The sequence below is a fragment of the Paenarthrobacter sp. AT5 genome, from assembly GCF_032764245.1.
GTDB lineage: Bacteria > Actinomycetota > Actinomycetes > Actinomycetales > Micrococcaceae > Arthrobacter > Arthrobacter ureafaciens.
Window position 1 is genome coordinate 2465608 of the sequence record NZ_CP136441.1, and the last position, 57671, is coordinate 2523278.

Annotated in this window: 45 protein-coding genes (2 of these 45 only partly in view); 18 read left to right on the top strand and 27 right to left on the bottom strand. The window is 64.5% G+C overall.

What is annotated here, in order from left to right:
* The 5 genes from RI444_RS11380 to RI444_RS11400 all read left to right on the top strand — a co-directional run.
* Positions 1-187 carry the end of a hypothetical protein gene (locus RI444_RS11380; RefSeq protein ID WP_316963763.1) on the top strand. 308 nt of this gene lie to the left of the window's left edge, so the window shows 187 of its 495 coding nt (coding positions 309-495); the start codon falls outside the window, past its left edge; the stop codon is at positions 185-187.
* Positions 188-344: 157 nt separating this feature from the next.
* Entirely contained in the window at positions 345-716 is a 372-nt protein-coding gene (locus RI444_RS11385) for a hypothetical protein (RefSeq protein ID WP_056387433.1), read from the top strand.
* Positions 709-1215: a hypothetical protein gene (locus RI444_RS11390; protein WP_257371031.1), complete on the top strand. Its 507-nt coding sequence runs from the start codon at positions 709-711 to the stop codon at positions 1213-1215. Before RI444_RS11385 ends, RI444_RS11390 begins: the two co-directional genes overlap by 8 nt.
* 54 nt (positions 1216-1269) lie before the next feature.
* On the top strand, positions 1270-1611 hold the full coding sequence (locus RI444_RS11395) for a hypothetical protein (protein ID WP_197521582.1): 342 nt from the start codon (positions 1270-1272) through the stop codon (positions 1609-1611).
* On the top strand, positions 1608-1865 hold the full coding sequence (locus RI444_RS11400) for a hypothetical protein (protein ID WP_056387422.1): 258 nt from the start codon (positions 1608-1610) through the stop codon (positions 1863-1865). Before RI444_RS11395 ends, RI444_RS11400 begins: the two co-directional genes overlap by 4 nt.
* 70 nt (positions 1866-1935) lie before the next feature.
* On the opposite strand, the gene RI444_RS11405 is transcribed toward RI444_RS11400, so the two are convergent.
* Entirely contained in the window at positions 1936-2715 is a 780-nt protein-coding gene (locus RI444_RS11405) for a hypothetical protein (protein WP_056387420.1), read from the bottom strand.
* A 34-nt stretch (positions 2716-2749) separates the two neighbouring features.
* Positions 2750-3805: an ATP-dependent DNA ligase gene (locus tag RI444_RS11410; RefSeq protein WP_316963764.1), complete on the bottom strand. Its 1056-nt coding sequence runs from the start codon at positions 3803-3805 to the stop codon at positions 2750-2752.
* 111 nt (positions 3806-3916) lie between these two features.
* On the opposite strand from RI444_RS11410, the gene RI444_RS11415 reads away from it, so the two are divergent.
* Positions 3917-4291 carry a hypothetical protein gene (locus RI444_RS11415; RefSeq protein ID WP_316963765.1) on the top strand — a complete coding sequence of 125 codons (375 nt, stop codon included), beginning with the start codon at positions 3917-3919 and terminating at the stop codon, positions 4289-4291.
* A gap of 10 nt (positions 4292-4301) precedes the next feature.
* Here the strand turns inward: RI444_RS11415 and RI444_RS11420 are convergent, their stop codons facing one another.
* The 7 genes from RI444_RS11420 to RI444_RS11450 all read right to left on the bottom strand — a co-directional run bounded on the left by RI444_RS11420 (position 4302) and on the right by RI444_RS11450 (position 20158).
* On the bottom strand, positions 4302-5276 hold the full coding sequence (locus tag RI444_RS11420; RefSeq protein WP_316963766.1) for a hypothetical protein: 975 nt from the start codon (positions 5274-5276) through the stop codon (positions 4302-4304).
* 225 nt (positions 5277-5501) lie between these two features.
* Positions 5502-5873 (bottom strand): HU family DNA-binding protein, encoded by a 372-nt coding sequence (locus tag RI444_RS11425; protein WP_056388141.1) that lies wholly within the window; start codon positions 5871-5873, stop codon positions 5502-5504.
* A gap of 109 nt (positions 5874-5982) precedes the next feature.
* Positions 5983-6348 (bottom strand): hypothetical protein, encoded by a 366-nt coding sequence (locus tag RI444_RS11430; protein WP_166185560.1) that lies wholly within the window; start codon positions 6346-6348, stop codon positions 5983-5985.
* Between the two features lie 30 nt (positions 6349-6378).
* Positions 6379-8133: a hypothetical protein gene (locus RI444_RS11435; RefSeq protein ID WP_316963767.1), complete on the bottom strand. Its 1755-nt coding sequence runs from the start codon at positions 8131-8133 to the stop codon at positions 6379-6381.
* Position 8134: 1 nt separating this feature from the next.
* Positions 8135-13696 (bottom strand): hypothetical protein, encoded by a 5562-nt coding sequence (locus RI444_RS11440; protein WP_316963768.1) that lies wholly within the window; start codon positions 13694-13696, stop codon positions 8135-8137.
* A 166-nt stretch (positions 13697-13862) separates the two neighbouring features.
* Entirely contained in the window at positions 13863-17957 is a 4095-nt protein-coding gene (locus RI444_RS11445; RefSeq protein WP_316963769.1) for a type IV secretory system conjugative DNA transfer family protein, read from the bottom strand.
* A gap of 125 nt (positions 17958-18082) precedes the next feature.
* A complete protein-coding gene (locus RI444_RS11450) occupies positions 18083-20158 on the bottom strand; it encodes a hypothetical protein (RefSeq protein WP_316963770.1) in 2076 nt (691 codons plus the stop codon).
* A gap of 279 nt (positions 20159-20437) precedes the next feature.
* Here RI444_RS11450 and RI444_RS11455 point away from each other — a divergent pair, with 279 nt between their 5' ends.
* Complete coding sequence (locus RI444_RS11455; RefSeq protein ID WP_316963771.1) at positions 20438-21331, top strand: hypothetical protein; 894 nt, start codon at positions 20438-20440, stop codon at positions 21329-21331.
* Positions 21328-23133: a sacsin N-terminal ATP-binding-like domain-containing protein gene (locus RI444_RS11460; protein WP_316963772.1), complete on the top strand. Its 1806-nt coding sequence runs from the start codon at positions 21328-21330 to the stop codon at positions 23131-23133. The genes RI444_RS11455 and RI444_RS11460 overlap by 4 nt, the downstream gene beginning before the upstream one ends.
* A 157-nt stretch (positions 23134-23290) precedes the next feature.
* On the opposite strand, the gene RI444_RS11465 is transcribed toward RI444_RS11460, so the two are convergent.
* From RI444_RS11465 to RI444_RS11530, 14 genes are all read right to left on the bottom strand, one after another.
* Complete coding sequence (locus RI444_RS11465; protein ID WP_316963773.1) at positions 23291-25057, bottom strand: AAA family ATPase; 1767 nt, start codon at positions 25055-25057, stop codon at positions 23291-23293.
* Positions 25058-25210: 153 nt separating this feature from the next.
* Complete coding sequence (locus RI444_RS11470; RefSeq protein WP_316963774.1) at positions 25211-25483, bottom strand: hypothetical protein; 273 nt, start codon at positions 25481-25483, stop codon at positions 25211-25213.
* A 25-nt stretch (positions 25484-25508) separates the two neighbouring features.
* Positions 25509-26318 carry a hypothetical protein gene (locus RI444_RS11475; RefSeq protein WP_316963775.1) on the bottom strand — a complete coding sequence of 270 codons (810 nt, stop codon included), beginning with the start codon at positions 26316-26318 and terminating at the stop codon, positions 25509-25511.
* An 87-nt stretch (positions 26319-26405) separates the two neighbouring features.
* Positions 26406-26945 carry a hypothetical protein gene (locus RI444_RS11480; protein WP_071416492.1) on the bottom strand — a complete coding sequence of 180 codons (540 nt, stop codon included), beginning with the start codon at positions 26943-26945 and terminating at the stop codon, positions 26406-26408.
* 160 nt (positions 26946-27105) lie between these two features.
* A complete protein-coding gene (mobL, locus tag RI444_RS11485) occupies positions 27106-29382 on the bottom strand; it encodes a relaxase MobL (protein ID WP_316963776.1) in 2277 nt (758 codons plus the stop codon).
* 94 nt (positions 29383-29476) lie between these two features.
* Positions 29477-30493, bottom strand: coding sequence for a hypothetical protein (locus tag RI444_RS11490; RefSeq protein ID WP_316963777.1), 1017 nt, complete (start codon positions 30491-30493; stop codon positions 29477-29479).
* Complete coding sequence (locus tag RI444_RS11495; RefSeq protein WP_256248830.1) at positions 30493-31029, bottom strand: hypothetical protein; 537 nt, start codon at positions 31027-31029, stop codon at positions 30493-30495. The genes RI444_RS11490 and RI444_RS11495 overlap by 1 nt, the downstream gene beginning before the upstream one ends.
* 51 nt (positions 31030-31080) lie before the next feature.
* Positions 31081-31815 carry a hypothetical protein gene (locus tag RI444_RS11500; protein WP_316963778.1) on the bottom strand — a complete coding sequence of 245 codons (735 nt, stop codon included), beginning with the start codon at positions 31813-31815 and terminating at the stop codon, positions 31081-31083.
* Positions 31812-32618: a hypothetical protein gene (locus RI444_RS11505; RefSeq protein WP_316963779.1), complete on the bottom strand. Its 807-nt coding sequence runs from the start codon at positions 32616-32618 to the stop codon at positions 31812-31814. The genes RI444_RS11500 and RI444_RS11505 overlap by 4 nt, the downstream gene beginning before the upstream one ends.
* 73 nt (positions 32619-32691) lie before the next feature.
* Complete coding sequence (locus RI444_RS11510; protein WP_316963780.1) at positions 32692-33417, bottom strand: hypothetical protein; 726 nt, start codon at positions 33415-33417, stop codon at positions 32692-32694.
* The gene (locus RI444_RS11515; protein ID WP_316963781.1) at positions 33417-34361 is read right to left on the bottom strand and encodes a hypothetical protein; all 945 of its coding nucleotides are present in this window, start codon (positions 34359-34361) and stop codon (positions 33417-33419) included. The genes RI444_RS11510 and RI444_RS11515 overlap by 1 nt, the downstream gene beginning before the upstream one ends.
* A gap of 164 nt (positions 34362-34525) precedes the next feature.
* Positions 34526-36817, bottom strand: coding sequence for a phage tail tip lysozyme (locus RI444_RS11520; RefSeq protein ID WP_316963782.1), 2292 nt, complete (start codon positions 36815-36817; stop codon positions 34526-34528).
* Between the two features lie 58 nt (positions 36818-36875).
* Positions 36876-38177, bottom strand: coding sequence for a hypothetical protein (locus tag RI444_RS11525; RefSeq protein ID WP_316963783.1), 1302 nt, complete (start codon positions 38175-38177; stop codon positions 36876-36878).
* Between the two features lie 172 nt (positions 38178-38349).
* Positions 38350-38733, bottom strand: a complete 384-nt coding sequence (locus tag RI444_RS11530) for a hypothetical protein (protein ID WP_071416501.1) — start codon at positions 38731-38733, stop codon at positions 38350-38352.
* Between the two features lie 440 nt (positions 38734-39173).
* On the opposite strand from RI444_RS11530, the gene RI444_RS11535 reads away from it, so the two are divergent.
* On the top strand, positions 39174-39665 hold the full coding sequence (locus tag RI444_RS11535; RefSeq protein WP_142938930.1) for a helix-turn-helix domain-containing protein: 492 nt from the start codon (positions 39174-39176) through the stop codon (positions 39663-39665).
* On the opposite strand, the gene RI444_RS11540 is transcribed toward RI444_RS11535, so the two are convergent.
* The gene (locus RI444_RS11540; protein ID WP_316963784.1) at positions 39646-40818 is read right to left on the bottom strand and encodes a hypothetical protein; all 1173 of its coding nucleotides are present in this window, start codon (positions 40816-40818) and stop codon (positions 39646-39648) included. The genes RI444_RS11535 and RI444_RS11540 overlap by 20 nt on opposite strands.
* A gap of 261 nt (positions 40819-41079) precedes the next feature.
* Here RI444_RS11540 and RI444_RS11545 point away from each other — a divergent pair, with 261 nt between their 5' ends.
* Both RI444_RS11545 and tcmP read left to right on the top strand, forming a co-directional pair.
* Positions 41080-41916, top strand: coding sequence for a hypothetical protein (locus RI444_RS11545; RefSeq protein WP_316963785.1), 837 nt, complete (start codon positions 41080-41082; stop codon positions 41914-41916).
* A gap of 222 nt (positions 41917-42138) precedes the next feature.
* Positions 42139-43290, top strand: a complete 1152-nt coding sequence (gene tcmP, locus RI444_RS11550) for a three-Cys-motif partner protein TcmP (RefSeq protein ID WP_316963786.1) — start codon at positions 42139-42141, stop codon at positions 43288-43290.
* Here the strand turns inward: tcmP and RI444_RS11555 are convergent.
* From RI444_RS11555 to RI444_RS11565, 3 genes are all read right to left on the bottom strand, one after another.
* Complete coding sequence (locus RI444_RS11555; RefSeq protein WP_316963787.1) at positions 43287-44039, bottom strand: phage Gp37/Gp68 family protein; 753 nt, start codon at positions 44037-44039, stop codon at positions 43287-43289. The two genes, tcmP and RI444_RS11555, sit on opposite strands and share 4 nt — an antisense overlap.
* Before the next feature lie 276 nt (positions 44040-44315).
* Complete coding sequence (locus RI444_RS11560) at positions 44316-44840, bottom strand: hypothetical protein (RefSeq protein WP_316963788.1); 525 nt, start codon at positions 44838-44840, stop codon at positions 44316-44318.
* Between the two features lie 226 nt (positions 44841-45066).
* A complete protein-coding gene (locus tag RI444_RS11565; protein ID WP_316963789.1) occupies positions 45067-45630 on the bottom strand; it encodes a hypothetical protein in 564 nt (187 codons plus the stop codon).
* Positions 45631-45793: 163 nt separating this feature from the next.
* On the opposite strand from RI444_RS11565, the gene RI444_RS11570 reads away from it, so the two are divergent.
* The 7 genes from RI444_RS11570 to brxL all read left to right on the top strand — a co-directional run.
* Positions 45794-45994: a helix-turn-helix domain-containing protein gene (locus RI444_RS11570; RefSeq protein ID WP_316963790.1), complete on the top strand. Its 201-nt coding sequence runs from the start codon at positions 45794-45796 to the stop codon at positions 45992-45994.
* A gap of 79 nt (positions 45995-46073) precedes the next feature.
* Entirely contained in the window at positions 46074-46703 is a 630-nt protein-coding gene (locus tag RI444_RS11575) for a DUF1819 family protein (protein WP_316963791.1), read from the top strand.
* Positions 46700-47299, top strand: coding sequence for a DUF1788 domain-containing protein (locus RI444_RS11580; RefSeq protein WP_316963792.1), 600 nt, complete (start codon positions 46700-46702; stop codon positions 47297-47299). Before RI444_RS11575 ends, RI444_RS11580 begins: the two co-directional genes overlap by 4 nt.
* 4 nt (positions 47300-47303) lie before the next feature.
* Positions 47304-50789, top strand: a complete 3486-nt coding sequence (brxC, locus tag RI444_RS11585) for a BREX system P-loop protein BrxC (RefSeq protein WP_316963793.1) — start codon at positions 47304-47306, stop codon at positions 50787-50789.
* On the top strand, positions 50789-54286 hold the full coding sequence (gene pglX / locus RI444_RS11590; protein ID WP_316963794.1) for a BREX-1 system adenine-specific DNA-methyltransferase PglX: 3498 nt from the start codon (positions 50789-50791) through the stop codon (positions 54284-54286). The genes brxC and pglX overlap by 1 nt, the downstream gene beginning before the upstream one ends.
* Complete coding sequence (gene pglZ, locus RI444_RS11595; protein WP_316963795.1) at positions 54279-56774, top strand: BREX-1 system phosphatase PglZ type A; 2496 nt, start codon at positions 54279-54281, stop codon at positions 56772-56774. The genes pglX and pglZ overlap by 8 nt, the downstream gene beginning before the upstream one ends.
* 13 nt (positions 56775-56787) lie before the next feature.
* A protein-coding gene (brxL, locus tag RI444_RS11600; protein ID WP_316963796.1) for a BREX system Lon protease-like protein BrxL crosses the window boundary here: on the top strand, positions 56788-57671 show its start. It continues 1261 nt past the right edge of the window; 884 of the gene's 2145 nt are visible here — the first part of the coding sequence; it begins with the start codon at positions 56788-56790; its stop codon lies off the right edge, out of view.

Consider the following 57671-nt stretch of genomic DNA (forward strand, 5'->3'; position numbering starts at 1 on the left):
TCTGTTCATGCGCGGACATGGCGACCGCCGGCCGGACGACATCGTCAAGCCCGAGATCTACGAGGCCTTCATCCGCGGGCGGTGGGACGTCCGGCTCGCGCTGGATGACCGGCCCAGGGTGATCCGCGCCTGGCAGGCACTCGGCGTGCCGGTGTTCGACGTCCAGCCCGGCTCGGGCGAGTTCTGATGCATGGCCCGCGCCCTCGACCCGCAGTGGGCCGCAGGGCGCGGGCCTGCTTCTCTTCAACTGCCCCGCTACGCCATTCCCCAGCGACTCAGTGTCCATCAGGAATGGTGGAATATGAGGCACTGGCATCCCATTCGACCACGAATAGACTGGAACCATGACTGACGACAAGACCCCCCAGGCCCCGCGCGAGGGCTCCCTGCCGAAGTTCTCCGTGAACGTCGCCCCGACCCAGAAGATTACCGCCGCCGACCTGGGCACCCTGCTAGAGCGCTTCCGCGCCGGGGATGCCGAGCCCCTGATCTTCGGTGACGGGAACGTCCCCGAGGCCGCCGTGATCCCGTTCGCCGACTTCGTCGACCTGCTCCGGCGGGTCCACGCCGACGAGACTGCCTTCCAGGCGGAGCTCTCCCGCCGCATCCGTGCCTCCGACGCCTCCGAGGAGCCCGGCCTGACCCTCGATGAGCTCGGCGATGAGCTGGGCGAACCCGCCCGGTCAATGATCCGCAAGGTGCTCGACGATGACTGAGGGGCTGCGGATCAAGGTCCATCTCAGCCCCGGGGCCCGCCAGGACATCGAACGGCTCAACCAGCGCGCCCTGAAGAATGCGCACAGCCGGGACGAGGCGCTCCTTGAGGCCACCATCGTCATGCTCCACCGGCTCAACGGCCGCCGCCACCCGACTAAGCCGCTGGACTACGACTCCCGCTTTGCCGACCTCTCCGACTGCGACACAACCTACGTCGGTGCGGACCCCCATGAGAAGCCGCCGCTGCGCATCGTCTCACGCGACGTCAGGCCCGAGCCGCCCGGCGGCATCACCCGGCGCGAGATCGTCGCCATCGGCGCACGCCGCGACAGTGAGGTCTACCGGACAGCCGGCCAGCGCCTCGGGCGGCCCGTCGGGGTCACCCTCGACCAGCTCGCCGCCCAGCGCCGCGCATCCGCGGCGAAGAACCATGCCCCGCAGGCGGGCAGGGGGCTCGACACACCCGCACCAGTCGGTGCAGACCTCGAGTTCGACTGACCATTGGGCCTCGTTTCTGTTCGTCATTCAGCCTTTCTCATAGAATGGACATGAATGATGATTCGATGGAGACGGGATGAAGTGATGCACGACTACGACACGGACCACCAGACCTGGGATCCGGCAGTCGCGGAACCACGCCGGGGGATGAGCCCGCGGGCGCAGCTGACAATCCGCCGGAGCCTTGCCCTGGCGATCGCCCTGGGAATGGCCTACGGCATCTTCCATGTGGTCTTCCGCACCGATGTTCTTGCGCCGGTGCTCGCGTACGCCGAACCCGTCAAAGACGGGATCACATGGGTGATCGAGGACCCGAAGCGGGCCTGGCTGGCCTTCGCCGTGCTCGTCATCCCGCACATCGGGCTCTACTACCTGCTGTTCGAGGACCGGAAATGAGGGGACTGGCCATGCTCAGGAACACCAGAACGATCGTGGGGCTGTGCGCGCTCAGCGGAGTCTCGGTCACCGCCGTCATCGGCTGGGCTACCGGCTTCTTCGCCTGGGCCGTGGGCTCCGTCCGTAGCCTGTGGGATGGCTTCATCGCCTTCCTCAACTCGCCGTTCAGCTGGGAGCACCTCGCCGCCGGCGCGGGCGTGCTGCTCATCCCGATCATCATCATTGTCGTGATCTTCGCCATCGCGGATAACTGAGTCGCGCGGCCTCTTTTGCAGAACCCGCTCCGGCCGCCGATTCTTGCTTCAGCGGGTACAAATTGGCTGCTTAGGCCCGCGACAGCTCAGAATGCCGCTCGAGGCTGTACCGGATCAAATCCATAGCCGGGGTAAGGGCCCAGACAAGCAGCCTCATGGTCGGCCGGTTTTCCTTGGCGATGACATCATCCGGCAGAGAAGTTGACTGCGCCGGCTTCAGCACGGCATCCGCGGCCCAGCGCCTGCCGTGGGCAAAACCCGAGCACAGCTGCCATACGGACAAGGCGGACGTCCTGGGCACCAGGTCGCGGACCTGCGTGAGTATGTGCGTGCTGCTGGGGAGAATCAACTTTCCAGCGGCCCCGGAGGCATCGAGAATAGCCTGCAGTTGCGCCTTGTCGCTGTCGAAGTCCGGAAGCGTTCCCTGAAGATTCGGATGGCGACGTGCCAGTTCGCTGTACGCAGTCTCGCGGTCTTTGGCTACCTTCAGCGACAGAGACAGCGAACGAACTATCCTGGTCGCCTGTTCTTCTGGCGCTGAAATCCAGGCGGCCTGTGCGGCGCACTCAATGGCTGCTCTGACCAGCGAGAACGGGGCAAGAGTATGTGATGCTCCGGCACCAAGCATGATGCTGTCCAGCGCGTGCAAATGATCGATCGCGCTGACTACCGCATTGGCGATGTTGTGCGACGCCTGGTGGGGTTTGATGAGCCCATCGTCCTGCGCCAGACGGCTTCCGGCTTCCGGGATCCACGCCTCGTGGGAATCCCGGAAGCCCAGCCAGGTCCTCAGCTCCTGAAAATACGAGTCGGCAATCTCGAACTCTTCAGGTTCATCTTCTCGTCGCATGACTCCATTCTTCACATGGCTACATTCTTTATCGCTAGGCACGCTGGAAGCCTTCCGGGAGGGATACTTCCGTCGGCGACAACTCAGGCCTGACCCGCATGAGGCGGACTGAATGCCGGAATGCCTGACCCGACCAGGCTATGTCGGCCGAGACTTCAACCACCAACGGCTCCACCAAAGTCAAGCGAGTGGTGCCGCCCTCCTTGGTGAAGCGGTCCAGCACCCGTTCGCTGATTTCCTCCGGCCATGGATGCCTTCCCCGGGGAGGACGAAGATATGTGGCCAGATCCCTTCCCGCACGAGCCGTCAAGGACGTGGACCGGCCGACAATCCGCAGCCGTCCGTGTACCGGCAAACCCACCACCGCTGCCCGCGGGTGCGCCATGGGACCTATGACCGCCGCAAGAACCACATCAAAGGCGCTTCTGCTCTTGACCTTCAGCCAAATTCGCCGGGGCTCGTACGTCTGCCCTTCACCCTTGATCACAATTCCTTCCACGCCCGTGGCGGTCATGTCACTGAACCACGTGGCCGCCAGGGCCCGGTCGCTGGTCACCGGTGACAGATGCAGTGGCGGAACCCACCCGCGCGCCAGCTCCTCGAGCAGAGCCCGGCGGTCCCGGAATTGAAGCCCGCGGGTATCCTGCCCCGCCACTGCCAGGACGTCGAAGGCGATCAGCGAGGCAGGGCTTTTCATCACGAGCTCCGCAAGAGCCGCCTTTGAGCTCACCAGGCGCATCTGCAGCGCATCGAAATCCAGCCGCCCTTCGGACCACACCACAACTTCGCCATCGACAACACAGCCCGGAGGGATCTGCTCACGCACGGAAGCCAACACGTCCGGAAAGTACCTGCTCAGATCCTTCCCCTGTCTGCTGTAGAGCCACGCCCCATCCGAACCGACCAGGCACACTGCCCGGAAACCGTCGAACTTCATCTCAAAGACTGAGCCGCCGGACAGTGCGTCACCGCGTGGTATCGACTCCACGGCCTTGGCCAAAGCAAGGGCAACAGGAGGATGCAGGGCGGCCGGCAAACCTTCGAACATCGTGGGCACAGCGTAAGCCCAGCGAAGCAGGGGTGGAAACAAGGCTTCCTCCCGGCTGGATACAGCACCAAGCACCGGGAAGCGTCACAGCAAAGCTGTGACCGGGTCCTTCTTCGATCAGGGAAACCAACCACATTCGAAACAGGAGTCGTCATGTCCACTGAAGCTGTTACAAACCCCGCTGGGTCTGCCGGGACTGCCGGTGGCCGGCGCTACAAGGAACCCACCTCACAGCAGATTGAAGATGCCGCGGCCCTGATGTTCCTGGCGGCGACAAGGAAAGCTCTGCGGGACCAGCAGCACATCTGGGATGTCGAACTGGAGTTGGAAGTCACCTACACCGTGCACAACCAGCGCAGGTACTGCGTGCACGCCAGCACCCGTACAGGTGAAAGCCTCACGGGCCCACACGGTGTTCGCGTGCATCCGGCCAACGGAACTGCGGAAACGGCTGCCTGGAGCATTGCCGCCGAGGTTCGCAATGCAACGGCAAAACGTCGGCAAAAGGCGGCCATCAAGATTGCGTGACTACTGGCCTTTACCGGGGCGGGGCTTCCGAGGACCTTCCTGGCGTGGCTTGTGTTTTGTCTTTGCCGATCTTTAGCCAGAACCAACCGACATACCAAAGAATCGCCACCAGTCCGATGACAAAGCTGCCAAGCAGCAGAATCTTGGACACGACGTCCAGGCCCTTGGGCTCAAAGGCCATCATGATCAACGGTACAAGGATTCCCAGCGAGAGGAGGCCCAGCATCCACATGGCCGCAGCCACACCCACAGGCTTGCCGACGCGGGCCAGCTCTTCATCCAAGCGGTCCCGCTCGGCCACAGCCGCCCGGAGTTGCGTCCGCAGATCTGCCTCAGCCTTGATTTCCTCGTCCTGCCGTCGCAGGCTTGCCGCGTGTGCCGCATCTGAAATGATCCCCGGTCGAAGTACCGAAGATAAATCCGCATAGCTGCTCGGTCCAAACATCGCCAGACCCGCCGGAGAGGGAAGGCTGCGTCGCCGATGCTTGAAGGCCTGTTCGTAAATATCCTGATCGGCGTCAGCAATCACCAGACCCCGCTCGACAAGAGCTTCAAGCTCCAACGCCTTGGTGTCACCCTTCCTGAGCTTCCCGTTGATAGCCTTCACCGCGTCCTGCACGCGTTGCCGAAGCGAAAGCGCATACGGTTTGAGCTCATCCACTGCCGTTCCCCCTAGCAAGCGGCCTTGGATCAAGGAGTCGAGATCCAAGGCCGGATCTTCGAGTATTTTCTCCACTGCTTCTTCGTAGAGATAGCTCTTTGCCCTGTTCAATCGCGTCTGATGGGCCTGGTCCAGGTCCGACTCAATGTGCTGAATACGGCCGGTGGCTGCTTCCACCAACCTCCTGATACCCTCGCGTTCGCTGGAGATCGCGACAAGCCGGCTGACCAGGAAACCACCAATGATGGCGACCAGAACGGCCGACGCCTGGCTGAGGGCGGACAACAAAGTGCTCGGGTCCCAGTCCTGTTCCGGCGACCTCACAATCACGCTAAATGGATCATTGCACCACTGACTGGAGCAATGGCACATGGGAGGTACAGGTGAGGAATTCAGACGAGATCACCGAGCGATCATAAGCGACCCCTGACGATGCGCCGTGCACAGGGGCCGGTCTTGGCACCTGCAGCCCCTTACGGACAGAAGAACCCCGGTGATGCTTCCGCATCGCCGGGGTTCTTCTTTTTTCTGTCAGCAGCTGCCCGTCGTCTATCCCGCCACCCGGGCAAGGACCTCCTCAGCCTCGTCAAATTCATCGATCAGCCTCAAGGTCTCCTGGCCGCCCAGGTCAGTGTCCGGATCGAGCCGTCGATTGATGCTGCGTGACGCTGAGAACTTCAGCACCGAGTAGTCATCCACGTCCTTCTTGCCGAACCGGACCTTGTGGCCTTTGTGCGTCTGCCGGGCGAAGCGGCCAAAGCCGGTGAGCACGACGGTGTCTCCACGGCGCACGGCGTCGGTGAGCTCCGCGATGAGCGACTCGTACACCTCACTCACCACCCTTATCGGCTGTCCGCTGCGGCCGGCCACCTTCGAGATGAATCCACGCTTGCTGATCCGCGGATGAACCGTCGTCTTCATGCCCACACCTTTGTCCTATCATCCCTCGTCGTCCGCTTCCTGCTTGAAAACCAGTTTATCCGACAGGCCTGTCGAAAAGCGATCCACAGACCTGTCGGTATTCATTCAACTAAAGCTCGAAATCCGGATCAATGGACTGGCGGTCGTCCTTGTACTCGTAGTCAACTGACTCAATAATCGACCGAGTCTTCGGATCGCGCCGTGTGCTGACGATCTTGTCGTGGGACTCGTCGAACCGCTGCTGGTCGGCGATCCGGTGGGCCGCGTTGAGCTTGGCGTTGATGTTCTTGTCGCCGAACTCCATCATCGAGCTCACGGAGGACTTCGCACCCTGCTTGGTTGCGTTGACGTTCTTCTTGTTCTGCGCACGCTGCTGCTCCCAGCGACCGCGGTCCTCGGGCGTGACGTACCCGAACATCTGGGCGAGCCGGGAACCGTACCGCTCCTGCTGCTCTACCTGCTGGTCGTCGCTCATGGTCCTGTCTCCTTCTCGTTCGTTTCCGGACTATGCCGGCTGGTAGTCCTCGGCTCCGCGGTCGCGGCTCCACTGGCCCTCCGGCCCCGGCCGGGCCGAGGGGCCGGGCCCCTGTCGGAAGGGCTGGGGCCGCGTGCGCTGCGCCGCCAGGAAAGTAGCGGGATCGTCGACCGCGGCCCGCATCGTGTCCTGCCAGTCCTCGCCGAGGGCCAGCTTGAGCTCGTGCTCAAAATCCGGGTCCTCCTTGTTCAGCTCCTCGATGGCGTCCACGTAGGCGTTCGAGTAGACACGCTGCTGCTCCTCGTCCGAGAGACCATCGATCTCCATGCTTGCGAGCATGCTCTCGGACTGGTCGAGGCGCTGCTGGAGGTCCTCGGGCAGCCCGCGGGTGTCCAGGCCCTGCTTCTTGGTCGCGAAACCGATCATGTAGCCCATGACACTGCCGCCGAGGGCCTGTCCGTCGCCACGCTGGACGCCGTCCAGCATCGCCGCCTTCATGGTTTCCGCCAGCTGCACCTGGTGCTCGTCCGGCTCCATCGGCAGGCGCAGCGTGAACATGCCCTCGTCGGGGATCCGCCGGCCCAGGTGGTCGTCGAACTCCCCGGTCCAGACCTCGCGTACCCTGTCGGTGCCCGCGAGGCGGGCCTCGTGCGGCGGGGCCTTGACGATGCGGCCGTGCGCGACGCCGTTGAACATCAGGCGCAGCTCCGGCTCGGACTCCATCCGCTCGCCGATGATCGTCCGGGCGCGCTTGACCACCTCGGCACGGTCGAGCCCGTCGTCCTCCATCTGCTGGCGCAGGCGCTTGCGCAGGGCCTTGTAGCTGGCGTTGATCTGCTTCGCGTCCTGCTCGGGGTCACGCATCTTCCAGAAGGCGTTCTCCATGAGTGCGACCTCGGTCATGGCCGCCGACTCGGGAGTAAACAACTCACGGTTGCCCCGCTCGCGGCGCTCCAGGTCCTCCAGGCGGGTACGCCAGCGCCGGGAAAGGAAGTCGTCCCTGCTGGTGCCCCACCGCCCGCCCGACTTCCCGGACTGCTTCCCGCCGTCGTCGCCGGCGGCCTCCTGCGCCTCCGGCGCGCCCCCGAACAGATCTCCGACCAGGGCCGCCTGGCGCTCGGCCCTCTCGCCGATGTGCCGGGTCTTCGCGTCGATCCGGTCCTGGACCTTGTCCTTGAACGGCTGCAGGTAGGAGTCCATCTCCTTCCTGAAGTCAGGAGCGAGCATCCGCATTGCCATCATCATGCCGGCGGCCTGGATGACCGAGTTCGGGTTCACGCCGCGGGTGAGCGGACGCAGGCAGCCCTGCATCATCATCTGCATGTAGACCGCGTGCATCGCGTCGAACTCCTTCGTGCGCTCCCCGTCGTTGAAGCCGGGCACGAGCAGCTTCGAATCGCGCAGCGTCTGCATGTACGCCTCGCCCGCCAGCCGCGTCTCCGCCCGGAGCTTCAGCAGCCGCTCCCGGTCGTCGAGGCCGTCATCGTCGGCCGCAGCGCGCTCCTGGTCGCGTGCACGCTGGCGCTCCCGCTCCTCGGTCCGCTCCCGCGTCGTGGCCCCGAAGAAGCCGCGGGCACGGTCGCGCAGCCGCTCGCGCTGCCCGCGTGAGGTGTCGTGTCCGGCCTGCGTCTCCGGCTCGTCGACAATCTCCGCGTCGATGATGTCCTCCTCCCCGCCGTCCATCCCGCACACGGCATGGACGTCGCCCAACGGGTCGACAGGCAGTGCCTTGCGCCCCCGGCCCCTGCCGCCCGGACCCATTTCCTGCTCCGTGTCCTGTGTCATGTCAGCCTCCCAGTCCATAGTCGTCGTCACTCTGCTGCTGCCCGGTCTCGTAGCTCGGCGTCCAGGCCGGGCGACGGCCGCCCACGCCGACGGCGTGTGCCGAGCGCCGGCTGGCACCGCGCGCCCTGGCGGCCCCGTCCCCGGTCTGCGCGAGCACGTCACGCTTGAGGACCGAGGCATCCACCGCGGCCTCCGCGGAGTCCAGGCCGTCCAGCCCGTCGAGGCCGTGCGCCGCGAACGCGTCGAGCTCGCGCGCCGCCGCGGCCCGGGCACGGCGGGTGCCCGCTGAGGCGAACTGCTCGTTCTTCTCGCCGTCGAAGACGCTCTCGCGATTCTTCGCAGCCTGCACCAGCGCCTCGAAGTCGCCGCCGTAGGCCATACGGTCCATCACCGTGCCCGCCAGGGACGGGTCCTCCTCGAGGTTGCGCACCAGGCCCGACTTCGGGTCCTCCAGCGCGCGGGCGACACGGGCGACGCAGTCCGGGTTGACCGAAACGTTGAACCCGTCCTTGGCCTCGTAGAACTCAACGAACTGGGCCTCCCACTCCTCGGCCGTGGCCTGGACAGCCTCGCCGTCGGCGAACTCGGGACGCCACTGGCCGGGGCCGGTGTGCTCGAGCTTGCGGCCGCGCCACAGATCGCGCCCGGGACCCTGCAGCATCTCGTACTTGTGCCGTGCCTCCGCAGCGTCGTGCTTGGCCTGCAGGATCGACTGGGTCACCGGATAGGTCACCTCAAGCACCGCCTTCAGGTCAGCGCCACGCAGGGCGCGCACCGCACGCTGGGAGAACGAGCCACCCAGTCCCGTGCCGTGGGCCTTGATCGCCGTGGCGAACATCGAGGCCTCCTGGTCCTCCTGCGTGATGCCCGGCGTGCCCTGCTCGTCGCCGAGGTTGCGGGCGTAGTCCCCGAGCTTCTTCTCGCTGCCCTTAGCCCCGGTCTCGACGCAGACTTCGCGCACGCTCTGCAAGTGCGCCTCGCGGCTGCTGAAGGTCAGCGCCGAGCCGAACTCGCCGCGCTGTGCCGAGCGATAGAGATCGCTGAGCTCCTCGACGAGGACCTCGTGGCCGGCGGCAACCTCGTGCGGATCGCTGACGAACCGCAGGCGGTTCGCCTCCTTGACGGCACTCTCAAGGCTCTCCGCCAGCTCCGGGCTCTTGGACAGCGCCACCTGGGTGTCCAGCGAGACCTGCATGGCCAGCGGGTGCGAGCCGTCGGCCTTCACCACGCCGGTGTCCAGGAGGTTCGCTCCGACCGAGAGCCTGGCCATCGCCTCGGCCTTGGCGGCCTCGCTGTGCAGCCTCACGACGGCGACCGCGTCACCGTCGAAGTCGCCGTCGAAGCACTGGTCCATCACCGGGTTGATCGCCGCGCCGGTGAGCCGGTCGTCGATCGCCACGCGCATGTAGCGCACGCCGGCGTCGCGCAGGACCGGGTCGCGCCAGACCAGCGCGTGATCGCCTTCGGCCAGGCCCAGCTGCTCGGCCTTGACCGAGCTCAGAGCGATCTGATCGATGTCCAGCCGAGGGTCGGCGGTCCAGACCATCGTGGCCGAGTCCGACAAGCGCGAGCTCATCAGCCCGGTCTTGAAGATGTTGTTCTTGCCGGTCAGCACGCGGTTCTGCACGTCCGTGGTGATCGCCTCGAAGGCACGCTGGGCCCGCGAGACAGACTCGCTCATGCCCCGGCGCACCTCGGCGCGCTTGTCCGGCGACAGGCCGTGGTCGTCCAGCTGCTCGGCCATGTACCGGTAGCGGCAGGCTTCGACGAAGACGTCCTGATAGCTGCGCGTGTAGTCGTGCGTGACGGACGTGCCGTCGTCGAACTCCTGGCCGCTGCGCAGGTGCGAAGAGAGCACCGGCAGCTTCCACGAAGTCGCGCTGACCGTCTCGGTCAGCTGACTCGTCGGGTAGGTCAGCGGAAAGGGGATTTCCATGTCGCCGCCACGATCGCCGATCAGGTCGCCGAAGGACTTGCGCATGGCCGTGGTGTTCAGCCCCGGCGTCGCGCCTTCGCTGCGCGGCTGCGTGCGCATCAGCTCCGGCATCGGGATCAGACGGCGCTCGGGCCGCTCGTCGACACTCTCGGCCTGGCCCACGACACGCAGGGTGCCGTCGGCCTCCATGTCCAGTCCCGCCACCAGCAGATACTCGCGCAGGTTCGACTCGGCACCGGAGTTGTGGCCGTAGAACTCGCGCATGATCGCCGGGCAGTCCTGGGACTGCAGCGCCCAGGCCAGCTGCGAGGAGGCCTTGCGCCCCTTGCCGGCGCGCACCTGTTCGTCGTCGTAGATCTTGGTCTTCTCGTCGACAGCCATGTGGGTGACCACGAACCGCATCTCGCCCAACCCTCCGTCGACCGGCCCGGCATCGGGGCCCTGGACGGCCGGGCGGCGGATGTCGCCCACGGCACCACCCATCAGCTCGCGCGCCGATCCGGCGTTGCGGCGGGAGATCAGCGAGAACGGGCTCATCACCACGTCGATGCCCGGGTTCTCCCTGAACCAGGCCACCTCCTGCTCCAGGCCCTGGGCACGCGCCTCGTCCGGGTCCATGTGGCGGTCGACCACCAGAGAGACGACACCCTTGTTGCCGTGCAGATCGCTGATCTTGTCGCCCACGACGAGGTCGCGCAGCTGGCCACCGGCCCCGCGGATGCGATGCCGCTCGGAGAACTCCGTCGACACCACGATCGGGTCGTCGGCCGTCCAGCCGCCGAAGGTCATCAGAGCGGTGCCGGTCGGCTTCGTCACCTCGGAAGACTGCATGATCGTCGAGGCCGTCATCTGCTGGCGGTCGAACGGGTCATAGCGCAGCGTCTCCAGCTCCGGCCGGCTCATCAGCGGGGCGCGGGAGCCGGTCACGGTCTCCGGGTCACCCGGCTCAATCGTGCCGTCGGGGCGCACGGCGGCGTCCTCGGTGAGGTAGCGCACGATGCCCTGGTTGGTCGCGCCGCCGGTCATCACCGGATCGAAGAAGCCGCCGGGAGCCGTCACATGGTTACGGTCGGTTCCCGTGAGCACCGTCATGTTCCGTCCACCGGTGAGCCGCCAGGCGTCGAAGACGTTGTCGTCGGCCGGGTCGGTGCGATCGCGTTCGGCGCGGTACTCAGCGTAGATCGTCGAGCCCTGCTTGATCTCGTTGGAGTAGCGCACGCGCTTGGCCTCGGTCTCGAGGATCGAGGCCGTCCACTCGTCCAGCCGTGCGGTGGCCTTGCCGGTGGCAGGGTCGACCTCATACGTCGTGGCCCGTTCGAGGAAGTCAACCGGGTGCTTGGTGCCGTAGAGCTGCGAGTACACCGCGTTCAGCGAGGCCGGCTCGCCGGTCCGGCTGCGGCCGGAGACGAGGTCACCGGCAAGCTGGTACTGGATGCGCTCGTGCATCAGCTGTTCGTAGCCGCGCAGCTCCGTGCGCTCCTCGACCGACTTGGGGGCCTCGCCCGGGGTCTGGGCCTTGATCCGCGCCTCGTAGCCGGGGACGATCAGCGCGTTCTCGCCACTGGCGAAGCGCGTGACAATCTCCCCATGGCTGCCGACATCGAAGACTTGGCCGATCTCACCGGAGACCGGCGTGGCCTTGCCGTCACGACGCAGCTTTTCGGCGGTCCAGCTGATGACGCCCTGCGCGTCGACCAGGATCTCACCCGGCGTCGCGGCGTTGCGCTCGATGCTCTCCCGGACGGTCTGACCGATCCGACGCATGAACTCCGAGGGATGCTCGGCGATGGGGGCGGCGGTGGCCGTGTGGAAGGAGACGATCCGGTCCTTGAAGCGGGTCGCCTGGAAGCTGGTACCCATGAGCTCGGTGGGAGGCACCCCGCAGCGGCGCAGCGCCGAGGCGAGGTTGTCCAGGTTCGACCACTGGCCGGTCGGGCTGGTCATGTACTTGGCGACGCGGGCGGGGTCGAAGCGCTGGTCGAGCCACTCGCCGTCGATCAGGTGCGGCTCGGCATCCCAGGTGCCGACCAGCTCGAACGGAACGTCATCAGCGTGCGCACGGACCTTGTTGGCGGCCGTGCCACCATAGACGAGGTTGCCCAGGTCCGGAAGCTCACCGGCCTGCAGCTCGCCGATCTCCTCCAGGCGCTCCTGGTACATCTCCTCGGTCGCGCCCGGGCGCAGCAGCTCGCTGCGCGCTCCGGTGAGTACGTCCCAGTAAGAGCGCTGGATCGCCGCGACCTCGGGGTCAGAGGCATACTCCGGGGGCTCGATCTCGTCGAGCGCGCCCTCGGTGCGCTGCAGCTCAGACTCCGCGCGCAGAATCAGCTCCTCGACGCCCAGGGCGGCGCGCAGGTTCTCCCGCGCGGTGTCCACGGCCTCGCGACCGTAGGCCTCGGCCGGCTCTGCATCCACGAAGAAGGTCGGCAGGGAATGGTTCTTGGCATCCCGGCGCAGCATGACCTTGGACCCGGGGCGCGGGGCGCTCTCACCGGGGACGACATAGTCCGCGACGACGAACATGCTCTCGCGGTCGACGTGATAGCTGTCCGGCACGTCGATGAGGGAGCGGCCGCGGCCATGCTCGGGGTGGCTGGAGCCGACGACGCCGACCACCGTGCCGGGAAGATCCTCGCGTTCGATGGGCAGGCCTTGGGCGAAACGCAACAGTCGCACGGCGTCCTCGGAAGTCGGGGCGGGCACGGCCATGCCGCCGGGCACCCGGTGATTGGTGCTGTAGCGCAGCACCGTTCCGTTGTCGTAGATGCGCGCCCCGGCGTACTCCTCCTGGCGCGTGTCAGTGAGACGGATCTCCATGCCGGTCCCGGAGATCCGGGCCTTGATCTGCCCGGGCTCACGGTCGCGCAGGACCTCGTAGGCCACGCCCTGGGACTTCAGCTCCTCGAGCAGCGCCGCCGAGCGCGCCACCGCCCGCTGGGACATGAAACGGTTGCGGTCAACCCGGCCGGTCTGCGGGTCGCGTCCGCCGTCGATGACCCACTCGCGGACCTGGTCGTACTCCTGGCGGCTCATCTTGTCCATGAGCGCCGTGAGGCCTGCGGCGTCGTCGTTGGTCATGGCACGGCCGGCCTCGTACGGCTTACCGTCCTCGTCGAGCCGCCAGAGCGTCATGTTCCCGCGGCGCGGCTCAGACAAGGACTCCACCTCGCCGCCGGCGTTCTTCACGATCGTCTCGTCGGGAATGTACAGCAGCTCGGTACCTGCGCGCTTCACCGTCGCGCGCTCGGACCAGGCCGGGTCGTAAGGGCTGATCGGCAGCCGCGCCGAACGCGTGTCGATCTCCGCTCCGACGCCCGTGGCACGGGTGAACTCGCGCTGCAGCGTCTGGTAGCGCTCGTTGGCGGGGGAGTGGTCGCCGAACTGCGCCTCGTAGTCCGGGACGCGCTCGGAGAAGGCCGTGTCGATCGCAGTCAGACACGCGGTGACGCCGAGTCCGGGATCAGCCAGGGCGGTTCCGCGCTGGCTGAGGATCTGGTCGACCCGTGCACGGATGGCCTTCGCCTGGGAGATCGGAATGATCTCCCCGCTCTGCTCCCGGGCCTGCTCGACTGCCTTGTAGAAGACGTACTCGTAGAAGTACCGCCTCAGTCCGTGTGCCTTCTTCATTGCTACTCAGCCTCCTGTGGACGCTCGGGGACATAACTATGTATAGATCATACCCTGATGACTCGAATGGAGGCGATAGACGAGTCAGAAACGAGCCAAAAGACGAATGCCGGGACAGTCGAATTGCATCGACTGTCCCGGCGCGGAGCGAATAGACCCGCCGGCACTACCCCCGGGACTTCATCTCTACGGCCATGGCCCGGTCGAAAGCCCCGTCGGCCAGGACCTCCCAGCTGGGCAGCGAGGCCAGGTACGTGTAAAAGGCGGCGTGCACCTTGACCGTGGCCAGCGACCGCAGATCCTCCTCGGTCACGTCCTGCTCGGCGAACACGCGCGAGCCCTCGTCGCTGATCTGGCCGTTGATCCTGCGGGCGGCGTCGGTGTAGGCATCGGAACGGACCTGGCTGATGTAGGTCTTTGACCCGTCGGCGCTGCGCAGCTCGCCGTCCCCGCCGACTGAGAAGTGCTCGCGGTCCCGCTGCATCTCCACCAGCGCGGTCTTGTACGCCTCACCAATCTCAAGGTCCAGGGCCTTGACCTTCGCCGAGCCGTCGAGATTGATCAGCATCTCCTTGCTGACCGTGCCCTCGGCGTAGACCAGGCGCTTGTGGTTCTTCTGCGTCGCCTGGTGGGCAGCCACGGTCGCGGCCACCTCCACGTCCTCCAGGAACTCCTCGTCGTTGCCCAGCATCATGGCCTCGTAGTCGTCCGGGTCCACGACCACCGGGGCGTTGGGATCGCCACTCTCGTCGGTGAAAACCATCCGCGTGATGACCTCCATGACCTCGTCCGAGTAGACGTCCGGGTCGAGGCGCTCGATGTCGATGTCCTTGTAGTCGTACGTCTCCTGGTAGAGCGTCTTGGCGTCGGCCGCCCTGACCGCCTGGGCCATGCGCTTGTCGAGCATCTTGACGAAGTCCGGCTGGTTCATGCGCACGTCGAACTCCATCGCGGAGCTGAGCGTGGGGATCGTCTGCAGCGAGTACTCGTGCCCCGGGTGGGTGATCGTGTTGCCGAGCAGCTTGAATGACATCGGCAGGATCGTCTCATTGCGGTTCCAGACCGGCGCGTCGCCGGCGCGCAGCACGATCGAGTTGCGCGGCGAGAGGAAGGCGAAATCGTTGTACTTGATCAGCGGCTCCTCCTCCGTCGACCAGGTGCGCGAAATCGCTCCGTCCGTCTTCCCGCCGACCACCTTGTCCAGGTTCTGCGTGATCTGCTTCGAGCTGGCGTGGGTACGGTGAGTCTTGCCGCTCATCTTCTCCAGCGTCTCAATCATCGAGTCGTCGGTCGACTTGAGGAAGACGATGTTGCTCGTGTTTCCCTGCACAATCTTGTCGACCGACTCGCCGTAGACGTCGCGCAGCTGCTGCAGCGTCTGCAGGATAAGCGTGAACTGCTGCTCCTGGCCGAGGCCGATGGAGAGCATGGTCTCGAAGCCGGCGATGCCATTACCGTCGGACTGCAGGTTGCCGAGCTCGTCGAGCATGAACCGGGTGCGGTAGAGCGGCTTCTGGTTCGACTTGGTCATGTACGACTGGTCAAACGAGACGTCCACCAGCTGCTTGACCAGGATCAGGATCAGCTTGGCGTACTTCATCAGGTGCGGGGGAGTGACGAGAAAGACCGCCTTGGGCGACTCCGAGTACCGCGCCATCGTCTGCGTGATCGCGCGCGCCCGGACCTCGACCTCCTCAGGGTGCCCTCCGCCGGAGAAGTCCAGCTTGCGGCTCGGAAAGGTCGTGTCGCCGGGCTGGAACGAGAGGATCTTCCCGTCGCGGGTGCCACCCTCCCGCGCCGGTCGCAGCTCGCGCAGCACGCCGTTCTTCACGATCTTCTTGCCGGTGACCGGCTCGACCACGAAGTGCCGGCCGTTGAGGGAGAGCTGGTAGCTCTTGCGGAAGTGGAAGTAGAAAGTGCGCACGAGCATGCCGCTCTGCGGGTTCTTCAGCTCCAGCTTCAGCCAAGCCTCGTCGCCGGGGAAGATTCCCTTGAAGTTGTAGCGCGCCCAGCCCACGCGGCCGACGATCTCCGAGTGCTCGAAGTCCTTGCCAAGGTTCTGGGTGAACATCGGGTCCGCGTACGCCGACCAGCTCGCCATCTGCCCGAGCAGGTGGTCGCGCTTCATGAAGTTCGGCGAGAACCGCACGCCCAGCCGCCGCGGGAAGGACAGGCCCGCCAGGTCAGTGTTCTGGCTCGGCTTGCCCGAGGTCAGGGTCGAGATCGTCGGGTCGGTGAAGAAGCTCATGCCCGTGATAGCGATGCCGTAGACCGAGGACATCATCTTCTCCGCACCGGCCATGGCGACCAGGGCGTTGTGGGCGTTGCCGACGAGCGTGCGCATCGAGTTGCGCGGCAGGGCCTGGGTGGCGTTGAAGTAGAGCGTGAGCAGGTCCTGCTCGGCCTTGCCCTCCCATAGGAAGTCCTTCTCGGCGACCTTGGCCTGCTCCTCGGCCAGGGCGTCCTCGTCCTCTTCGAACTCGCCGTTCTTGATGCGCTTCTCCAGCTCGGCAGCGGGGTTCTTCCACTTCTTCGAGGTCAGCTGCACGAAGAGCTGGTAGCAGTTGTACAGCGTGACCTTTCCCCACATGTCGTCCAGCCGCTGCTCCAGCGTGCCCGGGTCCATGCCGGTGGCTGCTGCGTACTCGCGCAGCTCACGCTCCTCCTCGAGGTAGTAGTCGATGAGACCGTAGGCGGCCCGTTTGAAGGCGTTGTTCGCCGCGTTCGGCCAGACCGGGTCCTCACCGCCGTCCAGCGGGAAGAAAACCTCGCCGATGTTCTCGATGTAGAGCGCGCACTTGGTCGAGTCGCCCTCGCGGGCGGCGTCGGCGGCCATGCCCAGCGGGTTGTAGATGTCGGTCTTCATCGCGTTGATCAGGTTGAACTGCACCGGCTCGAAGCCGCGCGTGACCAGCGGGATGTAATTCTTGACGAGCAGCTCGCCCTTGGGGTCGTTGATGACCATGTTCGAGGGCTTCTTCTCCCGCGACCACATGTCGATCATCGGCTCGATGTAGGTCTGACCCTTGCCCGCCCTGGTGATGGCCAGCACCATCGTGTTCACGGGAGCAGTGTCGACGATGTAGGCACCGGCAGGGCGCTGGACTTCGTACGCCGGGAACTCCCAGTCATCGGTGATCAGGTCCGACACCGTACGGTAGGGCCCGAGCTTGTCACGGTTCGCGCCCTGGAGCTTCCCAGGGTCCTTCGCCTCTTTGGCCTTGCGCTGGCTCTCCTCGGTCGGCGGGTTGTACGGGATGACCGTTGCGTCATACTTCCGGCGCAGCCGCTTGTCCCGGGGCAGGCCCGAGGCGTCAAAGAGCGCCTCGCCGAACTCCTCGTCGATCAGCGGCAGGGTCTCGACCAGCGGCTCGCCGTCGTCGCCGTCCATGACCTCACCCTTGTAGTAGACGATGTTGCCGTCCTGGTCAATCACGTCGGACTCTGCGCGCCGGGAGACCTTGACCGTGCCCAGCCCCTTCTTGCTGAGCATCATGTGACTGATCATGGAGCTGACCTGCACCTCCGAGTGCGCACCGGCGTCCGGGAACCAGTCGTAGTTCTGCTGGACCTCCTCCGGCAGCGCGATGTGCTGGTCGTTGCGGTGGTCGTTGATGTCCGTGTGGTCGACCGTCGCGTTGTGCTTGGCGACCTGGCGTCCGGTCCAGGTGGAGATCACGATCATGACCAGCGCGCCCGATCCCAGCGTCAGGAAGAGCTTGAACCCGGTGACGGACCCCAGCTGCCCGCCGACGTTCGTCGCCGTGGGCGTGGCCCCCTGGTCAGCCTTCGGGGCGTCCTGGGCGGCGCTGCCTGCGTGGGTCCACCACGCTGGCACCGGGACGTCCCTGAGATCCGGGTAGCACTTCGAGCCGATCTCGGGGTTACCCTTCTCGTTGACGGCGCGGTAGCACGTCATCGGGGCCCCGCCCTGGCCTGTCGTAGTGTCCTCCACGTAGTACGAGTCCGGCTTTCCGCTGCTGTTTCCGCCCAGGCCACCGCCCATCGTCGCCCCGAGCGTGAGCACTGCCGTAGCAATGACCGAGTACAGCACCCACGCCACGATCGCGACCAGCAGGCCAGCGACGCCGGCGAGCACGAGGCCCGACGTGTTCGACTTCTTGCTCAGCCGCTCGCCGCGGTCCAGCTGCTGGTCTTCATAGACGTCCCGGTTCGTCAGCGTCTCCTCCGGCCGACGCGCCGAGATCTTCTCCCAGCCGCTGGCCTTGGGCCGTGCCGCCCTGCGCTTGCTGCCTGCCATGGTTCTCCCTGCCTGTTTCCGCGTGTGTCTGTGTGTCCTGCGCCTGTTGTGATCCGGAAGACGCCGACGGCGCATGGGGTGCGAGCCCCATGCGCCGTCAGACCCCCGTCGATCTCCGAGTCGGATCAGCCGCCCATGGCCGCCCCGCCGATGAAGCCGGCGAGGCCGCCGAGCACGGGCAGCGCGACGATCAGGGCGATGAGCATCTTGTTGTAGCGGCTCTGGATCTCCGAAGCCCTTGCCAGCTCGCTGGCGTAGGACTCCTTGTCCGCAGCCATCTCGTCCAGCCGCGCCTCGTAACGGCGCTTCACCGAGTCCTCGACAACCTCCATCTGCTGCAGCAGGTCCGTGTTGCGCTGCGTGGCCGAGTCGGTCTTCTCCTTCTCGAGGGACAGGCTGTGCTGCCATTCCGTCTCGCGGGCCTGCATCTGGGTGATCGCGTCCTTGCGGTTGCGGTCGAGCTCGTCCTCCATCCGGCGGATGCGGTCGGCGTGCTCGTTGCGGATCGACTCCAGCAGCGCCTCCTGCTCGCGGCGCAGGACGCCGATCTCGTCGGTGGTGCGCTGGTGCTCTGCCAGAGCCTCGGCCTGGGCGATGTCCGCCTTGCGGTTGTCGTCGACGATCCGCTGGATCTCGGCCTTCCACTGCCCCAGACGCTGCTCCTCGGACTCGAGGTAGGCCTTCTGCTTCTCGGCCAGGACCTCGAAGATCCGCGTAGTGCCGACCTGCATCTTCAGGGCGGCGTCGGAGCGGCGCACGCGCAGGATCTCCTGGCGGTCGTGCGAGTAGGAGTTCTCGAGCACCCGCTCGATCTCGGCGACGGCGTCGGCCTGCTCGCGCTCCATGCGGGAGCGGTTGCGCTCCTTGTACTGGATCTCCGCCTGGAGGGCGGCCTGCTCGGCGAGCTTCTTCGCCTGGGCCTCGTAGTCCTGGACGATCTCGGCCTTGCGGGTGCGGATCCGCTGTTCCTTCTCGGACTCCCGCTCGCGGTGCGCCGCCTCGGTGCCGTCCTTGAGTGCCTTGTAGCGCGAGCCCTCGCGGTCGGTGGCCACGTCACGGATGACCTGCTCGACGTGGGCCGACATGAGGTTCACGTACAGCGTGCGCAGTTCGTCCTCGTGCGCCCACCGCAGCTGGGCAAGGTCGGCGTTCGCCTGCCGGTTGAGCTGGGCGACCTGGTCGCCGAGCCATTCGGTCGCACCCTGCGGCACCTCGATCTGCACGACCGGCGCGCCGATGGCGAAGGTCGCATTGAACTCGTCCAGGCGCACGTCGAGGTCCAGGTCCTCGGAGAGGAAGCGGCGGGCGATGACCTCGCGCACCTGCTCCTGGTTCTCCAGCAGGACGGCTTCCTCCTCGGCCGGGGCGTACGCCGTATCGTCGGCGGTCACGGGACCGGACTCCTCGTCGAACTCCTCGAAGCCGGCCGTGCCGTCGAAGCCGGGCTCCGGCTCCACCGCAACCGGGGCCGCGTCCTCGTCTCCGAAGTCGACGGCTTCGTCGTCGAACACGGGCTCATCGCCCGCAGCGTCGAAGACCGGCTCGTCACCGGCACCCTCGTCCCCGCCGGAGATCGAGTCGAAGATCGGGTCACCCTCGTCGGCGGTGTCCGCGGCCACGGCAGCAACAGCATCCGCGTCGGCCGCGGGAAGGGTCCCGGTCTCGTCGGTAGCGATGCCGCTGTGCTCGAGCCAGGCCTGCGCTCCGACAGCCTCCTCGAGGCTTAGCGCGCCGGAGGCGACCTCCTGGGCCTGCTTGAACGTGGCCTCGGCGACCAGGTCCACCAGCAGCTCGCCGCTGGGCTTCTGCCAGACGACGGCCCAGGAGTAGTCCGCGCCGGTCAGAAGCGAGTACTCCTCCATGCGCGCGAGCGTCTCCGCGTTGGGGATGATGCCGAAGACCTCTTCGCCGAGCATCTCTGCCGTGGCGACAGTCTTGATCTGGTCGGAGTCGATGAGCTCGATGAGTGAGCCCTTCGCCTCGTCGCGGCCGTGCCGCTTGCTCAGGCCGCCGATGGACTCGGCGGCCAGCACGAGCATGACCCACGCTGTGCCGCTGGGGAAGACGAACTCCGCGTTCGACCGCAGCAGTTCGACCGCTGCGGGGATTGCCGTCTCCCTGACCACGGACGACAGCAGCTCGTCAGGCTTCTTCTTCCGATCCTTGTTCCGGCTTCCCGTAGCCGTGCCCAGAATGCCCATTGGTGTCGATCCCTTCGATGATGAAACGCAGTTCGCCTGGTATACGAGTATCCTATCGTCTATGAGTCAATAGGAGCAAGACTGGTTCATTCGATAGAGCCACGATTGGTCAGATTGTGGCCGGTCCACCCAGTTCCGCGGGCGTCCGAGCCATGTCTCCAGATCGACGCCCGCATAAGCGAGTACGGCTGCATTGACGGCGGAGCGAGCATCAGCCGATACAGCGCTCTTTTTCCGATACGCTTTCGCCAAACCAGAGAAGACGTGGAAGGGCAGGCAGTGGCGGAAAACAAGCAAATCACCCCGCTGAATTTCGAGATCGACGAGATCGGACTCTCGGTGCTCGGCTGGGAGATCTTCAACTTTCAGGCGCGCCTTGTCATGAAGGACTACGGCCGTAGGGAGGCGTTCTACCAAGTTGCAGCATCGGCCGAAGTTCGCTTCCATGCTGACGATTGGCAGGTCCGCTACGATGCTACAAATCTCTCGGAGAGCGACTACCTGCCCCCGATCGTGTGGCAGTTGCGGTCACGCTCGCGCGGGGCACTCATGTCCTATCAGCAGATGATCCTCTCTCTGAAAAAGAAGGAGGTCCGTGCTCCCAAGATGGTTTCTGCCTCCATGGAGCTCTGGCAAGGCAAGGGCAAGGGTGATCCCGGAGATCTTTATGTGTGGGTCGGAGCCGTCGACTGGGAAGAGATTGACGGGTGGCACTCCAGACCAGCTTTCAACTGGCGTGACATGCCTTGCGAAATCGTCGATTACACGACCTTGCGAGGCGTCACGACGGACGTGAAGGAGTACTCGGCACGAGTGCGAGATGGCGAGAAACTCGAAGTTTCGGTGCGGGCCATCCATCCTCTCGGCAGCGCGGGAGACCTTTTTGCAGCATACAAGGACTCTGAGGAATTTTACGGCGATCCGGATGCCAAACTGGACGAGTACGAAGACTTCGTTGTCCAGGCTCCCGACGTGTTCGTTGACGTCTTTGACGCCACGGGCTTCCTTCTGAACCAGCGGGAGACCTCGAACTACAGGTGGGTTACAGTCGGCAACGGCGGTGCGGTCCCCAAGCGCAACCCCTCGTTCATCCAGGTCGCCACATTCGATCTCGAAGACTTTTCAGGTGATCCTGCGCGTGTCGTGATTCGCATCCAGGATCCGGTCGCGTGAACCCCCTCGTTGGTGCAGCAAGAGCCTTGCGCGATCAGCTGGTTCAGGAACACACCTTGGCCCCTGGACTGTTCCATGAGATGGCACGGATCGAGACTCTCTTGGCTGAGACCTACCGCACCAGAGTGTTGTACGAGCTCCTGCAGAACTCGGACGATGCGCGTTCTACGACCGTCGTAGTCGACATGAGCGATTCGACGCGTCTGACGTGGCGCAACAACGGGCGTGCATTCAACGAGGCGGACATCGAGGCGCTGTGCCGTAGTGCCACTTCGAGCAAGAAGCGGGGAGACAACACAATCGGCTACCGAGGCATCGGCTTCAAAGCGGTCGCGGCGCTCTCAGAAGCGGTAAGTGTTACTTCCGCCGGCGTTACGCTCATCTTCGACCGTGAGGCCGCGGCTTCAGCGCTCCAAGCGCCAGTCGAGTCTGTGCCGCTGCTCCGCGTCCCCGCCTCTGTCGTGGAGGCGAGACCCGAGGCGGGCGCACAGTTCAGCCTGAACCTCATCCCCGGCCGTTGTGACCAACTTGCGCTCGATCCAGTTGCAATGCTGTTCCTGCGCAACGTCACCGACCTCACCATCCGCCGGCCAGGCGGTCAACAGCGAATCCACTGCATCCGTTCCACCAACCATGTCACATTGGACATCGACGGACGCCTCGCCGAATTCGAGCGCTCCGCAGAGGGCGACACCGTCCTCCTGGTCCCGTTGAACCCCCATGCCGAGTCGATCACCGGGCGTCATGGCCGGTTATGTTGCTTTCTCCCGCTCGAAGATGAACTTGCACTGCCAATCGTGGCTTCGGGGCACCTTCTCACCGACCCTTCGCGAACACATGCTGTGGCAGGAGACGACAGTACAGGTGCAGTGATAGCAACAATCGGAAGGCTTCTCGCCCAGATCCTCGCAGACCCAACGAGCCCCGTCTGCGATCGGCTCTGGTCACTAATCTTGTCCGGCGAAGACCTGCGTACGGTAGTCATGGCTGGTGAATCAACTCCGCCTGGCATGCTGCTCAACGCCATGAAGTCAGCATTCGCGACGATCAGTTGGCCCTTCGCGTTCTCCGAGGTCCCACTCGAGCCCTCTGACGTGCCCCGGATCTTTCCTCAAGGCGCGCCGCTGTCTATCTACAGTCGAGATGCTTCGTCTCAGGCTCGAGCGTTACGCACTGTCTTCGCTGCACCTACCTTGCGTGCCAAGGAAATCGCCGAGAAGGTCGAGCCGCACGCATTGAGCGGCGAGACACGAGCTGCTCTAACCAAGCATCTTGTCGACTTGGCGCGTGTTGAGGGGCGTCCGCTGACCGTCAGGGAACAGCTGTTTGCGGGGCAGGCAACTGCTCCATCGCAGTCCAGCGGCCCGGCCACCTCGACTGTGACAAATAGCACGTCGCGCCGCTCATCTGAGGGGGACTTCGGGGGCGCGCTCACCCGGTGGCGTGCCGCCGAGATAGCCGCGATGGAGCATCTCAACGCCCGCGGCTGGAGTCTTCAGGATGTCAGTCGCCAGAACGTCGGGTATGACCTCGCCGGCACCAACGCTGACGGCGCAGATGTCCACATCGAGGTCAAGAAGGTCGAAGGCAAGGACGCACGCTTCGCGCTTACCAACAATGAGATGGCCGTGATGGTCGGCGCATCCTCTCGCTATCTTCTGGCACTAGTCATCGGTGATGGATCATCAGCACAACTCGCGCTCCTCGATCCGCTCCGTGACATGGTGCCCAGGGAACGCGTATGTCGCCGCTGGGAGTGGGAGTACACCGACTGGAGCCGTTTCGCTGAGATCGTCCACTAGGTGTTGCTGTTCATGGCGTTCTTGATAGATCGGAAGCGAAAGAGGCCGGTCCCGTGCACGAAGAGAGGCTCTAAATCCTCGGCCACCCAAAGGTGCGGTCCCCGCTCGTAACCACACTGTGGACCTGGATGTGATCGTCTCTGTCGAGGTCGTCATGTCAGCGCACGGCGCTCACCTCGATGCACGCATCGGAGGTGAGCATGTCCTTGTGGTCGCTCGCCAGCTCGCCGACGACGTCGATCCGGATCCGCCGCTCAGAGGGATGCTCGTTGATGAACGTCGCCACTCCGGTGGTGACCTCGTCGGTCAACTTCGCCACCGCGCCACGGGCACCGCCGGCATTGGAGTCGGTGTCGCCCTTGTCGTCAATGAGGTACTGCAGGACCCTCTGGTCGATGTCCACCCGCACGTTGTGCTTGATGAGGACCTCCTGCACCATGTGGCGCAGCTTGTTGCGCACGATCTTGCGCTGCGTGTCCTCAGAGAGCGGCTGGAACGGGACGATGGCGTCGATACGGCCCAACAGCTCGGGCGGGAAGCGGTTATCCGCCGAGGTCTCGGTGATCGAGCGGCGGATGAGCTTGTCGTACTTCAGCAGCTGCTCGCCCGAGCCCGTGTCGTCGGCCGCGTACTGCGCGATGGTCTTGTAAATCTCCGAGCCTGCGTTCGTCGTCATGACGATGTAGGTGTTCAGGAAGCTGACCTCGCGGTTGTTGTCGTCGGAGAGCCGGCCGTCGTCGAGCACCTGCAGCAGCAGGCGGGTGACCATCGCCGAGGCCTTTTCGACCTCGTCGAACAGCAGTACGGCGTGCGAGAGGTCCCAGACCCGCTTCGTCAGCTCGGAGCGGAACAGGTCCATCGAGGAGTCCTGGGCGTACTCGGACATGTCGAAGCGGATCAGGTGGCGCTGGTCGTCACCGAAGAGCAGCCGTGCCAGCTGCTTGGCAAGCTCGGTCTTACCCACGCCGGTCGACCCCGTGAACAGCAGTGAGGCCTCCGGCCGGCCCTTGTCGTTCAGGTCCGCGACCGACAGCTGCAGCCGCCGCGCGACCGCACGCGTGGCCAGGTCCTGGCTGAACACCTTCGAGTCCAGCTGCTCCTTGATCTTCGCGCCGTCGACCTTGAAGGCAACGTTGACGCCCAGGGACTCCTGGAGCACGTCCGAGAGCAGATCGCGGTCCAGCGCCCGCTTGGTGAGGCGGTGCCAGCCAACCATGCTGTCCAGCACCAGGATCGACTTGCGCGGCTGCGAGCTCGCCGGCATGTAGCGCTCGGTGTACTCATAGATCTGCCGGTAGATGTGATCGTCGTAGAACTGGTCGGCGACGTCGTAGTGCTCGGCCATGCCCTGCAGAATCCGGATCGTCGTCTCCTGGTCCGGCGGCGTCAGGTTGATGCGCTGCAGCCGTTCAACCAGCGGCTGATTCGGCGCAATGTGCCTGTGGAACTCGTCATAGGTCGTCGCGGCGATGATTCGGATGCCGCGTGCCCCGGAGGCCGCCAGCACCGGCTTGATCGCCTCAACCGCAGCGTCGGAAAGCTGGATGATCTGGTGGAACTCGTCGATGAACAGGACCAGCTCCTGCTTCTCGTCCGCCACGAAGTGCTCGGCCTCGTCGAAGAAGCCCTTGAGCATGGCGGCCATGCGGTCCGAGTCGCCGGCCTCGGAGATCATCCGGGACGGATCGACCTCGAGATAGAGCCGCTCGGCATCAGCGGCCATCGTGGCCTGGACGAGAGCGGTCTTACCCGTACCTGCCTCGGCCAGGAGCAGGGCGTTGCACAGCTCCGGCCTGCTCATCGAGGCCAGCAGCTGGAGCTTCTCGTGCTCGCGGCCGACGATCTCGCGCTCGGCCCTCTTGAGCGGGTCCGACAGCTTCGACAGGAGCGGATAGCCCTCATTCAGGTGCACTTCATGGAACATGCCGTGGAAGACCTCTCGCCAAGACTTGAATTCATCTGATAGATCAGTCGAAAGTCTATCATGGCACCATTCGGCTCGACTGCGATAGGACAGTGAAAGGCCCCCGGACTCATATCCGGGGGCCTCTTGGCCATTCACTCCGTAGGGGTGCTGTCACAGCCCCTGCTGGCGGTCCTCCTGGGACGAAGCCCCATCCTGCTCGAACTGGTGGTCGTACCGCTCGCTCAGCGGCCTGCTGGACTCCCGGTCGCGCCGTGCCCGCTCGTTCGCCTCCCGCCGCTGACGCATCGAGGCACCCACGCGGTCGACCAGTGCGCGCCCGGCCTCGGCCCACATGTCCTTGCCCTCGTCCGGGGCCGTGATCTCGTCCAGGCCCAGCTCCAGCAGGCTCGTTCCGCTCAGTGGGCTGGGATCGTTCGTCGCCATAGCCTTCTCCTCCTCCGTGCCTGTCTCAGGCCCCGCGCTGCTGCTCGGTGCCCTCGGGCTCGCCCTGGCCCTCGAACTGATAGTCGTACCTCTCGCTGACCGGCTTCCGTCCCTGCGGCGAGGTGCCCGGCAGCTGCTCCTGAGCACCACGGCCGACAACCGAGCCCATCCGCCCGACCAGGTCCGCCCCGGCAGCGGAGCCCTGGGGGGCCTTCTGTCCGCCATGTCCGCCCAGCTCCGTGTGCAGCCCGCGGGCTGCACCCACGGCAGCTCCCCTGGCGGCGCTGGCGGCGACGCCCCTGGTCGATGCACCGGACTGCTGGGCACGTTGGGCGTGGGCCGCGGCATCCTGCATGGCCTCGGTGCCGAGCCGCCTGGCTCCCTCGCGGAGGCCCGCGGACTGCACGGCCTGTCCGACCTTCGACCCGGCGGCCCGCTGGGTGAGCGGGACCTTCACCGGACCCTGAACCGTGCCGCCGGCATGGGCCTGCTTCGCCTGGCGCTGCTTCGCCTGGGGCTGCTCCTGCCGGGACGATTCCGGCTTCGGCACATCCGCTGAAGTGATCATCCCCGGTGCCGGCTCAGCCTGCGGGCGCGGCCGCCGCTCGACCACGTTGGGGTTGAACCTCGAGCCCGGCTGGCCGGGAGCGGGGGAGGAGGGCACGCTGTATCGGGGACCCCGCACCGCGCCGAGGCCCGCCTGCGAGCTCGGGCCCCGCTGCTCTCCGGTATCGGGGGTGGCCCCGCGGATCGCCGCCAGCTGCTCGGGCGTGTACGACGTCGGGCGCTGGCCGTGCTCCGGTCGGCCCTGGGAACCTTTACTGAGATCTGCCATGATGATTCGTTCCTCTCTATGCGAAAGGCCCCCGGAGAGGTCTCTCCGGGGGCCTTTCACTGAGTTCTGCTGAGCCGTGGATCGGTGTCAGCCGACCGCGGGGGCCTCGGCCTCGACGACCTGTTCGGCCTGGGCGGTCTGCTCCGGACCGGCCTGGCTCTGCTTGGCAGCCGCCTGGGCCTCCTTGGCCGCCTTCATGGAGGCGAACTGGTTGTCCAGGGTCTTGGCGTCGACCTTGAAGTCGCTGGCCTCCACGGACTTGGTGTTGACCACCAGACCGGTGCCGCGCGAGGCCGGCATCACGTTGCCCTTGAAGCCGTAGACGGTGCCGACCTTCTCGCCGTCCTTGTTGAGCAGCGGCTCCGTATTCGGGCCCGCGGCCTTGACGATCTCCTCCAGCTGGCCCACCGAGTAGGGGGCGGTGTTGGCGAAGCGCTCCTTGCCGTCCGGGCCCTTCACGCGCTCGGACTTCAGGTGCAGGTTGCTCTGCTCCGGTCCGCGCGAGTCGCGGGCGTCGACCTGGATGTCGGCGTAGTGCGACTTGCCGTCCTTGGTCGCGCCGTTGTCATAGACCTTGGCGATGAGGTTGACCCCGGTCATTGCGCCCTTGCCCTTGAGAAGTGCCATGATCTCGTCCTTTCGTCGGTCCGTCCGCCACTCGGCAGAACGGCCTTGATCATTCACATCGTCCGAGCAAAGCCCCGAAGTGCAGTGCCGAACTGCTCTATACACTAATACTCCTATAGAGCATTCTGCAACCATTCGAATGATCTTTCGACTCGTGTCCCTACTCGTGCTGGATGCCGTCGGACCGGCCTGCCGGCTCCTGCTCGGGGCCGGGGAGGACCCCGGCACCAGCCACCGCGGCGTCGACCCGCTGCTGGACACGCACCACCAGGCCGGCGTCGAGCGAGGAGGCCTTCGAACGGCGCATCCGGGCCGCCTGTTCCTGCTCTTCGCGCAGCGCCGCGATCCTCGAACGCAGAACCGGCCGCGTGGAGCCGTCCTCCACCGGAACCAGTTCCCGCGAGACCCGGGTCATCGCGGCGATGTCGTCGACAGGGAGGTCGGCGATCGCCTCGGACTGGCCTGACTGGTCGAGGTACTCCATGGCCGCCAGCAGCAGCCGGCGGCGTTCGGCCGCGGCTGCGGTGAACTCCCGCCGGGCCCGCTCGCCGATCTCGACATCGGCCACGAAGTCGTAGCCCAGGTGATGCAGGTCCAGTGCCTTGACCTCGTCGAAGGGGTGCACCGTCCCGGTCTCGATCGACAGCTGGGTGGAGACCTCCGGATCCCCGCCGGCGACGGCGCTGCGCTGGTCAGCAGGACCGGCGACGAGCACCAGCCCCGAGTCGGCCAGGTCGGTGCGCAGCTCCTGGAGCCGTTCGTCGTAGACCTGCTTCATCGTCTCGATGCGCGCGTCCAGCACCGCCCGTCCGGCCTTGCCCGCGGTCAGGTGCCGTCCGCCGGGCTGGCCGTAGATCTCGCGGCCCATCTCCTCGGCCTGGTCGGCGTCCTTCATCCGCTGCAGCGAGGCGTCCTGGCGCAGCGCCATCAGCGAGAGCAGGCGCTGGCCGTACGCGGCGACCTCCTGCTGCTGGGCGTACCACTGGCTGGCGTCGCCGACAAACGGCAGGAAGTGCTGGTACTTGCTCATCACCCGCCGGTGCCAGTCCTCTTCGTAGCGGTAGAAGTCGTAGAGCGGCCGGGAGGCCTCTACGGCCACTTCGGCCTTCTCGGCACGCTCCCATTGCCGGGCCAGGTCGCGGTAGGCGCTGGCCTTGGACTTGTGATGCTGCAGGCGGGAGGCATAGCTGCGCAGCCGGAAGCCGAAGGAGACGACATCGTCCTCCGAGCTGCCGTGCTGCTGCTGGCGCTCTGCGGCCAGTGCGGCCATCTCGGCGTAGTCCATACCCATCACCTCAAGCATCGGTGTACGCACCCGCAGCTCCTCCTCGGGCAGGGCGCGCAGCATCTGGTAGACCCCGTTGACCGCCCGCTCGGTGATCTGGTTGCGGCCCGCGTCGACCAGGCGCTGCCACGCGTCGGTGCGCAGGCCCTCGGCCTCGCGGCGCTGATTGGCGTACTCCACGACCCTCTCCATTGCCGCCGGCAGCGGAGAGCCCGGCCGCTCCAGCTGCTCGGCCACCAGCTCGGAGACCAGACGGTTGGCTTTGCGCATCCGCAGATCGTTGGTTCCGGCGCGCCACAGCGAGCGGTCGGCGGGCAGGCAGGCCAGCAGGAACTGGGGGAGGACCTCTGAGCGCATGCGCTCGTGTGCCCAGCGCTTGATGAAGGTCGTCACGTTCCTGCGTTCGTAACCGACGGCGCTGGACAGGTGCGCGACGGCCTGCTTCTCGTCCAGCCAGGCGTCCACGCCGCGCCGCAACCGGGACTTGTGCCGGTCCAGAAGCTTGCCCCGCTGGGTGCCGTCCTTGGCCAGGTGGCCGTGTCCGGCGTCGACCATCGCCAGGTGGCAGTGGACGTGCTCGGTGTCGACCTGGATCACGCCGACGTAGCGCAGGTCGTCGAAACCGCTCGTGCCCGAGCTCATCCGCTCCAGCCCGTGCATGATCGCCATCCGCAGCTTCATCTGGTCGATGTGGCCGCGGTAGTCCCCGCGGCCTTCGCAGTGAAAGTCCTCGCCGACGATGCGGTGCCGTTTCAGGTATTCCTCATCGAAGGAGAGCACGGTCTTCAGCACCGTCTTGCCGCTCTCGAAGTGTTTCTGGATGTCCCGGGACGCAGCCCGCAGCTGCTCGTCGGAGAGCGACACCGAGCCGTAGCCGAAGGCCACGCCGCCATCGCCCTGGGCCTGGCGCATTGTCGTCTTGGCCTCGACCCTGCTCGTCCCTGCGCGCTCGACCGCGCTCTCGCGGGCCATGTAGCGCAGGATGAAGTCGTCCGTGCGCAGCCGCTGGATCGGCGCGAGCGACTCAGTCGCCTGCTCGCGCGCCATGTACCGGGTGACGTAGTCGCCGGGGGTGCCGCCCCGGGACCCCTTGCCGCCGGGCAGCGGCACACTGAACTCGTTGACGATGACCACTGACTGCTTCAGGCCCATCCCGCCTCATCCCTCCGTCGTGTGAATGCACAGAACCCCGGCCGCTGTCCTCCAGCGACCGGGGCCCGTCCTGACTGCTCTGCCCGCCTCGGCCTCAGTGGCCCAGACCGTGCCCGTCTTCCTCGCCGAAGTCGAGGTCGGCGGCGCGGCGGGAGGCCTCGCGCTTGCGCTCCTCGAGCGTCGGCGCGGGCACCTCCTGCCCGGTGGCCTCCTCATCCAGACCAAAGTCCAGATCGTGGGTCGCGCCGGCATCCGGCTCCGCGTCCGCAGGGGCGGCAGCATCCTCCGGTCCGTCCAGGTGCAGGGCCGGGGCCACACGCTGGTGGTACAGGTGCTCGGGCGTGCCCTCAGTGCGCTCCAGCTCAGCCTGATACTGCTCGCGCTCCGCGGTGATCTCGGCCTCGACCGCCAGCAACTGCGCGGTGACGCCCTCGGCAGCCGGCCGCTGCGCCTCCGGCCGCTGGAGGTTCTCCGCCTGCGCGACCAAGTCGAGCTCGTCCTCGCTGAACAGCGAGTTGATCGCGTCGGAGCGGGCCCGCAGGCCCCGCTGGTCGACGACGGACTCAACCGGACCATGACCATCCTTGGAGCGATCAGCGAAGTAGGCCGCCAGGTCGTACTCGGTGGAGGCCAGGTCGATCTCGAGATCGGCGATGCGGTGCACGTTCATGAAGACCACGGGGGCATCGGCCTGGTCCCCGGACGGGGTGAGCACGAGGGCATCCGCCCTGGCGGGCAGCTCCCACTCGATCCCCGTGAGCTGGTCGGGCACAGTGAACGAAGGGCTGAAGTAGCCCTTGGCCGCCAGTGCGACCAGCTGCTCGTCGTCGAACTCGTAGAAGGCGTCGACCTTCTCGCCCTGGCCGTGCGAGTAGGTCACCTGGGTGATCCCGTACGGAAGCGGCTCGGCGGGAGTGATCGAGCGCAGCTCGCCCACGACGTGCAGGTAGGGCCGGTAGTTCTCCTCCTTGCCGCGGTGCTTGAGCTCGACAGAGTCGACCAGCACCCCGATCTGGGCATCGAGGCCGTCGTAGCGGTGCGCCTGCACGCCACGCTCCCGCAGGGCCCGGTCGGCCCACACGTCATTCATCATCAGTCCAGCAGTGCGCATCAGTTGCTCCTCTTCCGGTTGGTCTTCTTGCTCGGGTGGGTGGTCCTGGGGGCGGAGGTGGCCGGGGCCAGCGCCGGGGTGCGGGCGTCGCGTACAGCCCGGATCCGGCGGGTGGACCAGCGCCACATCCCGCGCATCGCGGCGATCTCCGCGGCGGCCAGCAACAGGACCACAAACAGCAGCGGGGCGATCCACATCGCGACGGTCCCGGCCATGGTCAGGTCGCCGCTTGCTGCGCCCGACTGCCGGTGCAGCCACGCGCCGAGCATCGGGATCACGACCATCGCAGTCATTGAGGCCAGCACGTAGTCGGCGATGAGCACGACCGAGCGGAAGAACACCGCCCAGATCAGCACCGGCGATCCGCCGGAGCCCTTCCCGGGGGCCAGGCGGCGCAGCGCGCCGGCCAGCTTCGAAGGGCCACGCCCGGGCTTCGGCTTGGCCGCGGCCTTCTCGACGGGGACTGCAGTGGCAGCCTCCACCCGGGCTTCGTGCTCGGTCGCGCTGCCGGTCTTGTCCAGAGTCTGGATCGTCATTCGTCTCGTCCTTCGTTGTTGTCGTGTCGTGTCTGTGCGGTGTCCCGCCGGTCAGCCGCTGTGGCTGGGTTCGGGGCTGGCGGTCTCGGCCGGTGAAGGAGCAGAGGCAGGCGGCCTCTGCGCGACAAGCTGGTCCCGCGTCCGGCCCGAGGCCCGGTACGCTTCGAACGAGGCGACCGTGCCGTCCTGTCCGGTGGCGAAGGTGAAGACCACGTACTCACTTTTGGCCGTGGACTTGCCGTCGGAGGAGACCGGGTCCAGGCGCGCCACTCCGATGTAGGAGTAGTCCAGGCCCTTCACCGCGGCAACGTCGACGTCGAAGTCGGCCAGCTGGTACGCCGTCCCCGCGCCCTTTCCGGCACCGGTCGCTGCCATCCATTCCGGGATGAACTCGGTGAGGATCCGGGACGAGGTCCCGAGAAACGCGTACCGGGCATCGAGGGCGGCCTGCGTCTCCTTAACGGTCCGCGAGGCAGCCGAGGAATCCGTCAGGCTCAGCAGCACCGAGCGCGCTGCGGCCCGGTCCCGGTCGGCCCGCTCGGCATCCATCCCCGGCAGGGCAGCCAGCAACCGGGCGTGCTTGGTCTCAAGTGCCGCCTGCGCGTCCTCCTGCTTGCCCTGGAGCTGGACGATGAGCTGGTCGGCCTTGGCGTCGGCGTCCGCCGAACCGTCGGCCAGCAGTGCCAGGGCCAGAGAGAGCAGCGACAGCGCCAGCAGCGTTCCGGTGCTGCAGACCAGGACCTTCCCGGCCCTCGCGCGCACCCAGTCCTTCACGTCCTCGATCACGGTGCCTTCACCTCCTGCCGCAGGGCCTCGCCCGTGGTCGTCGTTCCGGTCTGGACCCCGGAGAAGCTCTTGCGGGTCATGTCGTAGTCAGCCCGGGCCCAGGCCAGTACCGCCGGGGCCTGCCCGGCCGCCGGGCGGGTCTGCACCGCCAACCAGGTGACCCGGATCGTGCCGTCCACCTCGACCGAGTAAGGGCGCTGGGCGACCCACTTGAAGCCGGAGTCGAAGCTCATCGGAATCTCGTTGCCCGCGGCGACGTCCTTGTCGGAGGCCAGCAGGTACCAGGGTTGGAGCGTGGCCTGCCCGACGTCGGGGGCGAAGTGCGGGGTGAGGTTCCGGCGCGTCGGCTCGGCGGCAGCCTGGTCCAGCGTCCCGCCCGAGTCCGCCACCGAGGGTGTCAGGTGGCGGTACTCGTTCTGCAACCGGGCGATCTGTTCCGCAGCTCCCTGTGCGGTGACCAGGGCGCGGTCAGCGTCCTTGGCCTCCGGGAGGGCGTCGATGCGCACCTCGGCGGTGCGGATCTGCTCGCGAAGGGAGACGATCTGCTGAGCCTTGTCGTGGCTGACGGTGGCCTCGCCACCAGAGAGACCTGCGCGGGCCAGGAAGCAGAGCAGCGCAGCTGCCCCCATGCACATCCCGCCGATGGCCGCCCGGCGGCTCATCAGTGCACCCGGGACATTTCCGTCCCCAGTGGGGTCGGCGTCGCCCGGTGCCGCACCGGCGTCCGGCGCGGCCACGAAGCGGGTCTTGCGGACAGGCTTGTCAGCCTGCACACCCGACTCGCCGATCTTTGTCGATGCCATTGCCCCTCAACTCGCTCTTCGTCTCGAATACCAGTACAACTCTATCAAGAAGATGAGTCGAAAGGGAGTCGGATCATCTGGAATGACGAGTCGAACCGCCAGCGGGAATGGCGGACAGACCAGAGACCTTCCCTTGCGCGTCGACGGTGAGGTACACCAGCACGGTCCGGTACGACTTGACCCGATCCGGTGCCACCTTGTTCTGGGACACCGCATCGGAGGTAGCCGCCACCTCGACCTGCACGGCATACGTGTACTCGTCCGCGGTGACCTTCACGACCTCGAGGTCCGCGTCGGCATTGACCGCCGAGTTCAGCCCTTGGGTGTCGATGTAGTAGTAGCGCTTGCCCGAGGCGTCTTCGTTGAAGCGCGCCGGCGGCATGAACTGCTTCAGGAACTGCTCGTCCTCGGACAGGCGGTGGTAGCGCTCTTTCAGGTCCCGGCGAGCGGCCTCGTAGGCCTGGCCGGAGTCCCAGGTGAATGCCGTCTTCACCAGGCGGTCCACGATCTGCGTGTCGTCGTGGATCCGGCTCTGGCTCACGCCGAGCGACTCCATGACATCCTGCTCGACCTGCTCGGACTTCGCGGTCCCGACCGAGGCAAGCTGACCCTGAAGGCCCGTGATCGTCTGCTGCTGCTGATCCAGTGCGCTGCGCTGGGACCCCCATGTCAGGCCGGTCACCGTCACGGCGGTAACCAGCAGTACCGCGACCCCGACCACCAGAGCATTGCGCCGCATGAAGCCCTGTCCCGGCGCTGCCGTTTCGTCCGTGCCGTCAACCTGCTGCTCCTGCACCATCAGCCCTCTCCGCTTCCGTTGCCCGTCGTCGATGCGCCCTGCTGGTGCTCCGCGCCGGCGGCGGTCACCACGACCTTGAGATCGGCGAAAGTCCCGGCCTTCCCGTCGTAGGAGTAGGCCGCGTTCGCCCACGCCAGCACCTGTCCACCCGCGGTGTCCCGGCACAGCCAGATCACCCGCGCCGTGCGCGTGGTGCCCGTGGCGTCCTGGGTGGCGAGGTCCGGCATCACCGACTCGACCGACCAGGCGTATGCTCCGGGCGAGGAAGCCTTCAAACCCTCGTAGCGCACATACCAGGGGAACCGCGGGTCGATCTGCGTGCTCGGGTCGAACGGCGTCACAGAGGTCCAGGAGTAGGCCCCCTTCTCGTCGGCCAGGAACGAGCGCGGGCTGAACAGGGGTGCCAGCGTCCGGCGGTGCTCGGCGATCTGCAGTGTCGCCGCGTTCGGCGTACCGTTGCCCGCATTGGGCTGTGTCGCCGCCTCGTGGTGCAGCTGCGCGAAGCGCTGCTGGGCCTCCGCGACCTTCTGGGCGTCCTTTGCGGCTGCCTCCATCAGCCGCGTCATCTTTCCGGTCAGATCCGGGTCGACCGGAGTGCTCCTGGCATCCTCGATCTGGACCTGGAGCGCGGAGATCCGGTCGGCGTTGGCCACGTGCTCCGCCTCGAATCCCTTGCCGCTCACTCCCGCGGCCGCCGCGAGCCCGAGGATCGCCACGCCCATCGCGGCGCTCAAGACCAGGCGCGTCCGCCGCGCCGAGTCCTCCGGAGTGCGTGCCTGCCGCTCTCCTCGCCGGTCGGAGCGCCAGCCCTCGAAGCGGGCCTCGAGTTCGACCCAGCTGACCCGCCTGCGGGTGGCGGGGGCCTTCAGCTTCTTCGGCGCGCCGTCCTCGTCCTCGACCGTGTCCCCGGCCCTGCCACGCGCATCCTCGTCCGCACTCCTCACGATGCCCGCCCTTTCTCGCGTTGTCCTCATATATGACTCCCAAGTCTATCTTCAATGGTCATTCAATAACGAGTCTGCCCCATTCGACAGGTTACTGCGCACGGATCGGGACGCAGAAAGGGCCGGTGCCCGGATCGTCCGGACACCGGCCGTGCTTCCGCCGGCTACGCCGGCAGGTTGCCGCCCGTGGTGATGAGGTCCGTGACGTCGACGAACACCCACCCCTCGGACTTCATCCGCTCCGCACTGTCAACGCGAACGCGGCCCATGAACGCGCAGTAGCCGGCCTCACCGAGGATGACCTTGTCGCCCTGCACGCCCAGCACCACGAGGGTGTGGCCCGCGGACCCCGTAACCGGCCCGGAACCGACCGAGTACGCCGTCGGCGTACTCGAGACCTGCTTGCCCGTCATGGACGCGATCGCGTGGGCTGTCTGGATGCCGTCGCCCGGCGGGTACTGCTGGAACGAGGTGTACTTGTTCATGAAGTAGACCGAGAACGACACGCAGTTCATGGCGTGGTTGTCGCCGCAGGAGCCCGGTCCGCCAGCGCCGTACTTGTCGTCCAGGAACTTGTCGCCCTCCTGGTTGTACAGGTCGATCAGCTGCCGGGCCTGCTCCTCGTTCATGCCGCCGTCGACGAGGCTGCCCGGGCGCACCTTGGTGTCGCTGTCGCAGTTGCCGAAGATGGAGCGGAGCCCGCTGCCGACCGTGTCGACAATGCCGCCCACGATGTCCTGGACCCCGCCCACGACCGAGGTGTCGACGGTCCAGCCGCTCATCTTGCCGAACCACATCTCGGCGTCGGCCTTACGCTCCTGCAGCTGTGAGGCGTTGTCGGCCGAGCGCTCCCACTTGTCGTGGAAGTGCAGTGCAGCAGCAGAGGGAGAGCCCTGCGAGGTCTTGATCATGTCCTTGAACACGGCCACGTCCCCCGGGCTGTCGCCCTCCGCCATGAATGCCAGCTGGGCCTTGATGGTGTACCAGTCCAGGTTCTTGGACTTGGCATGGTCCAGGAGCATCGTGGTTCGCCCGTTCGACCACTGGCCCAGACCGATGCCGCCGTGCGACTGGCCGGGAATGTGGGTGAAGTTCCCGTCCCAGGCGGTCTGCTTGCGCGGGCCGATCTGGTAGGGCTCGTTGTAGATGCCCTCCACGCTGGTGGGGTCCACGCCCGACTCCTGCGACCAGTTGCCCAGGATGCCCGCGATGTTCTCCTCGGGCATGCCCCAGGTCTTCAGCACGGAGTAGACCGCCCGGGCGTTCGCCTCGGTGTTCGCCGGGACGTCAGCGCCGGGGCCGTTGCGGCTGACGTTGACAATGCAGTTAGTCATGGTCGAGCCGCGGCCGCCATCGAGGCCGGCCTGGTCGAGCACACCCGTGAGGACCGTGCTGAGCACAGCCACCGCGGCAACGGTCGCAGCCACCCCGGATGCGGCCGTGGCCACCGGGGCGACGGTGGCCGTCACGGTGACCCCGAACACGGCTCCTGCCGCCTTGCCGACCAGCCCGCCCAGTGCGATGAACGGTGCGGCGATCGTGTGCCCGACCGCCTTGGCAATCCCGAGGATGAAACCCCAGATCATGCTGGCCGCGTTGGCGGCCATCGCGAGCATCGCGAAGAACATGGTCTTGAGCCACTTCAGGAAGGCCATGACCATGAGAAGCCCCGCAGCCGGGGGAGCGGCCGCCGCGGTGCCGCCGACAGCGACACCCTTAGCGGTCTTGGACAGCAGCTGGCCGTCCTTCTCCTTCTGCGAGGTCCGCTCGTAGCCGGTGCCCCCGGCACCAAGCCGCTTGTCGGCAGGCTCGGCGTCCGGACCTCCGCCGGTGACCTTGGACGCACCGTCGACAACATCCTTGCCGGTCTCCAGGCCCACATTCTTGGCAGCGCCGACCGCTGCCCCGGGCAGCGCGCCGACACCGCCGGCGGCGGCTCCGGCCTGGGCCCCGGCGACAGCTCCCGAGGCAGCCGCTCCCGCGTACCGGCCGGCACCGCGGCGGACCGCGCTGCTGCCGTCGCCCTCGACCGCCTTGCGGGCAGCTCCCCCGGCCGCCCCGGCGGCGACACCGTCAAGGCTCTTGGCAGCCTTGGCAGCCTTGCTGGTCTTGCTGGCTGTGTCGGCCGCACCTGCGGCCTTGCCAGCGGCAGCCCCTGCGTCCGGGGCCGGTGCGGTTCCCAGGTGCTTCGACCCGCGGCCCGCAGGCGTCGGGTCCACGGGCTGCGGCGCGGGGGAGGCCCCCGGGGTTTTCGGCAGGCCCTTGGCTGCATCCCCGGACGGGGAAGGAGCGGAGGCCGCTCCGGTACGGGGCCCGGCGCGGCGTTCGCCGGACCCCTCACGACGAGGGGGCTGCGACTCCTCCTTCGCACCCCCGTCGGCGGACCTGCCCTCCTCGCGGGGCGATGCAGCGCGCCGGGCCGGGTCATCCCGCCGCGTCGGCTTGTCGATGGCCATAAGCTTGTCCTTTCCGGCTCGATGCCTGGGTGGTGACTGCCCGCTCCGTGGAGCGCGCTCAGTGATAGACGGTCAGGAAGTCCCCGGCCGAGTTCGCAGTGCTGTTGGACTGCACATCGCGCAGCTTCACGTCCAGGCCGAGCAGCTCGAGCAGAAGCCCGGACTGGTACTCCGACTTGGCCTTGCCGTAGTCCTGGTAGGCCTGGGAGAGGTTGTTCATCACGTTCGTGAGCGGGCGCATCGTCACATCGGAGGACCGGTAGTCCTTCTTCAGGTCGGTGCCGTCGGAGAGGACCCACTTCATGTCCGAGACCTGCTGGCTCGTGCTGTCGCTGCCCTCGGCGCGCTTGTCGGCGAGGAACTGCACATAGCCCTTCCCGGCGGGCACGAGCGTGTCGAGGTAGCCGTCATAGACGTTGCCCGCGCGCCAGTTGAAGTTGAATCCGCCGGGCACGACATGGCCCGTCTTCAGCTCGAGCGTCGCCTTCCCGTCCTTGGCCTCGGCCGCCGAGGCACCAGCCACCTGATCACCTGCGATGGAGGTCGGAACGGCCGGCGGACGGAGGAAAAGCCCATCGACCTTGGTGGTCGCCAGGTCGGAGGTGTACGACTCGACCTGCTTCAGGCTCGTGCGCATCGCGAGCAGCTTCTGGTCGAGCTTGTCCCGCGTCTGCTGCTCCTGGGTCTTCAGCACGACGTCGTAATAGGCCCGGGCCGGGTCGAAGCTGGCCGCGTCCAGGGCCGGGATGTCGGTGGTGCCCGACGCACCCGGGTTGATGATCACGCGCCACTGGTCGTACTTCTTGAAGCTCGAGTCGCCCACGACCTGGTCATCCCTGCTCTGCTGCCGCTCGTCGTAGGTCAGCTCGGCGTTCGCGCGGACGGTCAGGTTGAGCACCTGCCGGTCGAAGGGCCGGTCCGCGTCCAGGAGGACCCCGACGTAACCGGTCGAGCCGAAGACGTGGAAGGTGCCCCTGATTCCGCTGGTGCTGACCTTTTCGGTCTGCAGCTTGTCGTTGGTGCCCAGCAGGAAGGCCTGGTAGTCCGCCGCGTTGTACGAGATCGCCGCGCTGGCGGGGAAGTGCATCATGACCAGTGCCCTGTTGCCGGTGTGATTGGTGTAGACCCCGTCGACCGTGCCCTTGAGCTGGGTCTTCGAGGAGGTGAACTCGGTGTTGTAGAGCGCGGTGTGCGACACCGCGTCGCTGCCCGCCTTGAAGGCGGCGGCACCCGAGCCGGCCACCACGACCAGCCCCATCACAGCGAAGATGCCGAAGAACACCCCGAAGCGCTCGATTGCGTGGTGCGAGTCGAGCTTGAACCGCTTGCCGAAGGCCAGCGCCTTGTCCTTGATCCCCATGTCCGTTCCCGTTCGTCCTGTTCCTTGCTCTGCCTGTCCTGCTCGTCGTCAGCGCCGTCGTCCGACCCCGGAAACGACGCACCGGGCCGGTTGAGGCCTGGTGACCTCAACCGACCCGGTGCGGTCCGTCGACGCTTTGTGTGCCCGGCCGTTGATTCCTGCCGCGCCGGGCTTAGCCCAGGACGCCGCTGGTCAGTACGTGGCTGACCGTCTGCACGAGGACCGAGCCGCCGCCGAGGTCCTCGAGGGTCTTCTGGCCGCCGGAGCCGATGGTGTTGATCAGCGACCACCCGCCGGTGCCGAGCGCGCCGCCGACCAGGATGAGCAGGGCGATGGTGCCCCAGCCCTGCTGCTGGCCCGCGGACTGCGGGGTAGCCATCAGCTTCTTGATCAGGAGCACGCCGCCCCAGACCAGTCCGACCGCACCCAGGAGCATGAGCAGCAGCCCGCCCCAGAGCTGGATCTGGGACTTCGCGTTCTCCAGGAAGCTCGTCAGGTCCCACGCCGCGGTGGGCAGGGCGACCCGCTCGAATGCCGCCTCGTAAATCTTCGTCATGGTTCTTTCCTCTCGCCTATCGAATGGTCGCTTGCATGACATGTGTCACGAGGCGACTGGCATAACCGATTCGCCTAGACAGAGCACAGCGCCCTATCAATGGTCTCTCCCGATGCGACGTGACTCCCCGTTGAGCGGGACGAAATGCCTGCAATCATGCGGCCGACCCCTCTCTAGGGACTCGTATACGTGCACATCTTTAGTGACCAATCTACATCATTCGAGTCATCAGTCATAGTCGTATCAGTGACGAGTCGGATACGAGTCCGGAATGTGCTCGAAGACCAGCGCAAACGAGGTGTCGGCGGTAGGACTGACGTTCTGCTCAAAAACGTGTAGATTTCACATGACGGGGCGCGCGGTGTGCGGCTCCGGCACGGCTCGGCATACGCTTCTTGCTGAGCCCTTCGCGCATGTACCCGACCAGGAGCCCAAACCAGATGAACGCCTTGCCCGGAGACCTCTTCGCCCGCCGACTGCGACAGGAGAGGGAACGCCTGGGCATCAGCCAGGCTGAGCTGGCCCGCAGGATTGCCGAGATCCTCGGAACGAACGTCGACCCTTCGGCGGTGACCCGGATAGAGCAGCAAATCCGCGCCGTCCGCCTGGACGAGGCGGTCGCCGCCTCCAAGGCCCTGGACGTCCCCCTGGCGATCCTGGTCGCCGAGGATCCGGAGGCAGAGAGCGAGGCCCAGCTGCAGCAGTACCTCGCCGACCTCGCAGCGGCCCAGCGCGAGTGGGAGAAGAACAGGCTGGAGGTGCTGCGGCTCTCCAAGGCCATTCAAGTGCTCGGCGGCGGCGCTCAACTCAAAGGTGTCGTCGACTTCCGCCTCCTGGAAAGCATCGACGCCCGCGTCCCGGTCGAGGAGGACGACCAGCACGGGCACCGGGTTGCCCCCGGCATCGAGGGGTCTACAACCCCAGACGCATGACGCTGTTGCGTGCCGCAGGATTGAACTCGCGGTCGTAGACGTCTACCGTCGCTGCCCGGCTCCACCGGCCGGCGCGCATGATCTCCTCCGTGCTCGCACCGTTGCGCCGCGCCTGGGTTACGTGCCCGGCCCGCAGCGAGTGGAAGCCGTAGGCAGCAGGGTTCATCCCGGCCTCGACCATGCGCGAGAGCAGCATCGTGTGCAGCGCGTCGCCGCTCACCGCCCGTGCATGGATCCGGGCGTCCTTCCTGTTGCGGTACGTTGCCCGGAGCAGGGGCGCGCCCGAGGCCAGGTCGGCGCTGCTGAGGAGCGCCGTTGAGCCGGCGGCCCCGCAGACGTGCTCCTCGAGACCGTACGAGAACAGCTGCTGCATGATCCCGCGACGCCGTGTGCGCGCGTCGTCCTGACGGGCGAGCCCGAGCAGCACGACCCAACGGTGCACCGCACACGGGGGACAGGATGCCGGCGAGCTCCCGAACGGCAGCACGACCACGTCCGGCAGCGCGTTCTCCGGGTCGGCCTTCGAGGCCCCCACATGAACGTGGACGCCATCGACCGGGTGCAGCTCGAGCCGGTTCAGCGTCAGGGCCGCCGCCTCGCTCCTGCGCAGGGCCCCTGCGAACCCGAGCCACACCGCCAGGGCGTCCCTGGTGGCTGACACGCCTGCCGGATATGTGTCGTGCTCCATCACCGCGATGATCCGGACCACGTCGTCCAGAAGCAGAGGGCGCTTGCGCCGGGGCCTGGTGGCCCGCAGCTTGGCCAGCCCGCGCACGAGATCCACCACGCCGCGGTGGGCCGTGGGATCCAGAAGCCCGCCGCGCAGGTGCCTCTCGCCGATACCGGCCAGGCGCTGGCGGATCGTCGCGACGGAGAACCGGGGGAGCCCGTCGTCATCGAGCTGCGTGGACATCCAGGCGACGTACCAGCGCACGGTCTCCGGATGCGCAGGCAGCGCGTCCAGTCCGTGGCCGGTACAGAAGTCATCAAAGGCACGCCACGCCGTGGCATAGGCGCGCCGGGTGGCAGCAGACAGCGTGTGTCCTTCCAAAGACCGCGAAATTTCTTCGAGCTCGCGCAGCTCGTCGTCCACCTCCGGTTCAGGTGGGACGGTGGGAGCGCTGAGCGCTGCGAGCCTCACCTGTACTGCCATGACTCCAGTCTCGACTCACTGGCCGGAGAATCCAAGTCGCAATGGTCTGTCAGTGGCGATTCCCCATACCCGCGATCGACGGGGCGGCTTCGAACCGGGTCTCTGGTAAGTGCGCTTATCGGGGCATGGAGAAGGACTGCCTTCGCGTGACGCGGTGATTGTTGAATCACTCACAACCAGCGCATAGTCATGCACTCGGCTGCAGGGACATGAAGAACGAAAAGCCAGAGCTGTCCAGCGCCTGGTGGGACAATCAAGAGAATGACGACTGCCCTGCCCGATCTTTGGCTCGACTGGTGCTCGGTGGCGGGCAAGCCCACCGAGTTGGTCGACGACGCCACCCTTGCTCTCTTCTCCAGGCAGGTCGGAGCATCGCGCCCTGTGCTGGCCTCGTTACGGCGAATGATCAGTCAGGAGCCAACCGTCGCCCCGGCCTGGCCGCGCTGCCACAAAGACAACCCCGAATCGCTCCGTCGGCTGGTAAAGCGCGCCACCGTACTGATCCAAGATCCTGCGACCCAATGGGTCTTCCGTCTGCGCCTGCGGCGAATGCTCTTCGCCGCGGTGATGATCGCGCCGCCCGGGCACGGGGGGCTGGGCCTGGACCGAGCAAGTGCGCTGGGGCTCAGGCCGAATGAGATGCAACGGCTGCGCCCACGTATCGGCGTCGCACCCGATGCGCAGTCCTGCTCCGCGTGCGCCGTATGGTCGTGGCTCGACGTGATCGGCACCAACAACGGATGGTCGCACAGGGCCGTCCGAGCACTGGGTCACCGCTTTGACCAGAAGGACGACGAACACCGTCATCTGCTTCCCGACGCGAGTCCCGACTGGCTCCTCTGCGTCGGTATGCTGCCGGCAGTCGATCGGTGGGGCTACATCGACCCTTATTCCTCAATGCACCCCTCGTCACTCTCGGCGGTCATCCGCGCCATGGACGCACTGCTCGAGGGCCCCGTGCCTGTCCCAGCCTCAGTGTTGGATCCCGAACATCGTCCCGCCGCGCGCGCGATGTCGCCGGAGGAAGAAGAGCGGATCCTCGCCAAGGCCGACGAGCTCACCGCCCGTGTCGCCATGATCCTCCGCGAGTACGGCTGACGCTGGAAGCGCCCCTGCCGAGCCCGCCGAGCCCCGTAGAACTCTTGCACCGACTCAGGAAGCGAATCAGGCTCCAAACCTCCACGCAGCTAGAATCGCCGCATGTCGGCCGAGGCCTTCTTGTGCGCTGACATACTGTCTCTATCATGGTGACGTTACTCCATTTACTGGATAACTATGGTGTCAAAGCTCGTCGTTGCTAATGAAGATCGGAGTTGGGGGATGGCAACTGGAACCGAGGCTGGACTGCTGGAGAGTCCGAAGCCGCAGTCGGTCTACAAGCACGGGATTCTTGAGCAGTACGTCATCAGGTTCGCAACGATGACGGCCAGCAAGCTGTCGCCGAAGAGGGCGGTGCTGTTCGACGGCTTTGCTGGCAGGGGACGCTTTGACACCGGCGAGGCAGGATCCGCCGAGCGCATGATGATCGCAGCCCAGAAGGCCAAGAACTCCACCAAGATCGACCTCTTCCTAGTGGAGAGGAACCGCGAGGACTTTGTGTCTCTCGACAAGGTGGCCGATGAGTACCGTAACCGTGGCATTCATGTTGACAGCCGAAACGGGGATTGCGGGCAGCACCTCGACGAGGTCAGACGGCTGGCCGTCGGCGCGAGCCTTTTCGTTTTCCTTGACCCCTGCGGAGCGGGGCTTCCCATGGATTCGATCAAGAACGTCCTCCACAAACGAGGTTCATGGCCTCGGACGGAGGTTCTGCTGAACTTCAACGCTGACCTCATTCGCCGTGCTGGTGGACAGCTGAAGAAGGGTCAGCTCGACCTTGGAGGCGTCGCCAAAGCGGACTCAGTATGTGGGGGCGAGTGGTGGCGTGACGTGGCATTGCAAGCTCACACGGCTTCTGGCGGGACCTCCTGGGAGGCGGCCGCGGACGCCGTCGCACACGAGTACGCCCGACGACTCGCCGCTGGCACCAACTATGGCAGCGTCGTCGCGCCGGTGCGACGGCAGGTTCACCACCAGCCCGTGTACTACTTGATTTTCCTCACCCAGGCACCGCACGGCTTCTGGGTGTTTGGGGCTGCCGCGGCAAAGGCGCGGGAAGAATGGATCGACTGCCTCGGACCGGACCCCGACGAACGTGAGGGCATGCTCTGGGACACTGTCGCAGATCAGTTCGAACGTGAGCACGACTCGGCGATCAGCCACATCACCGACAACCTGCGTTCTTTGGTGTCGGACGGTCGGCCGAAGGCGGTAGTCGAACACGTCCAGGAGGTCTATGGCGATCTCTACGGCGAGGCCAAGGAGACGACCTTCTCGGCCGCACTTCGCGCGCTCGTAAAGTCAGGCGAGATCGAGTTCGCCACCAAAGGAGCCAAGCCCCATCAGCACGTCATTCGCAAGGCCACTGGCTAGGCTGACGCTGCAGCGAGTTGCGGCATGTCGTCCCAAGTGCGTCCCCCGAGTTCGCGTCCGTTGGCCTTCGGCGTCCGCCCGCCCCACTGCTTGAAGAAGAACGCCACATCGGCTTCAAGGCACTGGTCGCGGATGTCCTCGGCCCAGGCCGGATCCATGGGTCGTGCGCGCGGACCGGACTCGCCACCGACGATCACCCAGTCAATATGGTCAAGGTTTAGTGCCGGGAGTGCGGTGATCAGCGGTTCGCAGGACAGGAATCGTGTCGTGGCTGGTGTCGCTCGAAGGTAGTCAATGCGATCGACGACGTCGAACGACTCCACCGAGACTCCCATCCACAGATTGTCTGGCCAGTCGAGCTTGTCTGCCACCCTCGCCATGCGGTGTGCCCGCTTCGTGAGCACCTGGTACGTGTGCTGAGGAGTTTCGCGGATGACATCGAAGATGTCGCGAATGAAGTCGAGCGGCACCTTTGCATGGAACAGGTCGCTCATCGAGTTCACGAAGACGATTTTGGGCGTGCGCCAGCTAAGGGGCTGCTTCAATGCTGCCGGGTGAGTCGTGACCCCGAATCCAGGACCGGAGGTCCGGGGGTCACCGTCGGTCTGGTATTTCTCCGCACCCATGGCCTTCAGACGCTTCGCGAGCGCCAGAGCGTAACAGTTGTCGCACCCTGCAGCGACACGATCGCAACCTGTGATGGGGTTCCACGTCACCTCAGTCCATTCAATCCCACTGTTCGTCGACACAGTCTCACCCTTCTCATAACCACTGCGACTAGCAATGCGTTCCATGCAGTTGCTGATCGTCGCGCGAACCGCGGTTATCCGACCGGCGCATGGATCTAGATCTTGGCCCGATCATCTCACAGCACGAGCGACGTCTGGCTTCGCACCACGCCGCTCGTGCTGTGAGATGTACCGGTTGGACTCTCGAATCCAGGCGCGGTATCCCCAACGAACTGTTGCTCGACCGAGCGATCAGGCGAGAAGAAGATCAGCCCATGCCCCATCGCGGCGAGTTGATCATGGTGATACGCCATTCGCTTGTTGAGCCTCTGCCTCCTCGTCGAAGAGGACATCAACTTGCACGAGCTGATGGATCTCACCGGAAGGAAGCGCGAGGTACTGCACGGTATCGGGCAGATCGATCTGTGAAGGCATTACCCGTTCGCGAAAAGCTGCCTGCCGGCCAGCGATCGACTTCTTGGTTTCTCGCCAGCGACCCGTGAGCTCCACCGTGGTGAGCGCCTCCGTTACTTGAGCCTCGAGACTCTCAGCTTGTTTCACATCCGCTGCGTGTCGCTCAAGAGACTTTCGGAACGCGAGGTATTGGTTATCCGGATCGGCAAGCGCTGCTTTCGCGGCGTCTGCGAGAAGAGCTTTTCGTCCGAGAGCGACAGCGGCGCGAGCGAAGTGAAGTTCGCGAAAGAAGTGGTCCAGATCTTTTGTCTTACCACCGAGGGCTTCTTCGAGTTTGCGATAGTCGATGGCACCGCTGGCGCTTTCAGACTTCAGAAGTGACTGGATGGTGGACCAGGTTTCCTCCAAGAATACGTCCGCCTTGTGGAACTCCTCTCCGGCTTTTTGCTGTACAACGTCCAGATCGGGAAGATTCCCGTCGAGTATGGAACTGATTGCTGCGGACAGTCGTTTGTCCGTCGTCCGCTGGGCGCAATACGCGTGTCTACGTATCGCTTCTCCTGACGTCCCAGGATCGTCTCGACCCGCCGCTGATGGACTCGCTGTTCTCGCTGAGCCAGCATGTCGATAGCCATCACCGACGCACCCACTGCCAAGACTGGCCAGCCAGCAATCGCTGCACCTCCCACCCCCACCGGGTACAGGACGGCTTGAGCGGAGATACTTGCGGGTCCGCGCGCGAATTGCGGAACCCGCTGGTGCCGACCGCGCGAACAAGCTCGGCACCCTTCGGCAGTACCACCTTGAAAAGTGTGGCACGCTTCGGATCCACTGCTCGGACGATGTTGGTGAGTGCTTGCTGAAGGGCAGCATTCACTGGAACCGACTTGTACTTTGTAAGCTCAATGTCGGTGATTGGCTGGTACTCGAGCGCCATGGGAATTGAAGCTGCCTCCAGTACCTCCTCGACCGAGACGGATGCGCCGATTGCCGACAAGACAGTCTCTGGAACCAGGATCCCCGAAGCAGGGAGAACCCGGGCAGGTGCCAAGTTCTCCCTCGACGGAGCCTCAGTACCTTCTTGAATGCTTGCCGCGCCGTCCGGGCGAGCACTTCTGCGCCTGCGAAGAATGAGAGTAAGGAGCACGCCTGCAGATACGACGACTGCGGCTGCCAACGCGATCCAAAGTTCGGTCATTGCGACAGCCTAGCGTGACGTTCCGGGCGCTGTCCTGCGGTTCAAGGCCACGGAACTCGTACAGGCTTAACCCGATCAGACCCGGTCAAACCCTAAGAAGACGTGCAGTTGAAGCTAGGATGGCCTTTGTTCGACGTTGCCAATCCCGACTGGAGGCTCCACCGTGGCCGAACCATGGCTGTCCGCCGATGGCATCGCAGCGCACCTGGGGATCACAAAAGACACGGTCTATGCGTGGATCACCGATAAGCGCATGCCAGCCCACAAGGTCGGCAGGCTCTGGAAGTTCCAGGCCAGCGAGGTAGACGAGTGGGTCCGCAGTGGTGGCAGTGCAGCATCGAGCGACGACGAGACGTCGAGCTGACTTCCGCGCCTGGAGGATTGTCTCTCGGACAACGCCGGCACCGGACCTACTTGGCTGAGAAATGAAAGGGGGGCTACACATGATCGAACAACATGCCGCGGCGCGGCGTTATGCGCTGTCATTCACCAGTGGTGCCCTCCTGATGCGCGAAGCGGCGATCGTTGCGCCCGTTTACTTACATGAACACGACTGGACAAGAGTCCGTGCGGTGGTCGCGGGGGAAAACCTGCTTCAGGCTCGTACGGTTGCCTCCGGGCTCAGGCTTGCACGCGAGGTTATCCAACGGCTCGCCGTGCTGACCGACGACGAAATCAATTTACTCATCCAAGCTACCTCAACCGAGCGCGGACACTTGCTGTGGGCGGCGGCCTGCCGTCGGTATGACCTGGTCGGAGAGTTCGCTGAGGAGATCGTACGCGAGCGGTTCCTCTTGCTTAAGCCGTCTCTCGATCACAACGATTTCGACAGCTTCGTGCGAAGCAAGTCCTTGTGGCACAGCGCGCTGTCTGAACTCAAGGACTCCACGCTGCGCAAGCTGCGTTCAAACTTGTTCCGCATGCTAAAGGAGGCAGGGTTGCTTTCCAACAGCGGGCTCATACAACCGGCCGTGATGTCCCAACGGGTCGCAAGCGTCTTGGCAGCTCGGATTCCGAGTGACCTGCGGTTCTTCCCAACCGCCCATGATGCCGCGGAAAGGGCCCAGCCGTGACAAAGATCGACCTTTCCAAAGAGGAAGAGCACCTGTTCGGCGTTCTAAGCGGGCGACGGTTTCTCCAGATGGAGGGCCTGAGCAACGAAGTGCCGTTCTTCATATACCCATACGACCCTGAGGATGCCCTCGCAGTCTCGGGGTCGAAGAAGCGCATCAAGAACCGCCTGGCCAGCAAGGGCATCGTCGTCCGCGAAGTCAACCTCTACGACCTATCGGTGGAGATTCTCAAGGAACGCGGAGTCTGGGATCGGCTGATCGCGCTCGAACCCGAGCAGGAAAAGGACGACTTCCGTGAATTACTCCAGGGGATGCTTGACCCGCAGCTCCACATTGCGTCCGCGATCAGGACCAAGCTCGCCGAGGGTGACTTCGATATCTTCTTCCTCACCGGCATCGGCGAGGTCTTCCCGTACATCCGTTCACACAACGTGCTGAACAACCTGCAGAGCGTTGTGACGCGTAAGCCTATGCTCATGTTTTTCCCCGGGCGCTACGAGCAGTCCGCCACACTTGGATCATCGCTCGTGCTATTCGGACGACTCCAGGACGACCAGTACTACCGAGCCAAGAACATCTTGGACCAGGAGGTTTGATTCGATGAATCTGCATGCGATCTTCGCCAAGGACGTTCAGCGCCCGATAGAGGGTGTCATCAAGGCTGACGACACCGCGCATTTGGGCACCGAGGTCGATGAGTACGTCTTGACCAACGAGGCGGCCAAGGGTCTGGAACTGCTGCTTGAGGCCTATACGAACTACACCAACGCCAACGGCGTGTGGATCTCGGGCTTCTTCGGTTCCGGTAAGTCGCACTTGCTGAAGTTGCTTGCACACCTCCTCGGTGACGTGGACGGTCAGGACTTCCCGCGGGAGCGCGTCTCCGAGAGCTTTCGCTCCAAAGCGCAGGATGCGTTCCTCCCTGCACTGCTGACCAAGGCTGAGAGGATCCCGGCGAAGAGCCTGCTGTTCAACATCGACCAGAAGGCTACCCTCATTACGAAGGATCAGACCGACGCCTTGCTGAAGGTGTTCGTCAAGGTCTTCGACGAGAGCCGCGGCTACTACGGCAGCCAAGGGCACGTCGCCCGGTTCGAGCGCGATCTGGACAACCGCGGCCAGTATGAGGCCTTCAAGGACGCATACGCCCGTATCTCCGGGCGCAGCTGGACGCAGGGACGTGAAGAGGGCGTGCTCGAAGAGGTAAACGTGGCCAAGGCGTATGCCGAGGTCAGCGGCCAAGCCGAGGGCACGCCCACTAACATCCTCACCAAATACCGCAACGAGTATTCAGTCTCCATCGAGGACTTCGCTGACGAGGTGATGGCGTGGCTGGACAAGCAGGAAGACGACTTCCGGCTGAACTTCTACGTTGATGAAGTCGGCCAGTTCATCGGGACGAACACGCACCTGATGCTCAACCTCCAGACCATCGCCGAGTCGCTGAACACGAAATGCCAGGGCCGCGCGTGGGTGATCGTGACTTCCCAAGAGGACATGGACAAGGTCGTCGGTGACCGCACGAAGCAGCAAGGCAACGACTTCTCCAAGATCCAGGCCCGGTTCGCCACCCGCGTGAAGCTCACCAGCGCCGACGTGGAAGAGGTCATCCGCAAGCGACTGCTCGAGAAGAACGAGGCGGGCGAAACTGCGCTGAACTCGATCTATACCGAGCAGCACGCCAACTTCAAGACCCTGTTCGATTTCGTGGATGGCGCGAAGACATACCGCAACTACACCGACGAGGCACACTTTGTCGGCACGTACCCGTTCGTCAGCTACCAGTTCCCGCTGTTCCAGGCGGCGATCGAAGGCATCTCCGATCACAATGTGTTCGAGGGCCGCAACAGCTCGGTCGGTGAACGCTCGATGCTCGGGGTCGTCCAGCAGGTCGCCAAGGACATCGGCGACGTAGAAGTCGGCAGGCTGGCGACCTTCGACCACATGTTCGCGGGCATCCGCGCTTCGCTGAAGTCGGCCGCGCAGCGTTCGATCGACGTTGCCGAGCGCAACCTGGACAACGAACTGGCAGTGCGGCTGCTCAAGGCGCTGTTCCTCGTGAAGTACGTCGAAGGCTTCCACGCCACCCCACGCAACCTGACCGTGCTGGTTTACGACCGTTTCGGACTTGACCTGCCCGCCCTGGCCAAGCAGGTGCAGGAGGCACTGACCCTGCTGGAGACGCAGACTTACGTGCAACGCAACGGCAACCTCTACGAGTACCTGACCAACGAAGAGCAGGTCATCGAGGAGGAGATAAAGAACGTCGACATCGATGCTTCGGATGTCAGCAGCCGGCTCTTCAAGATCATCTCCGGTGACGTTGTCCGCACGAGCAAGCTGCGGTATGCCAAGAACGGACAGGATTTCGCCTTCGGGTACAAGCTTGACGATCAGGTGTACGGGCCCCAACGCGAACTGACCATGCACTTCATTACGCCGGAGTACCCGTTCGGCCCCGAAGAGACCCGGATGCACAGCGCGGGCAAAGACGAGCTGCGCGTCATCCTGGAGCCCGATGATCGAGCCCTTTCGGACCTGCGCCTGCTGATCAAGACGGAGAAGTACACCAAGCGCAAGCAGACGACCTCGCTGTCCGCAATCGAGGACCAGATTCTGCGCGCAAAGGCGACGCAGAACGTCGAACGCGAGAAAGAACTCATCGAGCGCATCCGCCGGGCAGTTGGCAAGGCGGACCTCGTGATCAATGCCGCCAGCGTGACCTCCTCCTCGCCGGACGCCATCACGCGCGTCACCGATGGCTTCCAGGACCTCATCAGCCGCACATACACCCTGCTCAGCCTGCTCGGCGGTGTTGCGTACAGTGAGCAGCAAGTCGCTGTGTTCGCCAACCCCAACCAGTCGGACATGTTCGACGATCCATCGCTGTCCATGCTGGCGGTTCCAGGCGACGAGTTGCTTTCGTTCCTGCTGCAGCGCGACCGGCTCGGTGAGCAGATAACAGTCAAGACGATCGTGGATGCATTCCAGGCCAAGCCCTACGGATGGGATCTCGCCTCGATAGAGGTCATCATCGCCTGGCTCGTTGGAAACTCGAAGATCACGGTCACCGTCGATGGAAACGTCCTGAAGCGGACCGAGGTAGCTGCCATTCTGCGCAATACGCAGAAGCACTCGCATTCCGTCGTCGCCCCGCAGAAGCTCTTTGACGAGCGCAAGGTCGCGACCTTCCGCAAGTTCTGCACCGACTTCTTCGACGAGCCCACCCCACCAAAAGACCCGCTGGAGCTGGCTCGGCACGGCAGCGAAAAGCTCGGGGCAAAGCTCGACGAGCTCAGGGCGCTGGTGAGCGGATCGAAGTACCCGTTCGTGGAGCAGCTGGCTGCCCCCATAGCCCTCCTCGAACAAGTCGCAGGCAAACCCGATGAGTGGTACCTGGCTGATTTCAGTCTTGACGACGAACTGCTCGACGCCAAAGAGAACGTCATCGACCCGATCCAGTCGTTCCTGGGCGGCGGCCAGAAGGTCATCTACGACGAGGCCGTTGTTCTGCTCGCCTCGAACACGAACAACCTTGGATACCTGCCCTCGGGAAGCGACGCCGACGTCAGGCGACTCCTGGACGACCCGAACGCGTTCCGGGGCAACCGCATGACCCAACTCAAACAGGCCGCGGACGCCCTTTGCGTGAAAGTCGAGGAAACGCTCGCCGCCCACCGCGCCACGGTCATCCAAGACATCGAGGGACGCAAGTCCGAGATACTCGGCAGCGCCTATTACGGCAATGCCACGGAGGAAACGCAGCTGAGGGTCACTCGTACAATCGACCAGATTATCGCCCGCTTAGGCAGTGAGCAGCAGATCGCGCTCGTCCGCGAGCAGGGTAATGGCTTTGAGGAGCGGACGTATCCCGAGCTGCTCGACCAACTCGCGTCCTCTGCCCGGACGACGGGCGGTACAGACAGCCCGGAGCCCACACCAAAGCAGACCGTCTCGGTCAAGAGGATCACCGTGCCCGGAGTCCACGGTGTGCTCGAGAACGTGGATGATGTCGACCGCTACCTCGACGCGCTCCGTGGTGCGCTGCTGAACACGCTTAACGACGGAAAGAGAATCGCGCTCTGATGGAAACCGCACCGCTGAAATCATTTGCCACATGGGCTCGCACTGCACTAATCCGCGAGGTGTCAGCCCGCATCTCCGTCGTTCTGGCATCAGAAGAGCTGCGCCAGGAACAGCCCAACGCCGTCGCTGCCCTGGAGAAGGCCGTCAACGCTGCTGGCGGCAGCGACAAGGGTCGCGACACAGTCGCGGACAAAGTCGCCTACACCTGGTTCAACCGCATCATCGCGCTGCGGTTCATGGACGCCAAGGCCTACACCGGCATCGGTGTCGTCTCGCCCGAACGAGGCCGCGAAGGAGGGCAGCCAGAGGTTCTCGCAGAAGCCAAGCGGGGGAACATCGACAGTACGGTGGTTACGAACAAGCGCACGGCAGAAACCGTCACTAGTTTGCTCAACGGCATGCGCCGCAGTGATAACCCGCAGGGCGAGGCGTACGCACTTCTGCTTGCGGAATACTGTCGCCATTGGAACCGCTCTATGCCGTTCATGTTCGAACGGGAAGGCGACTACACCGAACTGCTCATCCCAGCGAACCTGCTGGCTGATGACTCTGTCCTGGCCCGCGCCGTCGAAGTGCTCACTGAGGAAGTCTGCCAGGACGTCGAGGTCATCGGCTGGCTCTACCAGTTCTACATCTCGGAGCGGAAGGACGAAGTCTTTGCCGGGTTCAAGAAAAACAAGAAGGCCGGCCGTGACGAGATCCCGGCCGCTACCCAGCTCTTCACCCCGCACTGGATCGTCCGCTATCTAGTCGAGAACTCGCTTGGACGCCTGTGGATGCTCAACCGCCCGAATTCGGGGCTGGTCCACCAAATGGACTACTACGTTGCCCCGGTCGGCGATGAAGCCGACTTCCTCAACGTCCGTGGCCCGGAAGAGCTCAAGGTCATTGACCCAGCCTGTGGGTCTGGGCACATGCTCACTTACGCTTTCGACCTGCTCTATGCCATCTATGAGGAGGAGGGCTATGCCCCGTCCGATATTCCGGGCCTGATCCTTGGAAACAACCTCTACGGCACCGAGATTGATCCGCGTGCAGGTGCTTTAGCAGCGTTCGCACTGAGTATGAAGGCGCGGGAGCGTCAGAGAACGTTCCTGAATCCGGGCAAGGGTGCTGTTCCGAACATTTGTGTGCTGGAACCGGTGCGCTTCAGCCAGGATGAGCTGGGAACGCTACTGACTCGTGGCGGGGACAAAGCAGCAGAGGAAAAATTCTGGCAGGCGTATGACCATGCGGACACGTTTGGCTCGTTGATCTGCCCGGACCAAGATCTCACCGGACCCCTCGCCCATCATTTGGAGTCCTTGGGGGAGGCAGATACCTTGTTCTTCGGTGATCTCCTGGCCCGTGCCCGGACGGTCATCCGACAGTCTGAGTATTTGTCCACCCGTTATCACGTGGTCGTCGCTAACCCGCCTTACATGGGCAACAGGAACGCTACGCCCAAACTTTCCGACTTCGCCAAGCAGGAGTATCCTGCGTCGAAATCTGATCTCTTCGCAATGTTCATTGAACGCAGCCTGCTTCTCGCACTGCGAAACGGAAGCGTGGCCATGATAACCATGCAGTCCTGGATGTTCCTGTCATCATTTGCGCTGCTTAGAAATAATCTATTGAGTGACTGCGCAATCATTTCGATGGCCCACTTGGGTACCGGGGCGTTCGATACAGTAGGCGGTGAGGTCGTTGGCGCTTCTGCTTTCGTGCTTCATAACGATAAAGGCACTAATCTACGAGGGGTATATTTCCGCGTCATAGGCGGACGCGGGGAAAAGGCGAAGTCAGAACTGGTCCTGGCTGGAATCAAAGATCCCACTCTTGATCACCGTTTTGAGCGTGTATTCAGAGACTTCTCTCTCCTTCCAGGGACCCCTATCGCATACTGGCTACGCGAAAGCGAGTTCGAGCTGTTTGGCTCCGCCAAACCCTTGGGCGGCGTCGCCGAGCCACGTAAGGGGATGGATACGGGCTGGAACGATCGATTTTTGCGACTGTGGCATGAGGTATCGTTCGATGGTCTCCGGCTGGACAAGTCTGATGTTGAGAGAAAATGGGTTCCCTATAACAAGGGAGGAGGGGTCAGGCGCTGGTACGGCTACCGAGACTATGTCATTAACTGGCAGAAAGATGGAAAAGACATAAAGGCTCGTCTGGACCAAGAAGCCCGAAAACCGACGATCCGGAATGAAAAGGACTTCTTCCGGGAGGGATTCACCTATTCCACAGTAGCCTCAAGCTTTTCGGCGCGATGGTCTCCGGATAACGCCATTTTTGACAACGGAGGATGCACAGTATTTGCAAACCACGGCCTCAATGCTGTGGGGAGCTATCTAAACAGTCGTGTTGCCCGGCGATATTTTGCATTCCTCGCACCGACCCTAAACTATCAACCAGGGGACGTTGCTCGGCTTCCACTGGCTCCAGGATTGTTTACTGCCCCTCTTAATACGCAGCTTTGTATCGACATAGCCAAAGAGGATTGGGACTCATACGAGTCATCATGGGATTTCCAGCGGAGTCCCCTCCTCAACGCTGAGCCGCAAGAGTACCTGAGTGAGGCAGTCAAGCGCTTCCAATCTCGGCGACTAGATCTCGTTTCCAGGCTCAAAGAACTTGAAAGCCGTGACGAGGTGACACTTGGCGCGCTTTATGGGGCAGACGATCATATAAGCGCAGATAGCAGTGATGGTTCAGTGACTTTGTTCGCGGACCCAACCTATCGCTTTGGAAATGTTGAAGACTCAGAGCTGAGCAAGCTGCAACTAGCCACGGATATGTCGGAGTTGATCTCTTTTGCGGTTGGTTGCATGTTTGGTCGTTTCAGCCTCGATGCGCCCGGCCTGGTGTTGGCTAACCAGGGCGACACATTGGAGAGATATCTGGCGGAGGTGCCGGTGCCGTCATTCGTGCCCGATAAGGACAATGTTTTGCCGGTCCTGACAGGCTCCTGGTTCGAAGATGACATAGTTGAGCGGTTCCGGGCGTTCCTGAAGGCCGCGTTCGGTGACGAGCATTTGGACGAAAACCTTCGTTTCGTTGAGGAGGCGTTGGGTAAGGACATACGGAAGTACTTTGTACAGGATTTCTACAAAGATCATGTCCAGCGCTATAGGAAGCGTCCGATTTACTGGCTGTTCTCCAGCTCCAAAGGGTCCTTCAACGCACTGATCTACATGCACCGGTACACTCCCTCTACGGTGTCGACTGTGTTGAACGAGTACCTTCGCGAGTTCAAGGCGAAACTGGATGCCAGTCGCCAGCACCAAGAGCGCCTTGCGGCAGGGGCCGGTACGCCGCGGCAGCAGGCTGCCGCGCTGAAAGAAGTTGACCGTCTGCGCAAGGTGCTGCTCGAACTCGATGAGTACGAGCATGACGTGCTGTACCCGCTGGCGTCCCAGCAGGTACAGATCGACCTCGACGACGGTGTGAAGGCAAACTACCTGAAGCTAGGTGTCGCCTTGAAGAAGATCCCCGGACTAGAGGCCAGCGATGAGTGAGACATCCGCCGTCAGGCCCCACTTGGAGCGTCGCTTTGAGACGCAGCGTGTGGTGTTCTGGCACGACCCCGAGGGTGAGTACGCCGCTGACCTCGATACGCTCGGCCTGGAAGGCGTGCAGACTGTGCGCGTCATCAATAACGAGTATGCGGTAAAGAATCGGCTGCTGCACCAGGAGCCCAAGTCGAAGTTCCTTGTCTATCGCTCGGGTCCTATTCCGACGGGGATCGGAAATTGGCTGCTGGACCTGGAGCTGGCCTACGGAGTGTTCACAGCAGACCGAACCTCGCTGGTGCAGCAGGAACTCGGGCTCACCGCCGACGATATTGGCGAAGTCGTGCTGACGCATGAGAGCTTCTTTCGCGTGGCCAAGCGCATCCAAGGCCTGAAGAAGCTGCTGGACGCCGACGATGACGCCCGGCTGCTGCAAGCCAAGATGTCAGCGATTCTGCTCGGTCAAAGCGAGCACAGCCTTCTGGAGATCACACGCACTCTGCTGATCGAGAACGCCGGCGGTGCAGACGCCAAGTACGGTGCCCTTGCCGAGCACGGCCTCGACGAGTTCTACTGGCAAGGCGTGACGTCGATCTACGGCTACAAGTCGCCGAGCCCGAGCATCGCCGACTTCGTTCTGTGGGTGTTCCGGCACGCCAACGCCGGATTCAAGTCCGAACAACCCGGCGGCTTGCGCAACATCCAGCTCGACTTCGGGAGCCTTCGATACGACCGGCGCAGCCAGGAGGCATTGACGACGCTCGCAAAGCGTGCAGCGCGAGATCTGGACTTTGCCAGCACCATCGAGGACGCAAGCTTCCGCGACCTGCTGGGCAACGACCTTTTCGAGGAGACTGACCGTAAGATCATCAGTGATCTGGCACGTGCGGTCGCTGAGCGAACGGTCACAGGCCGCGACGTTGCAGAGGTGATCCGCAGCCGTCAGAGCAGCATCTGGGTCGAGGGGTACCGGAAGCTGTACACAGCGATCGGCTGCGCCTCGGAACTCCTGACCGCTCTTAGCGCTCTCAACCTGTCGATGCAGTCGCTCGATGAGGGATTGGAGCGATACCGCGGTGAATGGTTCCGCATCGATCAGCTCTACCGGCAGTTCACCTATGCTGCCCGTACAGCCGAGTTTTCCGGTCCGCTGGAGACCCTGCGCATTCAAGTGGAGAAGTTCTACGCCAACAAGTTTCTTTACGAGCTCGGTAACGCCTGGCAACAGCAGGTCGATGGCATCGAGCAGTGGCGTTCCACCATCCTCCGACCGCAAACCTCTTTCTACACCGACCACGTAGCGCCCATCACGAGGGATGGCCGACGCAAGGCCGTCGTCATCATCTCGGACGCCCTGCGCTATGAGATCGCTGACGAACTTGGTTCGCGCATCCGCCAGGAAGACCGCTACGACGCTGACCTGAAAGCCATGCTCGGCGTGCTGCCCAGCTACACCCAGCTTGGGATGGCGGCACTGCTGCCACACAGCACGATCGGACACTCCAAGGACGGCGATCCCGTCCTGGCCGACGGTCAGCGCACAGACGGCACCGTAAACCGCAGCAAGCTCCTCGACGCCGTTGACGGGAAAGCGATTCAGGCCGAGAACGTCTTCTCCCTGACCCGGGACGAGCTGCGGGAGCTGTACCAGCAACATCAGGTGCTGTACGTCTATCACAACCGCATCGACGCGACGGGTGACAAGGCCGGCACCGAACGTCAGGTCTTTGAGGCCGCCGAGGACACGCTTCGCGAACTGGTCGATCTCGTCAAGCGATTGACCAACGCGAACGCGACGAACATCCTCATCACGGCGGACCACGGCTTCTTGTTCCAGGACACGGCACTCGAGGACGCCTTCTATCTATCGACGCTGCCGCAAGGCGACGACATCAAGGTGATCAACCGCCGTTACGTCCTCGGTCACGGCTTGAAGGAAGTCGCCGCGTTCAAGACTTTCACGTCAGCCCAACTCGGCCTCGAGGGAGACCTGGATGTGCAGATACCAAAGTCGATTCATCGGCTGCGGCTGCCAGGCGCAGGCTCGCGATTCGTCCACGGCGGTGCGGCCCTGCAGGAGATCGTCGTCCCGGTGCTGGCGATCAACAAGAAGCGCAAGAGCGACGTGCGAACGGTCAACGTCAAGATCATGCCCGAGTCGGACAAGATCACGACAGGCCAGCTGGTCATCAAGTTGTTTCAGGCTGAGCCGGTGAGCGAGAAGGTTCGCCCCCTTGTGCTGCGCGCAGGGCTGTATGTCGGCGAGATCCTCATATCGAACCATCTCTCGCTCACGTTCGACCAAGACTCGACAGACCAGCGTGACCGCTATCAGAACGCGCACATGCTACTCAGCCAAGACGCAAACGACTACAACAACCGCCCGGTCGAGTTCCGGCTTGAAGAACTTATCCCGGGCACCAACCAGTGGCGGGTGTACGCCAAGGCGATCTACACGCTCAAGCGATCGTTCGCCTCGGACTTCGACTTCTAAGGAGAGTGCAGCCATGAGCGAAGTAAGCGAGGTCAGTCAAGAGACACCCGATAGGGCCAACGTACCGGCAGACGCCACTCCGGTGCAGAGCGAACTGGATCGAAAGATCAACAGGCTCTTCCCCGGCGTGGTTGTACGCAAGGACCTGGTGAAGGCGGTCAAGGGCAACGCCATCGTGCCCTCCTACGTACTGGAGTACTTGCTCGGCCAGTACGCGGCATCCGACGACGAAGCCACCATCCAGGCAGGCATCGACACGGTGCGCAAGATCCTCGCTGAACACTATGTGAACCGGAACGAGTCCGAGCTCGTGAAGTCCACGATTCGAGAGCGGGGGCGGCATCGCATCATCGATAAGGTGACGGTCGCGCTCAACGAGAAGGATGACGTCTACCAGGCCGAGTTCGCCAACCTCGGCATCAAGGGCGTACTCGTCGAATCGGCGACGATAAAGGCCCACCCGAAGCTGCTCGTCGGCGGTGTGTGGTGCATCTGCGATATCGAGTACTTCCACAGCGATGACGCCCGCATGGTCCCGTGGATACTGGGATCGATCAAACCCATCCAGTTGTCTAAGTTCGACTTCGAGGCCTATCTCGCGGCGCGACGCGAGTTCACGACCGATCAGTGGATAGACCTGCTCGTGCAGTCAATAGGGTTCAATCCCGAACTGTTTGGACGCCGCGCCAAGCTCATCCAGCTCGTGCGGCTCATCCCGTTTGTCGAGCGCAACTACAACCTTGTTGAACTCGGACCCAAAGGGACCGGTAAGTCGCACATCTTCTCGGAGTTCTCGCCCCACGGCATGCTCATCTCCGGTGGCGAAGTCACCGTTCCAAAGCTGTTCGTCAATAACTCCAACGGCCGCATAGGGCTGGTCGGCTATTGGGATGTCGT

What these genes read in the sequence shown, in the direction of transcription:
- RI444_RS11525 (WP_316963783.1), bottom strand. Translation starts at nt 38,177, where the DNA reads ATGGGGATCAAGGACAAGGCGCTGGCCTTCGGCAAGCGGTTCAAGCTC.
- pglX (WP_316963794.1), top strand. Translation starts at nt 50,789, where the DNA reads ATGGAAACCGCACCGCTGAAATCATTTGCCACATGGGCTCGCACTGCA.
- brxC (WP_316963793.1), top strand. Translation starts at nt 47,304, where the DNA reads ATGAATCTGCATGCGATCTTCGCCAAGGACGTTCAGCGCCCGATAGAG.
- RI444_RS11520 (WP_316963782.1), bottom strand. Translation starts at nt 36,817, where the DNA reads ATGGCCATCGACAAGCCGACGCGGCGGGATGACCCGGCCCGGCGCGCT.
- RI444_RS11390 (WP_257371031.1), top strand. Translation starts at nt 709, where the DNA reads ATGACTGAGGGGCTGCGGATCAAGGTCCATCTCAGCCCCGGGGCCCGC.
- RI444_RS11405 (WP_056387420.1), bottom strand. Translation starts at nt 2,715, where the DNA reads ATGCGACGAGAAGATGAACCTGAAGAGTTCGAGATTGCCGACTCGTAT.
- RI444_RS11480 (WP_071416492.1), bottom strand. Translation starts at nt 26,945, where the DNA reads ATGGCACTTCTCAAGGGCAAGGGCGCAATGACCGGGGTCAACCTCATC.
- RI444_RS11470 (WP_316963774.1), bottom strand. Translation starts at nt 25,483, where the DNA reads ATGGCGACGAACGATCCCAGCCCACTGAGCGGAACGAGCCTGCTGGAG.
- RI444_RS11530 (WP_071416501.1), bottom strand. Translation starts at nt 38,733, where the DNA reads ATGACGAAGATTTACGAGGCGGCATTCGAGCGGGTCGCCCTGCCCACC.
- RI444_RS11575 (WP_316963791.1), top strand. Translation starts at nt 46,074, where the DNA reads ATGATCGAACAACATGCCGCGGCGCGGCGTTATGCGCTGTCATTCACC.
- RI444_RS11450 (WP_316963770.1), bottom strand. Translation starts at nt 20,158, where the DNA reads ATGGGCATTCTGGGCACGGCTACGGGAAGCCGGAACAAGGATCGGAAG.
- RI444_RS11430 (WP_166185560.1), bottom strand. Translation starts at nt 6,348, where the DNA reads ATGAGCGACGACCAGCAGGTAGAGCAGCAGGAGCGGTACGGTTCCCGG.
- RI444_RS11540 (WP_316963784.1), bottom strand. Translation starts at nt 40,818, where the DNA reads ATGGCAGTACAGGTGAGGCTCGCAGCGCTCAGCGCTCCCACCGTCCCA.
- RI444_RS11425 (WP_056388141.1), bottom strand. Translation starts at nt 5,873, where the DNA reads ATGAAGACGACGGTTCATCCGCGGATCAGCAAGCGTGGATTCATCTCG.
- RI444_RS11545 (WP_316963785.1), top strand. Translation starts at nt 41,080, where the DNA reads ATGACGACTGCCCTGCCCGATCTTTGGCTCGACTGGTGCTCGGTGGCG.
- RI444_RS11395 (WP_197521582.1), top strand. Translation starts at nt 1,270, where the DNA reads ATGATGATTCGATGGAGACGGGATGAAGTGATGCACGACTACGACACG.
- RI444_RS11435 (WP_316963767.1), bottom strand. Translation starts at nt 8,133, where the DNA reads ATGACACAGGACACGGAGCAGGAAATGGGTCCGGGCGGCAGGGGCCGG.
- pglZ (WP_316963795.1), top strand. Translation starts at nt 54,279, where the DNA reads ATGAGTGAGACATCCGCCGTCAGGCCCCACTTGGAGCGTCGCTTTGAG.
- RI444_RS11510 (WP_316963780.1), bottom strand. Translation starts at nt 33,417, where the DNA reads ATGGTGCAGGAGCAGCAGGTTGACGGCACGGACGAAACGGCAGCGCCG.
- tcmP (WP_316963786.1), top strand. Translation starts at nt 42,139, where the DNA reads ATGGCAACTGGAACCGAGGCTGGACTGCTGGAGAGTCCGAAGCCGCAG.
- RI444_RS11535 (WP_142938930.1), top strand. Translation starts at nt 39,174, where the DNA reads ATGAACGCCTTGCCCGGAGACCTCTTCGCCCGCCGACTGCGACAGGAG.
- RI444_RS11475 (WP_316963775.1), bottom strand. Translation starts at nt 26,318, where the DNA reads ATGGCAGATCTCAGTAAAGGTTCCCAGGGCCGACCGGAGCACGGCCAG.
- RI444_RS11415 (WP_316963765.1), top strand. Translation starts at nt 3,917, where the DNA reads ATGTCCACTGAAGCTGTTACAAACCCCGCTGGGTCTGCCGGGACTGCC.
- RI444_RS11440 (WP_316963768.1), bottom strand. Translation starts at nt 13,696, where the DNA reads ATGAAGAAGGCACACGGACTGAGGCGGTACTTCTACGAGTACGTCTTC.
- RI444_RS11490 (WP_316963777.1), bottom strand. Translation starts at nt 30,493, where the DNA reads ATGCGCACTGCTGGACTGATGATGAATGACGTGTGGGCCGACCGGGCC.
- RI444_RS11465 (WP_316963773.1), bottom strand. Translation starts at nt 25,057, where the DNA reads ATGTTCCATGAAGTGCACCTGAATGAGGGCTATCCGCTCCTGTCGAAG.
- RI444_RS11505 (WP_316963779.1), bottom strand. Translation starts at nt 32,618, where the DNA reads ATGGCATCGACAAAGATCGGCGAGTCGGGTGTGCAGGCTGACAAGCCT.
- RI444_RS11445 (WP_316963769.1), bottom strand. Translation starts at nt 17,957, where the DNA reads ATGGCAGGCAGCAAGCGCAGGGCGGCACGGCCCAAGGCCAGCGGCTGG.
- RI444_RS11385 (WP_056387433.1), top strand. Translation starts at nt 345, where the DNA reads ATGACTGACGACAAGACCCCCCAGGCCCCGCGCGAGGGCTCCCTGCCG.
- mobL (WP_316963776.1), bottom strand. Translation starts at nt 29,382, where the DNA reads ATGGGCCTGAAGCAGTCAGTGGTCATCGTCAACGAGTTCAGTGTGCCG.
- RI444_RS11400 (WP_056387422.1), top strand. Translation starts at nt 1,608, where the DNA reads ATGAGGGGACTGGCCATGCTCAGGAACACCAGAACGATCGTGGGGCTG.
- RI444_RS11565 (WP_316963789.1), bottom strand. Translation starts at nt 45,630, where the DNA reads ATGACCGAACTTTGGATCGCGTTGGCAGCCGCAGTCGTCGTATCTGCA.
- RI444_RS11495 (WP_256248830.1), bottom strand. Translation starts at nt 31,029, where the DNA reads ATGACGATCCAGACTCTGGACAAGACCGGCAGCGCGACCGAGCACGAA.